The following is a 44,111-nucleotide window of genomic DNA, read 5'->3' as shown; positions in this document are numbered from 1 at the left end:
TCGGTCAACATGGCCTTCCTCGTCGTGCTCGAATCGATGACCCCGGCCGAGCGCGTCGCGTTCGTCCTGCACGACGTCTTCCGCTACACCTTCGCCGAGGTGGCCGAGATCGTCGGCCGGACGCCGGCGGCGTGCCGCCAGCTGGCCTCCTCGGCCCGCCGCCGCATCCGCGCGTCGCGGGCCGCCGAGACGGCGATCGAGCCCGCGACGCCGTCCGCCCGGCAGGCCGGCATCGTCCGCGAGTTCAAGGCGGCGTGGGAGGCCCAGGACATCGACGCCCTCATCGGCCTCCTCGACCCCGACGTCAGGACGATCGCCGACAGCGGCGGCCTCGTCCCCGCCGTGCTCCGCCCCATCGAAGGCGACGAGCAGGTCGCGCGCGGTTTCGTCGACGTCGCCGTCAAGGCGCCCGGACTGGAGATCCTGGAGCGCACGGTCAACGGGCAGCCCGGTCTGGCGGCGCGGCTGGACGGCGTCACCGTGGTCGTGGTGGCGTTCGACGTCGTCGGCGACCGGATCAAGCACATCTGGGCCGTGCGCAACCCCGAGAAGCTCCGCTCCTGGACGACGCGCTGAAACGCCCTCGGCCGATCAGCACCGGAACCACGTCTGGCGGCGGTACTCGTAGGCGTTGCCCTCCGCGGTCATCACCAGGATGAGGGCGCCCGCCAGCGCCTCGGCCTCGTCCAGGCGCTTCCGGTACTCCTCCGGCGACAGCGGTCGCACGCCCAGGGCCTCGGCGGCCTCGGTGTCCTCCTCCTCCGGGTCGTCGCCGGCGGGCTCGGCGCTCACCATGAACTCCAGGGCCTCGGTCAGGTCGCGTCCCAGGATCTGGTAGCCGCCTTCGGAGTCGGCGTACAGCACCGGGCGGCGGGGACCGTCGCCGCACAGGAAGTAGGTGCCGCCGGTGCCGTGCCCGCCGATCGGCTCCAGGCGGGCGCCTCCGAGCAGGTGGAGCTCTTCGACAGGCTCGAGATGCGAGGGATGGGACATCTCAAAATCGAGTCGCGCCAGCTCATCTCGCAGCGGTTCGCTCTGGCGGATGCGCGTGAGCAGTTCCGGCTCCGGCGAAGGGGGGCGGGTGGCGTCGCCGAGCCAGGCCGCGGCGTCCACCGGATCGGTCGCGTCGGGCGGAACCGGCAGCGCGGCTCCGTGGCGGGCGCCTCCGGTGCGCACCACCACCCGGGCCTCGCAGCCGAACACCGTCGCGGGGACGTCGTAGAGCGCCAGCTCGCAGCCGGGATCGCCGGGGTCGGCCACCGGCCCGGCGACCGCCGCCAGCGGCGCCTCGGCGGCGAACCGGGGCCAGCCCAGGCGCTCCAGCGCGCAGCGGCGCAGATCCGGGGCGACGTTCTCGGCCGAGAGGACGGCCGCGTACGAGGCGGTACCGAACTCACGCACCGCGCGCTGCCGCAGCTCCTCGTCGGAGGCGTAGGCGATGTCGGCGGCGCTCCATCCGGGGTCGATGAGGTCGGACGGCACCGGCTGCCCCCGCCAGCAGTGCTGCGCGAAGCCGCCCTCGTAGCGCACGGCCGGCCCGTCCTCGCGGTGCAGCCGTCCCGAGTCGTCGGTGTGGACCTCGGCAGGGGGAGGGGTGAGGAGCGCGATGTCGTTGAGCGCCCACCACCAGCCGACCGCCGGCGCCAGGCGCAGCCGCGCCTGGAGCGGCCCGGACTTTCCGGCCTTTCCGCCGCGCACGGCCTCCAGGATCAGCGTCGCGTGGTTCTCCGGGGCGCGCACCGCCCCCCACACCTGCCGCCACTGCTTCCAGTCGCCGGTATGCGGGGCGTCGGCGCAGGACCGCAGCGCGGCACCGACCGTCCCCCACTCCCCCGCCGGGAACACCGGTTCCAGCGCGCGGAGCAGGAGCGCGTGGACGCCGGCGCCGACGGCCGCGAAACGTTCTGGGGCGGCGGGCGACAGCGCCTCCTGCTGGAACCAGGGCGCGACCCCGCTGTTGATCGCCCAGGCGGGCTCGCCGACGCGCCGCAACACGGCCGCCAGGTCGGGCTCGTCCAGGTCGTAGGAGAGGTTGTGGGCCGAGCGCACGTCCGGCAGCCGCCACCTGGCGGCGGCGGGCTCGTTCTCCTCGAAGGAGTCCGGCTCCTTGCGGCCGAACGTCCTTTCCAGGCGTGCCGTGGTCGCGCTCATCCACGTGCGGTGCGCCTCCAGTTGCAGGTCGCCGTCGAGGTACCGGTGGCCGTAGAAGAGGGTCCGCGCCGCGATGGCGCCCGCCAGCGGGGACTCCAGCCAGATCACGGCTTTGGGACGCTCCCAGCCGCGGTGGTCGTACAACTCGGCCAGTGCCCGCTCGGCATCGCGGCGGTCCGGGTCGGCGGCACGCGCCTCCCACCGCCCGCACAGCTCGTCGACGCGCCTGCGCTGCTCGGCGGTCAGCCGGTCCTCTGGTCCCATGGGTGTTCCTCGGTGTTCGGCGGATGGATCTTCATTCTGAGACCCGCGGGGCCGTCCGGGTTCCCCCGAAACGCCGCCGCGGCGGCGGCCGGCCCGGCGGGCACCAGAGGGTTCTTTCGTTGGGCGAAGCCGAGACGGGCCGGGCCTCGGGCGCCGCCCGGCCCGTCCGCCCGCTCAGGCGGGACGGTCCAGGTCCAGGCGGTCGGCCAGCCCGGCGGCGGTGAAGGCGGCGACCAGTTCGTCGCGGCCCTCGGTGAAGTGGGCCCAGCTGTCGCAGTGGACGGGCACCACCCGGCGGGCGCCGAGGATCCTGGCGGCCTCGGCGGCCTGGGCGCTGTCGAGGACGATGAGCGCGCCGTCGAAGAGGATGTCGAAGCGGGGAGCCCCGGCGAAGAGGATGGCGGTGTCGACCGGGCCGAAGCGTCCGGCGATCTGCTCGACCGCGTCGAGGGAGGCGTTGTCGCCGCTGACGTAGACCGTGGGCAGCCCCTCCCCGGTCAGGACGAAGCCGACGACCTGGCCGGTGATCGGTTCGACCTCTTCGCGGGCGCCCGGGCCGTGGACGGCGGGCACGCCCGTGACGGTGACCGTCCCGCCACCGGGGCGGTCGAGCTCGACCTGCTCCCAGTCGGCCAGTCCCTTGGCGCCGCCTCCCAGGCGCTCGCCGCCGCCGGGGGTGGTGAGGGTGAGCGGCACGCCGGCGAGAAGCGCCCGGCCGGAGTCGTCGAGGTTGTCGGGGTGCTTGTCGTGGGACAGCAGGACCACGTCGATGCGTCCGAGGTCGTCCGGTGCGGCGGCGGAGGGCGCCGTCTTGGTCAGCCGGCCGCCCGGGACGGGGTACTCGCCGGGGGCGTCGAAGGTGGGGTCGGTCAGGAATCGCAGGCCGCCGTACTCGAACAGGGCGGTCGGGCCGCCGAGGACGCGGACGGGGATCCGCTCGCGGGTCGCGCTGGTGCTGGAACCGGTCATCGAAACCTCACGGATGAGAAGCGGTCTATCCGTGAAGGACGGTAACCGTTTCTCACGGACGGGCGCAACTCGTACCATGAGAGCCATGAGGGAGTCCCCGACCGCCGAATCCGCCCCGCCGCCCGCGCCGGGAGCGGAGGACCACCTCGCCCTCGACTTCGTCAACAGCGCCGTCGCGCTGCCCGGCGGGCACTTCGTCGATCTCCTCGGCACGCCCGCCGGAACCAACCGGTGGCTCTTCGAACGCGGCCTCGCCCCGGCCGACGCCGGAATCCAGGAGATGTGCGCGACGCAGCTGCGCTCACTGCGCGAACACGTCAGGGCGCTGTTCTCCGCCCGCGTCGCCGGCCTTCCCGCGCTGCCCGGGGCCCTGTCCGCCGTCAACGACGCGCTGAGCAGGGTCCCCACCGCTCCCCTGCTGCACTGGGACGAGAAGAACGGCCCCTACCGCGCCGCGCCGTGCCCCACCAACGAGATCCTCGACCACGCTCTCGCGACCCTCGCCGCCAACGCGGCCGACCTCCTCACCGGACCCGACGCCGAACGCCTCACCGCCTGCGCTTCCGCCCCCTGCAACCGCTATCTGCTGCGGCACGGCCGCCGCCACTGGTGCTCCACCCGCTGCGGCGACCGCGCCCGCGCCGCCCGCGCCTACGCCCGCCGCACCCAGCCGAAAGAAGACTGACACTCCCGAGTTGACCTCGACCCTGGTTGAGGTTGAAGGCTCTGCTGTGGCGGTGCCGAATCGGAACGTGGAGGGTGATGTGCATGCGCGTCGTGCAGGCGGTGCGTTTCGGAGGTCCCGAGGTGCTCGTACCCGGCGAGGCCCCCGATCCGGTCGCCGGACCGGGTCAGGTGGTCGTCGAGGTCTCGGTGGCGGGGATCACGTTCGTCGAGACGCAGATCCGGCGCGGCGTCGACAGGTGGCACGCCAAGCCCGAGCTTCCGTACGTGCCGGGCGGTCTGGTGGCCGGCCGCGTGGGCTCGCTCGGTGAGGCGGTGGATCCGAGCTGGTCGGGACGGCGCGTCCTCGCCGGAACCGGGGAGACCGGCGGGTTCGCCGAGCGGGCGGTCGCCGACGTCCGGGAACTGATCCCGGTGCCGGAAGGGCTCGGGCTGCCCGAGGCCGCCGCCCTGCACACCGACGGCAGCACCGCGTTCGGACTGGTCGAGGCGGCCGGAATCCGTCCCGGGGACTGGGTGCTGGTCGAGGCGGCGGCCGGCGGCGTGGGCAGCCTGCTCACGCAACTGGCCCGGGCCGCCGGCGCCAGGGTCGTCGGGGCCGCACGCGGCGCGCGCAAGCTGGACCTGGTCCGCGACCTGGACGCCGAGGCCGTGGTCGACTACTCCGAGCCGGACTGGACCCGGCACGTGCTCACGGCGACCGGCGGGGCGGGCCCCGATGTGGTGTTCGACGGTGTCGGCGGTGAGGTGGGGCGGGCCGCGTTCGAGGTGACGGCCCGCGACGGCCGGTTCTCGGTGCACGGCGCCTCCAGCGGCGAGCCGACGGCGATCGATGCCGACCAGGCGCGACGGCGCGGAGTGGAGGTGCTCGGGATCGAGCAGCTGTACGGGTTCGGGCCGAAGATGAGCCGCTGGGCCGAGCAGGTGATGGCGGAAGCCGCCGCCGGCCGGATCCGCCCGGTCATCGGGCAGACCTTCCCACTGGAACGCGCCGCGGACGCACATGCCGCCATCGAAACCCGCGACGCCCTGGGCAAGACCCTGCTCCTGCTCTGAGATCCGGGTCACGCTGGTGGTCTTCGACTCGGACGCGCTGCGCGGCACGGTCGAGGCGTACCGGGCCGGGCACGCCACCGGCCCCGTCGTGGTGCAGGTGAACGGCCCGGCCGCTGGACGAGCGGCCGGGCGCTGACCGGCCCCGCCGAGCGCGTCCCGCTCATCGCCCCGCTGAGGCGATCAGAGCGCCCCGGCGTCCTTGGCGGTGTAGACGGTCGGATAGACCGGGCGGAAGCCGAGCAGGCGGCGGATCTTTGAGGTGTCGACGATGCCCTCCCACGGATCGTCGAGCGTCCTGCCCGCCGCCTCCTCGGCGGCCGGCTCGCCGTTGAGGTCCAGCAGTTCCAGGGCGGTGACGGGCGCGTCGTCGGCCACGTTGAAGATCTCGCCGTCCACGCCGTCCGCCCGGAGCGCCCGCAGCAGGACCTGGCCGACGTCGGCGTGGTGCACCATGTGCAGGCGCTTGTGCGGCGGCCAGTCGCGCGCCCACATCAGCGACTCGGCCAGGTGCGCGTCGCCTTCGCCGTACACGAACGCCAGCCGGGCGATGCGCAGCGGCAGTCCCTCGGTTCGGTGGAGGTCGAGGAGGGCCTTCTCGGCCGCGGTCTTGCTCGTCGTGTAGGCCAGGTCAGGGGGGACGGGGTCGTCCTCCTCCCGGACCGGGCGGCCGTGCCCCGGGCCGTAGACGAGGGTGGTCCCGGCATAGACGAAACGGGTGACGTTCGCCCGAAGGGCCGACTCGGCCAGTTCGACGGTGGCGGTGTGGTTGACGCTGACCGCCTCCTCGTCCGGCACGCCGCGGAACGCCGCGCCGAGGTGGACGACCGCGTCGACGCCCTTGAGCGCGCCGTCGAGGTCGCCGGTCTCGCGCAGGTCGCCGACGACGACCTCGGCGCCGAGCCGCTCGAGGGGCTCGGCCCGGACGGGATCGCGGACGAGCACCCGCACGGACTCGTCCTGCTGGAGCAGGCGGGGGACGAACCGGCTGCCGACCCGGCCGGTCGCCCCGGTCACCAGGATGGTCATACGAGACTCCCGAAGGCTCGATGTGCTGTCGGTGCCGACGCTAGCAGAAGCTTGGATATATCCAACCTTTGGAGCCATCAAATATTCTGCACCGTGCGACGGCCGTACGATGACCGTCATGGAGGAACGCGGTTCCGAGCAGGACGAACGGCTCAGGTCCGAGCTCTGGGAGGCCTTGTACGACCTCTTCCTGGACGAGCACGAGCGCCACCTGGAGTCGATCGCCGAGCTCGGTGTCAGCCCGGGCGACCTCAAGGCCCTCATGCGCCTCGTCCCTGGCGATCGCGAACCTATGCGCGCGCTGGCCGACATGTGGCGCTGCGACGCCTCGACCGTCACCTGGATCGTCGACCGCCTAGAGAAGCAGGGCCTGGTCGAGCGCCAGGCCCACGAGAAGGACAGGCGCGTCAAGGTCGTCGTCCTGAGCCGCCGCGGCAGGCAGCTGCGCACGCAGTTGATGAGCCGCTTCTACGAGCCGCCCGCCATCCTGTCGGAGCTGTCCTCCGGCGACCTGGACACCCTCCACCGGCTCTCCCTGCGGCTACGCCCGAAGACACCCTGACGGCGCCGGTTGTGGCCAACACCTCCTGACGTGCCAGGAGACACCTGCGCCCGCGGAGTCACTCTGGCCGCGGCGGGGTTTCCATAGTTGACTTCCCGCATGCGCTACGGCATCTGCGTGCCCAATCTCGACGAGTTCGTTGACGCGCGTCACTTCGCGGACCTCGCCCGCCGGGCGGAGGAGGCCGGCTGGGACGGCTTCTTCGTCTGGGACCACGTCGTCTTCCCGCACGGCCGGCGGTACGAGGTGGCCGACCCCTGGGTGCTGCTGACGGTGGCGGCCACGGCGACCGAACGGATCAGGCTCGGCCCGCTGGTCACCGCGGTCGCCCGGCGGCGTCCCGGAACACTGGCGCGGCAGACCACCTCGCTGGACCGGCTTTCGGGCGGGCGGCTGGTGTTCGGAGCGGGCCTCGGATTCACGCTGGAGGCCGAGTTCGGCACCTGGGGCGAACCGGTGGAACCGCGGGTCGTCGCGCAGCGGCTGGACGAGGGCCTGGCAGTGCTGGCCGGGCTGTGGTCCGGTGAGCGGGTGGACTTCCACGGCGAGCACGTGACCGCCGCGGACGTCACGTTCGCGCCGACCCCGGTGCAGCGCCCGCGCCCGCCGGTGTGGATCGGCTGCAACTGGCCCAACCGGGTGCCGCTGCGCCGGGCCGCCCGCTGGGACGGCGTGGTCCCGATGGTGTTCGGACCGGACGGCTCCTGGACGCCGACCGCGGAGGTGGTGGCCGAGGTCGTCGCGCACATCGGCGAGCAGCGCGACACCACCGGGCCGTTCGACGTGGTGATCACCGGCCGTACCCCGGCCGACGAGCCCGGCGCGGCCCGCAAGACGGTCGAGCCCATCGCGGACGCGGGCGCCACCTGGTGGCTGGAGGGCTTCCGGCCCCAGCCGGGAGAGTACGACGCCGCCGTCCGCCGAATCGAGGCCGGCCCGCCCCGCTGACGCGAGCGTCGACCGCCGTCGGCTCGGCCGGCAAGAGTGCTCATCGCGGGCGCAGGCCGTCGAGCGCGAGGTCGATGAACCGCCGCCAATCACCGAAGGTGTGCCGGCTGATCGCCGCCACGGCTCCGGCGATCATGTAGAGGTCCGCGACGGTGGCGTCCGCACGGAAGGCGCCGTCGGCCTGGCCGCGTTCGAGCAAGGCGCCCGTCAGCGCGAGGAGTTCGGCGCCCACCTCACCCCGCGGCTCGGTCGAGCCCAGGGCCTTCTCGATCGCCTCGGACAGGCCGCGCCCCTGCTCGTGCACCGTGCCGATACGGCTCAGGAAACAGGCCAGGGCCCGCCGCGCGTCGGGGTCGGGCAGGCACCGCGTCCGCGCGAACGCCAGGATCTCGGCGAAACGCCGTTCGGCGACGGCGTCGACCAGGGCCTGCCGGGTCGGGAAGTGCCGGTAGACGGTGCCGACGCCGACCCCGGCCGCCTGGGCGACCTCCGCCATCTGCACCTCGTCCCCGCGCTCGGCGAACAGGTCGCAGGCCACCTGCAGCACGCGGACACGGTTGCGCGCGGAGTCGGCGCGCGGTTTGCGGGCGGCTTGCTCTGACATCCGGTGCAGTCCTTCGTCTAGACTCTATCCGGAACTGGATTCCGATTCCGGAAGGGCATCATGTCCGCAGACCGCTTCATTCTCTTGGACGCCGCCGAGGGACGCCCGACCCGCGTCCCGGTCCCCCCGGCGTTCACCGTCAAGGCCACGACCGCCGACACCGAGGGCAAGTTCTCGCTCCTGGAGGTGACACTCGCCCAGGGCATCCCCCGGCATGTCCACCACAAGGCCGACGAGAGCATCTACGTGCTGGACGGCGAGCTGATCGTCGAGTTCGACGACCGGACGCACACGGCCACCGCCGGGCGGTTCGTCCTGCTGCCGCACGGCGTCCCCCATGCCCTGCGCCCCGGCTCGACACCGCCGAGGCTCCTCCAGATCTCCTCGCCGGGCGGCTGGGAGTGCTTCATCGAGGACATGTTCGAAGACCGCTCCAAGGTCACCACCAACGGCAGGCTCGACCCGGCCAAACTCAACCCCATCGCCGCCAAGTACGACATCACCTACGAAGAGCAGCCCTAGCCACCCGGCCCCGGCCCGTCCCTCTCGCCGGACGGGCCGGAGTGCCGAGGGGAGACCATCCTGAGCAGCGTCCGTCCGAGATCGCGCACCGAATCCTCGGCCTCGTGCAGCGCGTTCTGAAGCGCCGTGACCTCCTCCGGATCAGGGTCGCGCGTTCGTTCTCGCCCGGGGTCGGCCTCTCGCCTGCGCCTGCGCCTGGTCGGCGGCGCGGGGTCGTCCGCGGATCCGCCGGGCTTCGTACGCGCGGCACCTTCGCCCTTCGTCGCCTTCTCACCCACGTCGCGGACGACATCGCCGGTACCCGCCCCGACATCACCCACCGCCCCAGCCGTCCCCTTCCCAACATCCTCAACAGCACTTCCAACACCCTCCACCGCACCCCCAGCACCCTTCCCAAGCCCCTCCACGGCACCTCCAGCACCCCTCCCAACACCTTCCACCGCGCCCCCAGCACCCCTGCCAACGTCCTCCACCGCGCCCCGAGCGCCCTTCCCGACGTCCTCGACCGCGCCGCCTGCGCCCCTGCCGACGTCCTCCACGGCGCTTCCCGCACCCCTGCCGACGTCCCTGACCGCTCCGCCAGTACCCCTGCCGAGTTCGTCCACCGCCGAGCCGGTTCCGGCGCCGATGTCGCGCACGGCCGACTCCAGGCCGCGGCCGATGTGCTGAAGGATCTCCGGATTGCGGTCGAGCGTCGTCAGCACGCGGTCGACGATGACGGCGACGTTGCCGAGCCGGACCTTGAGGTGCGCCTCCGCCTCGACCCCCTTGATGTCCAGCTCGACCTTGCCGAGGGCCACGTCCGCGCCGACCGACAGCCTGAGCAGATCGAGGACCTGCGCCACGAGTGAGACATGCGCCTCCAGGTTCTCGACCTTGAGGGAGATCTCGTCGACCTTGAGCTCCGGGACGTCGAGATCGACGTCCGGCTCTTCGTCGACCCGGACCCGCCTCTCCGGCGCACCGACCGGGTCCTCCGCCCCGCCGCCGGATCCGCTTCGCCGCCGTTCCGGCTCTTCGTGGCCCATCGCTCCCCCCGGGCTCGGTCCGTGGCCCTCCGGGCCCGCTACCCGCCCCTGAGCAGCAGTAACATGCGCGGCAGACGGTCCGGCGCCAAAAGATCTACCCTTCACGGATCCCGTTCGCCGTGGGGCCCCGCGGCGAGAACGGCCCACCTGGACCAGGGATAACGTGAGTTATGGCTCGCTGGGTCCTGCACGTCGACCTGGACCAGTTCATCGCCGCGGTCGAGGTGCTGCGCCACCCGGAACTGCGCGGACGCCCGGTCGTCGTCGGCGGGGACGGCGATCCGACCAAGCGCGGGGTGGTCAGCACGGCTTCGTACGAGGCCCGCGTCCACGGCGTGCACTCCGGCCTGCCGCTCCGCACGGCGGCGCGGCGCTGCCCGGACGCGGTGTTCCTGCCCGTCGACCGGGAGGTCTACGAGGCCGCGTCGTCCCAGTTCATGGCGGCGCTGCGGGGGTTCGACGCCGTGGTCGAGGTGCTCGGCTGGGACGAGGCGTTCCTGGCCGTCGAAACCGACGACCCCGAGACCACGGCCGACGAGATCCGCGACCGGATCCGCGCGGCCACCGACCTGGAATCCACGGTGGGCATCGGGCAGAACAAACTCCAGGCCAAGCTGGCGACCGGTTTCGGGAAACCGGCCGGCGTCTTCCGGATCACCCACGAGACCTGGTTCGAGGTGCTCGGCGCCCGGCCCACCGACGCGCTGTGGGGCATCGGCGCCAAGACCGCCAAGCGTCTGAAGGCGCTGGGCATCGGCACCGTCGGCGAACTCGCGGCCACCGATCCGTCCGCCCTCGCCGCGCACGTCGGCCCCACGACCGGGCCATGGCTGGTGCGCCTGGCCCGAGGGCAGGACCACTCGCCCGTGACCAGCGCACCGTACGTCCCGCGCTCCCACGGCCGGGAGACCACCTTCCAGCACGACCTCGACGACTGGGAGGACGTCCGCCGCGAGGTCGCGAACCTGGCCCGCAAGGTCGCGAAGGACGTCGCGGACGACGGAAGGGACACCGTCCGCGTCATCGTCAAGGTCCGCTACGCGCCCTTCATCACCCAGACCCACGGCCGGACCCTGGAGACCCCGACAACCGAGGCGTCCCAGATCGAGACCGCAGCCCTCGCCGCCCTCGCCCAGTTCACCGAACGGCGCCCAGTACGCCTGCTAGGCGTCCGCACCGACTTCGCCCGCTAAGCGAAACCCAACCCCCAACCGGAAAGACCAGCCCGGCACGAAACAGGCCCCTACCAAAAGACAGACCCACCGCCCAACAGGCGGATCCAGCACAGAAGGCCAGCCCGGCCACGAAAGCCGAGCTCGGGCGCAGGAGGCAGGCTCGGCACAAGGCGAACCCGGCCACAAAAGGCGGGCTCGACGCGGGAGGCCAGCCCGGCATTGGAGGCAGGCACGCACGGAAGGCGGGCCCAGTCACGGAAGCCGAGCCCGGCACGAAAAGCAAGCCCGGGCGCGGGAGGCGGGTCCAGCACGAAAGACAGGGCCAGGCTCGGAAGGCGAGCCCGACACGGGAGGCCAGACCGGCACGGAAGGCAGGCACGCGCGGAAGGCAGGGCTGGTCACGATAGGCGAGCCCGGCCACGGGAGGCGAGCCCGACACGGGAGGCGAACCGACAGGCAAACCCGGTCACGCAAGGCGGGGCCCGACGCGGAGGCGGGCCCGGCACGAAAAGACAGGGGCGGGCTTTGAAGGCGGGCCCGACGTGGGGGCAGATCGGGGCGGGAGGCAGGCACGCACGGGAGGCGGGGCCGGGGTTTGGCGGCCCCGCCTTGCGTGAGGGGCGGGGTGTGGCGGCGGGGCCTTGTTCGAGGTGGGGTTGTGTTAGCGGAGGGCGGTGGCCAGGCGGCGCCATTCTTCGCGGGGGAAGGCGCTCGAGTCGGCGGTGAGCACCTGGACGCACACGTGGTCGGCACCGGCGGCGCGGTGCTCGTCCACTCGGCGCTTGATGGCGTCCTCGTCGCCCCAGGCGATCAGGGCGTCGAACAGGCGGTCGCTCACCGACTCCACGTCCTCGGCCGAGAAGCCCAGGCGCAGCAGGTTGCCCGCGTAGTTGGGCAGGGAGAGGTATCCGCGCAGCCAGTCGGTGCCGATCGCGCGGGCCTCGTCCCGCGTCGAGCAGAGGACGACCGTCTGCTCCGGGAGCACCAGCGGCCCGTCCCCCACTGCCTCGCGGGCCTGCCGGGTGTGCTCCGGCGGGACCAGGTACGGGTGGACGCCCCCGGCCCGCTCGGCCGCGAGCTTGAGCATCTTGGGGCCGAGCGCGGCGAGCACCCGGCTCTCCCGGGGCACGGGCTGATCCGCGCCGTCCAGGCCGTCGAGGAAGCCGGTCATCGCCGCCAGCGGCTTGCGGTACCGGCCGGGCTCGGAGGCGTCCACCAGCGGGGCGTGGCTCACCCCGATGCCCATCAGGAACCGGTCACCGTGCGCCGCCGACAGCGACGCGAACGAGGCGGCCGTTTCCTCCGGCGTGTGCATCCACAGGTTGAGGATGCCGGTCGCCACGACCGTCTCGCGGGTCGCCTCCAGAAGGTGGCCGACCGCGTCGAAGACCGGTCCGCCGATGTCCGGAACCCACAGCGCGCGGAAGCCCAGTTCCTCCAGCTCCGCGGCGGCCTCCGCCGACTCCGCGGCGTCGCCGTACCGCAGCTGCTGGCTCCACACGCCGACCCCAGAAAGCTTCACAGTGCCGTTCCCTTCTTCAGCCCGCCCGGATCGATCAAGCCTAGCGGCGCCTGAGACAGCGCCACCGGAGCCGGGCCGCATGTCGCATCCACGCTCGGCGCCGGGCTCCGGTCAGGCACCGGACGTGACCTGCGGGTGGAGCGGTGTTGCCTATCGGGTCGCGCGCGTGTCCGGGCGGCGGGCTGGGTTAGGGCCTGCCGCCCGGACGGGGGTGTCGTTCAGTTGAGGAGGGCGGCGATGGCGTTGGTGGTGGTCGGGTACTCGGTCAGGAGGGCGGAGCCGGTCGTTGTGGTGGGCCAGTCGGGTGAGAGGCCCAGGAGGGCGGCGACGGCGTCACAGGTCGCGGGATGGGTGGTCAGGAGTTCGCTGGTGGGGCCTCCGGCGAGAGTGGAGGGGGGCGGCGCGGCCTGGGCGGACCAGGGCGGGACCCATGCGTCGAGTGCCTGGGTGGTGGCGGGGAACGTGCGGCCCGCCTCTCTGACCAGCACCGGGACCATCTCCGCGGCGTGGTCCTTGAGGGTGGTGATCAGCTTCGGCAGCCACGGCAGCAGGACGGTGTCGGGCAGCCGGGCGAACGCCTTGGACAGGACCTCCACCACCAGCGACGCGAGTGCCGGGGCGGGTTCCAGGGCCTGGACGAAACCGCTCAGGTAGAGCGGGAACGACGGGACGACCAGCGGGTTGTCCAGCAGTTCGTCGCACCGCCGCCGCAGTTCGTCCAGGGGGAGGAGGCCCAGCTGTGTCTGCGCCGCCCACAGCAGGGCGACCTTGGCGGGGGCCTCCGGGTGCGACTGCTGGACGGCCAGTTCCAGCTGGGTGTGGTCGCAGCCGAGCGAGAGCGCCAGGCTCTCCATGCCGAGCAGGAACCCGAGCATCGCCGCGACCTGCCGCACGCCGGTGGCGTCGTCGGTGAACGCGGTCGGCAGGAGGGTGCAGTAGTGCGCGTACCCGGCGGTGACGAACGCCTGGCACCACTCCGGCAACTCCGGTTCGGTCGCCTGGTAGTGGGTGAGCAGCCGCCGGACGCGGCGCAGGACCTCGGGCGCGTCGTCCACCGTGCGCTCGGCGGCCAGAAGTTCGACCGCGCGGGCGCCCAGTTCGTCGGTGAAGCGCCTGGCGCCCAGGTAGAGGATGGCGTCCTCGACGGCTTCGAGGGCGTGGGCGGCGGTCGCCTGCGGGGCGTGCACCGCCTTGCGGAGCCGCTGCTCGAGCACCTGCTCGATGGTGACGCCCTCGTAGCCGAGCTCGACGATCGAGCGCATGTTCCGGCCGATGGCCAGGTCCCAGCTCTCCTGGATGGAGCGTTCGCCCAGGCGGCGCGAGCCCATGATGGGCTGGACGGCGTCGTGCGGCACCAGCCGGCGCAGGATCCAGAGCAGGTCCGAGCACGGGCGCAGGTGCGGGTCGGCGTCCAGGTTGAGCAGCGCCCGCTGGATGGTGCGCTTCTCCAGGTCGAGGCCGAGCGGCTTGAGCCGGTCGAGGACGTCGCGGGCCAGCGGCGGCAGCGCGTCGTAGCCGACCTCGCCCACCCGGTCGCCGCCGAGCAGGATCTCGCACAGGCGGGCGACGTCGCGGCGGCCCGGCACCGCGTCCTTCTCGATGCAGGTGATCGCCGCGTCCTGGAAGTCGTACGGCGTCGGCCGCCGCCGCCCGCGGATCCCGGCCAGCAGGATGGACGTCTCGTACACCGCGATGGCGTCGGCGGTGCTGGAGGCGTAGCCGTTCTTGCGGGCCAGCCGGACGATGTCGACGCACCAGCCGAGGAGTTCCTGCTCGTCGAGGCCGTCGGTGGCGGGCGCCGCCGTCAGGAAGTCCGACAGCCGGTCGGTCACGGGGGCCTGCGGGGCGGGCGGCTTCGCGGCCGGAGCCTTCTTCGGTGCCCGCTTGCCCAGCCGGAACGGTTTGAGGCCGCTGCGCCGCAGCGCCTTCGCCCAGGTCGCGGCGGCGATCGACACCGAGCCGGGCGCGAGGCCGAACTGGGCCTCGATCGCCGAGTGGCTGGACGGGATCAGCCCGTACTGCCAGCGCGTGGCGGTGCGCGGGGTGATCTCGAACGTGCCCGTGCCGTGCAGCCCGAACTCCTCCACCCGGCTCGCCGCGTGGAAGGCGCCGCACACGTACAGGCAGTCGGCGGGGTCGGCGCCCGAGGACGCCAGATGCTCGCGCATCCGCGTCCACATGTAGCGCTCGCGGTCCTCGTCGACGGCGGTGCGGTCGGAGCCCTCCGGCCGCAGCCGCCGGAACAGGCTGCCGATCAGCACCATGACCTGCCGGTAGGTGTCGTGGTCGGCGTCGACCAGCGGCTGCTCGACGTACTGGTCCCACCACTCCGACCAGTGCCGCACCTTGCCGTGGTGGAGCAGGTGCTCCTCCAGCTCGGCGAAGCGGGGCCGCAGGTCGCCGATCTCGACGCCGACGGCGTCGCCGTGCAGCGCGGTCTCGTCGTCGTCGGCGTTGCCCGCCTCGGCGTCCTCGCGCGGCTCCCACTGGAAGACGTGGTCGGTCGACCGGTCCACCAGGACCAGTTCCACGCCGGGCGTGGTGAGCGCGTACGAGATCGCCTGGTACTCGGCGGACGCCTCGGTGAGCGGCGCGACCACGCTGAGCGGCGCCCACTTCGCCGGGAATCCGTCGATGTCGGTGGCGAACGACTGCAGCGCGACCGGCAGCGTGCAGTTGTGCAGCTCGTCCAGCAGCGGCCGCAGGTCCTCGCACAGCTCCAGGTAGACGACCTTCGGCCGCTTCTCCCGGAGCCGGCGGGCCATCGCGGTCGCCGAGGACGGCGAGTGGTGGCACACCGGGAAGATCTCCAGCGGTTCGCGCAGCGCCCGGTCGACGTCCTCGACGAGCCCGCCCAGGATCTCCGCCACCGGCCCGGACCCGAACCGCTCGGCCGCCCCGAGCAGCTGCCCGCGCAGCCCGCCGAACGGCCCCGCACCCACGTCGCCCAGATCGGTCGCGTTGTCGATTGCCGGGCCGGTCATTGGGAACTCCTCGCGTGAAGAACCCCGCCTTCAGGCGGGGAGGAGACGAGTCCCGCGGACGCGGCGCGGTGCGGCATCGGGCGGGAGGGCTCCTCGGGATGGATGGTGTAGGCGTAGCCGTCGGCACGCTGAAGCAGGGTGAAATGCCGGTGGTGCGCGGTGGCGTGGCCGTTCCGGGTGCGGATGGTGAATGTGCCGGAGGCGCGTACGGCGACGCGGCCTGTGTGGGTGCCGGCGTACTTCCCCGTCGGAACGACGGCGCGGGCGTGGTCTCCGGTGGTGAAGCCGAAGAACCGCTTGAGTCGTGGGAGGCGGAGGCGCGGGAAGCCGTACTTGTCAGGCTTGGTCCGCTGGTACTGACCGCGGCCGGTGCAGGCTGCAACGAGCACTTGGTGAACGGTTTGGGTGATGATGTCGAGCGTGCCCACGCATAGTGCGTCGAGGGTATGGGACTTCGGCACGCGGTTGCGGGTGCGGTTCCACTTGGTGCGGCCGCCTGACGCGACGTGGGTGGGAAGCCGTGCGTCGAGTTCCCGCCACAGCGCCCACCGAGTGGACTGCACCGCCGCGGCATCCCGGAGCGGGGCCTTGGCCCGCCTCAGGATCTGGGCGGCCCGCTGGGGGGCGAACTGCTCGACCGGCCGGTTGCCCTTGGCCTGGTTACAGGGCACGCAGGCCAGGACGAGATTCGAGACACGGTCTGAGCCGCTCCGACTACGGGGGTGGACGTGGTCGATGTTCAATGGCACCCCGTTGACGCCGCAGTACACGCAAGCCCGGCCGAATTTCGCGAGGAGGTATTCGCGGACCTCGTAGCCGTGCAGGGTCCCGTGCTGATACTCGGCGCCCTCCAGTGGGCGACCTGCGGACAGGGCGTGGGTGTCGAACGCGACCCGCTCCACATGCACCGCACGGACAGGCGCCCAGCGGGTCAAGCGGTCCACCCACGCCACCGTAGTGTCCACCCGGTGCCGCAAGCTTGGAGGAAGCCACCCGTCCGGGCGGCGGCGGTTGCGGTACCGCGGGGCGCGGTACCGCAGGTTTCGTGACCTGCGGCCGCGCCGGTAGGCGGCGCGTTGTTGAAGCCTTTCGCGGATGGTCGCACCGCGATGGCCGAGTCGGATGCCGTATCGGCCGCGCCGCTCACCGGCCCGTGCGGTGAACACCGCGATGCCGGTGTGTGCGCTGCCGGGGTCGATGCCCAGTTCCACACCCTCCACCTCGGATTCTGAGACGGTGCGATCTTTAAGGCGGATGACGAACGGAGTACGGCGGTGCACGACCGCCCGGCCGGACGTCAGCAGCTTGCGCGCCCGGGCGGGCGTGGTCGGTTGCAGCGGTGCGCCGTGCTTGTCGAGCACGAACACCGATGGGTGCACCTCACGGTGCCTCTCCCCGACCCGGGCGGGTCCGGGGGTGACGCCGCCGACGGCAGGTGAACCACCGGCGGTCTCCCCTCGACCATGTCCCACACCGGGTACCACCTGCATGAGGCGGTCTTCGAGTCCTGTTTCGTCCCTGATCCTGGGGTTGTCTACTGACTCGAATTCCAGCGCCACCTGCTGAGGAAGCACAGGGGGGTGGGTCTTCCGTCCTGCATGGAACGTCGCCGACAAGGTCACCTCCTTCGTATGTCGGCAGGTCTGGTAACGGCGGCCTCGACCACGCGGGCCGAGAGCTCCCGCCCTCAGGCGGGGGATCCCGTTACGACAGCTTCGCCAGCGCTTCGCGGCCGCCCGCCAGGAAGCCCTGCCACTCGCCCTCCTCCTTCTTGCTGCGCGGCTCGACGACGCCGTGCCAGAACTTGTTGAGGATGGCCAGGTCCTCCGGGGTGCGGCGGGCCAGCGACCCGACCAGCGAGGACGCGAGGGTCTCGGCGCGCAGCGCGCGCTCGCCGAAGAACTGGCTGTGCAGGATCGCGTCCTCCAGCACGCCGATCTGCTCGGCGGTCGACAGCGCCGACTCCAGCTTCTCGTCGTCGCTGCGGGCGGACGCGGCGGCGGCGCGCAGGTCGGCGAAGCTCTGCAGCAGCACCTCCAGCAGGGACGGCGCGACCTCCAGCTCGATCCGGTGCCGCCGCAGCAGCTCGCTGGTCCGGAACCGGACGATCTCCGACTCGGCCTTCTTGCTGGTCACCACGGGGATGCGGACGAAGTTGAAGCGCCGCTTGAGGGCCGAGGACAGGTCGTTGACGCCCCGGTCGCGGCTGTTGGCCGTCGCGATGATGGAGAAGCCGGGCTGGGCGAACACGGTGTTGTCGGTGTCCAGCTCGGGGATGGAGACGTACTTCTCCGACAGGATGGAGATCAGCGCGTCCTGCACGTCGCTGGTGGAGCGGGTCAGCTCCTCGAACCGGCCGATCACGCCGCGCTCCATCGCGGTCATGATGGGCGAGGGGATCATCGACTCCCGGGACTGCCCCTTGGCGATCACCATGGAGACGTTCCAGGAGTACTTGATGTGGTCCTCGGTGGTGCCGGCGGTGCCCTGCACGACCAGCGTCGAGTTGCGGCTGATCGCCGCCGACAGCAGCTCGGCCAGCCAGGACTTGCCGGTGCCCGGGTCGCCGATCAGCAGCAGCCCGCGGTCGGAGGCGAGGGTGACGATCGCGCGCTCGACGAAGGTGCGGTCGCCGAACCACTTCTGCGGGACGTCGCGGTCGAGGCCGTCGGAGCGCTCGGAGCCCAGGATGAAGGTGCGCACCATCCGCGGGCTCAGCCGCCACGAGAACGGCTTGGGCCCGTCGTCGATCGACTCCAGGTGGTCGAGCTCCTCGGCGTACTTGACCTCGGCCGGGGCGCGCAGCATGTCGTCGGTCATGTCGGGGGGACTCCGTCTCTAGGTGAGGAAGTTCTTCAGTTCGAACACGAGCTTGTCGATGTGGCCGGAGATCACCGGGGTGCCGAGCTCCTTGAGCTTCTGCCGGTACCACGAGTCGACGCTGGCCTGGCCGGAGCTGTTGACCGAGCCGACCGGGATGAACTTCACCCCGGACCGGCGCAGCGCCCCGAAGTCGCTCAGCAGGCTCCGGTCGTCGTAGAAGTCGGAGATCCAGACCAGCGCCGTGTTGCGCGGGTCGGCGATCTTCGGACGGGCCATCCGCATCGCGACCGGCCCGTGCGTGCCGCCGCCGAGCGTGGTGCGCAGCAGCACCTCGAAGGGGTCGTTCACCCACGGCGTCAGGTCGATCGCGCGGGTGTCGTAGGCGATCAGGTGCACGTCGACCTTGGGCAGCCCGGCGAAGATGGAGGCCAGGATGGTGCAGTTGACCATCGCGTCCACCATGGACCCGGACTGGTCGACCACCACGATCATCCGCGCCGGGGTGGTGCGGCGGGCGGTGTGCTTGTAGAACAGCCGGTCGACGTAGAGGCGCTCTTCCGCCGGGTCGTAGTTGACCAGGTTCTTCCAGATCGTCCGGTCGAGGTCGAGGTTGCGGAACACCCGCTTGGGCGGGACGCTGCGGTCGATCTTGCCGGTGCTGGTCTTCTCCACCCGGGTCTTCAGGACCTCGGCGACCTCGTCGACGAACCGCCTGATCAGCGCCTTGGCGTTGGCGAGGGCCTCGCCGGACAGGTTGTGCTTGTCGCGCAGCAGCTGCTCGATCAGCGACATGCTGGGGGTGAGCTTGTTCGCCAGCGCCGGGTCGGCGAGCACCTCGCGCAGCCGCATCCGCCGGACGAGGTCGCCTTCCAGATTGGCCAGCACCGCGTTGAGGTCGGCGTCGGTGACGTCGAATCCCGAACCGGCCCCGGATCCGCGGCCCTGCCCGCCGCTCTTGCCGCCGTCCGCGCCTGTACCGGTGCCGCCGCCCTGCCCGGTGCCCGTGCCCTGGCCGGGGCCGTCGCCCGCGCACGCGCCGAGGGCACGGCGCAGCCACTCGGCGTCGCGCTGCCAGGCGGCGAGCCGCGTCGCCGACACGTCGCCCGAGCCCGTGCAGAACGCGTTCAGCAGCAGTTTCGACACCAGCGCCGCGCGCCGCACCCGGTCGCCGCCGTCGCCCTCGGCCAGCGGGTCGCGGATCTCCGGCTCCAGCTCGGGGAAGCGCTGCAGGACGGTGTCGACCGTGACACCCGGGTCGAGCAGCGCCGCCGGGAGCCCGCGCTCCTCGACGACGGCCAGGCTCGCCGCCTCCAGGGCGGGCTGCTCCTCGGCGTCGAACACCCGTCCCAGCAGCCGCCAGAGCAGAACCTGCCGGCGGACCTCATCGCTCTCGGTCATTTCCGCAGCAGCCTTCCCGCGCGTTCGGTGAGGACGGCCACGGCGTCGCCCGAGCGGGCCTGCGCCTTCACGACCTTGGGGTCGGTGGGGCCCTGCGCCCAGTCGCCGTTGTGCGCCTCGACCGGTTGCTTCTTCACGGCGCCCTGCACGGCGAGCGGCTGGAGCGTCCAGCGCCCGGCGTCCCAGCGGAGCAGGCCGATGCACGCGGTGGACGCGCCGACCAGCTGCGGGGTGAGGGGGCCGCTGGGCGGCAGCCGGTCGAGGTCGACGGCGAGGGTCTCGCCGTTCAGGTCGAACGTGCCGTCGCGCGCGGCCTTGTAGCCCTCGACGAGCACCGGCTCGGCGACGCGCACCGGGTGGCGGTCGAGCGGCGGGACGGCCGGGGCCTGCGCGTCGGAGAGGCGGACGCGGGCGGTGGCGAACGGGTCGGCGGGGTTGCCGGCGGTGGCGCGCTCCTCGTCCCAGAGCAGGTCGCCGCCGGAGGTCAGGGACATGCCGTCGACGTCGACGGAGCGGTGCTCGGCGAGGGCCGCGAGCAGCGTCGGGTACGCCTCCAGCAGCTTCCACACCGCGGGGCCGAGGATCGTGTCGACCTTGGCGGCGGCGACGGCGACGCGGACGAGCCGCACCGGCCCCTCCCCCGCCGGCTCCAGCACCGCGTGCAGCTGCGCCTGGACGAGCGTGCCGTGCTCGTGGACGTCGACGCCCAGGGGCAGGAGCCGCCCGGAGACGGCGGCCGTGCCGCCCGTCCAGCTCCCCGAATGCGAGAGCAGCACCGCGCGCGTCCACAGGTCGGCCCAGCGGCGCTCCGGGATGCGCTCCATCGTCGCGACCGGGCACGAGGCGCGCAGCTCGGCGGCGAGGCCGTCGAGCAGCACGGCGAGGCGGCGCAGCCGCGGCTCGGCCCACAGCGACTCGAGCGCCTGGTCGGCGGCCGACACCAGCCCGTCGTCGACGCCCCGCCAGCCGGCGATGGCCAGCTCCTGCAGCCAGGACCGGCCTCCGGCGAGCAGGTCGGCGGGCACCGGCTCCTCCCCGGCGGAGGCCTCTTCCCAGGTGGGACGGGTGCGGCCGAGCGCGCCGTCGAGGCGGTCGAGCAGCGCGTCGTGCACCGAGCCGAGCAGCGCGGCGCGGGCCCCGGCCAGCGCGGTCAGCTCGGCGACGCCGATGGAGCCGGTGCCGAGCCCCGCGGACGCGTCGGCCACCGCGGGGCCGAGCGGGGACGCGCCCACCGCTCCGGCCAGCGCGTTGAGGGCCTCGGTGTGCTTCGGGCCGAGCCGGGCGAGGCCGTCGGTCAGCGCGGCGTCGAACCCGGCGACCGCGTCCAGCGCCTCCCCGACGCCCGGCGGCGTCTCGGCGAGCAGCCCGGCGAGCTGTACTCCCTGCATCAGCGGACCGCCCCCAAGGCCGGGAACCAGTGCATCTCGGTGAGGGGCTCCGGGCTGGCCGGAACCTCCAGGTAGGCCAGGTGGCGCAGGAACCGGCTGAACACCATCGCGGCCGGGGCCTTCTCCTGGGTGCCCTGGAGGAGGTAGTTCAGGTCGTCCCCGTCGGACGCCTCGACCTTCAGGTAGCGGGCGACGCGTTCGAGGCCGTACTGCTTGACCGCCTCGTCGATGAGCGCCTTGAGGTGCTTGCAGCGGTAGTTCCCGCCGGCGCCGCCGCACGGCCGGTTGTTGTTGGTGCTGCAATTGAAATGGTGCGTCTCCGCCGCGATCGACGAAACGTACACCCGGGCGATGTCCGAACCGCTCGACACCACCCCCTGCAGGCGCCCCTCCGCCAATTCGACGAACGGCACCTTGACCAGTTTGCGTGGTTGGACGGGCGGCACCACGCGCACCGCGCTCCGTTCCTCCCACCCGGCCTCGCCGGAATTCATGAGTTGTCGACCTCCACCTTCGCGGCCCGTCGGATGCCAAGAGTTCTACCGGTCTCCTCCGACAGAATCCGGCGCCACCGGTGACCTGGGCGGAGACGGGTACCGGTTGACAAGGAGGCGGCGTCTCGGCGACGCTTCGTCATATGAACAGATCTTCAGACATCGGCGCCCGGCCGGAACGGGGGCGGTGATGGGCGTGGGACACGGGCACGCGCACGGGCACGGGCACGGGCACGGCGCGGGCGGGGTCGCCGGGCACGCCGGCGGGCGGCACCGGTGGCGGCTGGGCGCGGCCTTCGCCATGATCGGCTCGTTCTTCGCGGTCGAGCTGGTGTACGGGCTGCTGTCGGGCTCGCTGGCGCTGCTGTCGGACGCCGGCCACATGGCCGCCGACGTGGTGACGCTCGCCGCGGCCCTGGCCGCCACCAAGATCGCGATCCGCCCGGACACCACCGGGCGCCGCACCTACGGGTCCTACCGTGCCGAGGTGTTCGCGTCCGGGTTCGCGGTGCTGGTGATGCTGGGCACCGCCGTCTACATCACGGTCGAGGCCCTGTCCCGGATCGGCGCGCACGCCGAGGTCTCCGCCGGGCCGATGCTGGTGGTCGGCGCGCTGGGCCTGGCGGTCAACGCGGCCGCGCTGGTGCTGCTGCGCGCGGGCGCCGCCGAGAGCCTGAACGTCCGGGGCGCCTACCTGGAGGTGGTCGCCGACACCGCCGGATCGGTGGGCGTGATCGCGGCCGGGATCCTGGTCGCGGCCACCGGCCAGGTCCTGTTCGACACCCTGGTCGCGCTCGCCATCGCCGTGTTCGTCATCGTCCGCGCCGTGGCCCTGGGACGGCAGGTGCTGGCGGTGCTCGGCCAGCACGCCCCCGCCGGGCTCGACGTCGACGCCGTGGCCGGGGAGCTGGCCGCGGTCGACGGCGTCCGGGACGTGCACGACCTGCACCTGTGGACGCTGACGTCCGGCATGAACGTGGCGACCGCGCACCTGGTCACCGCCGAGCAGGCCGACGCGCACGCCGTCCTGGACCGTGCGCGCGACCTGCTCCGCGACCGCCACGCCATCGCCCACGCGACCCTGCAGGTCGAACCCGAGAGCCACGAGGGCTGCGACGAGGTCGGCTGGTGAACCGCCGCCGGCCCCGCCCCTCCGCCGTTACCGCAGGTAGGCGATGCCGTCGATGCCGACGGTCGGGCGGCCCGAGGTGCCCGCGACGACGATCTTGACGGTGTGGGTGCCGCTCGCGCTCCAGGTCCTCGTCCAGATGAGCTGCCGGTAGGCGGTGGTGGACGACCGGGTGTCGAGGGTGCCGATCCGCACGCCGTCGACGTAGACGATGACGGCGCCCAGGTTGCTCGCGCGCTTGACGATCAGCCCCATGGTGCGGCCGGTGAACTTCCAGCTCGCACTGGCGCCCTTGCTGCTGCTGTAGAGGCCCTTCCCGCCGAGGTAGGAGGCGGTCGTGGTCGTCTTCCAGGTGCCGGTGCGGGTCGCGCTGAACTCGGAGACGAGCGCGGAGTACCGGCTCGCGGCGGACGTGGTCGCGTTCCCGGCGGCGTCGGTGGCCGTGAGCGACCAGTTCTGCGTGGTGCCGGGCTTGGCGGTCGCGTTCCACCCGGTGGCCGTGGTGGCGAAGGACGCGGCGGCCGGCGAGGTGGCCCTGACCGAGCTCAGCAGCGCGTTGTCGGTGGCCTTCCAGGACAGCGTGACGGGCAGCGCGGTCGTGTTGACGGTGTTGCGGCGCAGGTAGAGCGTCGCGGCCGGGTTGAAGACCGGGCGGGTGGGGTCGGCCGTCACGGGGTGGTCGGCGGAGGCGGCGGCGCTGCCGTCGGCGTTGGTCGCGTGCAGCCGGACGCTGTGGGCGCCGGGCGCGAGGGTGATCGTCGCGGAGGTGGACGACGGGCTGGGCCGGGCCACGGTGGCGCCGTCGACGCGGAGCTCGTACGAGCTGACGGCGGCGGGTTCCCAGCCGAGCGTGACCGTGCTCTTGGTGTAGTAGCGCGTGCCCACCTTGGTGGCGCCGGTCACGGTGGTGGCGAGGGAGGCGGTGGGGGTCGTCCACTGCTTGGCGGCGGTGCGGATGACGCCGAGCTTGGCGTACAGCTGCTCGCCGGGGCAGGCGGTGGCGAAGCCGTCGCGGTGCCCGCTGACGGTGTTGAACGAGACCTGCGTCCCGTAGGGGTACTTGCCGCCGGTGCCGTTGGGCGCCATGGAGGTCAGCGTGGTCGTGGCGGTGGGGTCGACGCCGGCCAGGTCGAGCTTCCAGGCGGCGATCCTGGCGGTGGCGTCCAGGGCGGCCTGGGTGGGGGCGACGCCGGGGGTGGGGTCGGTGGCGGCGGTGTGGGTGCCCAGCAGGGCGATGCCGGTGGTGTCGGTGTTGAAGCCGTAGGTGTGGGCGCCGTGGACGGGACGGTCGGCGCCGCCCGCGCGGCCCTCGAACAGCGTGCCGCACTTGTCGACCAGGAAGTTGTAGCCGATGTCGGCCCAGCCCAGGCTCTTCACGTGGTACAGGAAGATCGAGCGGATGACGGAGGCCGACTGGTCGCAGGTGTAGGCGTTGCCGGTGTCGGTGTGGTGGACGAACGCCGCCTTCACGGCCGTGTCGTAGGCGGGCGGCTCGGTCACGAGGGTCTCGTCCGCGCCCCACTGCGCCCGGGAGGTCATCGCGGGCCGGGGTGCCGCCGCCAAGGTGGTCGCGCCCGCCTTCTGCTGGGCCGAGGGAGCGGTGGGGGTCGCCGTCTCCGTGGGGGCGGAGGGCTCCAGCGAGGGAGTGGCCGTGCCCGTGGCCGTGGGGGTGTCCGTGGGGGTGTCCTCAGGGCCGGGTGTGGCGGCGGGGTCGGTCGCGGTGGCCGCGGGGTCCGGCGTGGGGGTGCTGGTCTCGGCCGCTGCGGCGGCGGCCGCGAGCCGTGCGCCGGGAGCGTTCCCCTTGGCCCGGGGGCCCGGCGACTGCTTGCCGGTACCGGGGTCGATCAGGTCCACGCGCAGCCCGGCGGGAAGCGACCCACCCTTCCCGGTGACCCGTACCTCGACGCCGTTGGACGGGCCGACCCACAGCGCGGTGGTTCCGCCCCGGGCGCCCTTGGCGCTCTTCTCCCGGCCGTCCGGAGCGTCGGTCGTCCCCGCCTCCAGGCCCTGCCAGCGGGACCAGGCACCGGACGCGGCGTCGCGGGTACGGACCTGAACGTTTCCGCTCAGCGCGGAGCCGGGCCGGTCCCAGCTGACCCCCAGCAGGCTGAACGGCTCGGCCGAACCGGCGGGAAGGCCCTGGACCTTCTTGGCGGCCGTGCTGCCCGGCAGGTCCTTCAGGGCATGGGCGTAGGCCCTTCCGGGCGCGGCACGCACAGCCGACATCCCGGCGTCGGACTCGCCGGCGACGCTGTACGCCACGGCCGCGGCGGTGACCGCGGCCAGCAGGGAGCCGCCGATGAGTGAGCGCTTGAGCATGGTTCTCCGTTCACGACACGGCCGGGAATCGGCCGCCGGAGGTGGGAGCGTGTCCCCGTCCCCCACTCACACAAGCGCCGCACATCGAACATTTGTCACACATCAACCAGTGGGCGGCCGGCCGATCGCCTCGGCGACCGCGTCCCACTCCTCGGGACGCGCCATCCACCGGCTGACCGGCACCTTCTTGCGCCGGCCGTCCGCCTGGACGAGGAAGATCCGGCCGCCCTCCGCGACGAGGCCGCCCCCGCCCGCGCCCCCGAACGGGCGGCGGATCCCGATCGGGGCGATCACCTCCAGCGTGCGGGTCTGGGGCGTGTAGGCGAAGTACGGGCGGCCGAGGAAGAGCGCGCCCAACACGATGAACAGCACGCCGAGCACCAGATTGATCAGAGGTCCGGTGCCCAGGAACGCGAGCACGAAGTTGACCAGGCCGATCGCCAGAACCGCCCACGCGAACGGCGGGTTGTAACGGACCGGCAGGGTGGTACGAGGAGGAGTCGCCACGATCGGGTCCTTTCGTCCCCGGTCATGATTGTTCACCCGCCCGCGCGGTGGCAGCCGCGCCGCTGGCCGGTTACGGCCGCGCACACGCGAGGGCCGGCGCCCTCGGCGGGACGCCGGCCCGGGATCAGGACGATGCGCTCACATGGGTGCCGCCACGGTGACCTTCTCCTGCCAGGCCACGTCCCAGGTCCGGCGGTCGATCTCGCCGGTCACCGGCACGCCCCTGAACCGCTGCAGCTCCTTGCAGATCCGCTCGGTCTGGTCCCCGAAGTCGCCGTCGACCTGGAGTGACGGCCACCCGCGGTTGTTCACCTGCCGCTGCCACTTGCGGACGTCAGGGTTGTTCATGTCGCCCTTCTTCAGGGTGCGGCTGGGCGCCTGCGGAGGCTTCGTGCTCGGGGCCTCCCAGGTGGCCTTCCAGGTGTCGGAGCCGACGATGCCGTCGATCTCCAGACGGTGCTCCATCTGGAAGTTGGCGCACAGCCGCTTGCTCTCCTCGCGGTAATCGCCGTCGACGGCGATGTGCCAGCCGCGGTCCCTCATCTGCTGCTGCCACTTCCGGACGCTCGGCGTCTGGGTCGGCGGCGGGTACTTCAGTGGGGGCGGCTGGAACGGCGGTGCCGGCATGCGTTCCTCCTCGACTCGGTGGCGGCGGACCGAACACGGCCCGCCCTTTTCGTGCGACCTCTCCGGAAATGAGGCCGCACTTCCACCACAACACAGGACGACGCGAAGATCCGCTTTCATCCGCGTTTTTTGACTGCTCCCTTAACACACCATGACTGATGTTCTTGGGAGATCTGGGACCGGGCGATGGATATAAATTTCCATTGAGTTTTCAACCCGGACGGCGGTGCGCGGCCGTCAGTCCGCCGAGAGCCCGGCGTCGTGCGCCAGAATGGCGGCCTGCACCCGGTTGGCGCAGTCGAGCTTGGTGAGGATCCGGCTGATGTGCGCCTTCGCGGTGCCCGCGCCCATGTGGAGCCGCCCGGCGATCTCCGCGTTCGACAGCCCGGCGGAGACCAGCCGGAGCACGTCCCGCTCGGTGCCGGTGAGCCGCTCGATCCGGCGCCGGGCCGTCTCGGCGCCGTCCGAGCCGGCCAGCAGGTGGCGCTCGATGAGCCGGCGGGTGATCTGCGGCGCCAGGATCGACTCGCCGGTGGCGGCGACGCGCACGGACCGGATGAGCTCGGTGGGCGCGGTGTCCTTGAGCAGGAATCCGACGGCGCCGGCGCGCAGGGCCCGGGCGACGTTCCGGTCGTCGCCGAACGCGGTGAGCATGGCGACGTTGGTCCGCGGGGAGTCGCGGACGATGCCGGCCACGGCGGTGAGCCCGTCGCCGCCGGGCATGTTCACGTCCAGCAGGGCGACGTCGATCTCGTGCTCGCGGCAGGCGCGGACGGCGGCGGGCCCGTCCGGCGCCTCGGCCACGACCTCGATGTCGTCGGCGTGATCCAGGATGAGGCGGATCCCGGCGCGCATGAGCGCCTCGTCATCGGCGATGAGGGTCCGGATCACCGGGTCATTCTAGGAGCTTCAGGACGATCAGCATGGCCAGTCCGGTGACGACCGGGACGACCGCGAGCAGCCCCAGGCATCCGGCGCCCAGCGCCCGCGGCAGCGTGAGCACTTCGGCGTCGAGCGGGGCGGGCCGCTCCGGTTCGTCCACCGGGACCGAGGGCGCACCCGCGGCCGCGGGCGGCGGTACGGGCACGGGCACGGGCGGGTGCCGGTGGAGGTCGGCCACGATCTGGAAGCCGCCCTCGGGCGTCGGACCGGCGGTGAAGGAGCCGCGGAGCAGAGCGATCCGTTCTTCCAGGCCGACGAGTCCCCGGCGGGTGCCGGGGGCGCGCGGGCGCGTGCCCGGCACCGGGCCGTTGATCACCCGTACGCGGACGCGGCCGGCCTCACCGGCCACCTCGACCCTGGTGCGCGCGGACGGGGCGTGCTTGTGCACGTTCGTCAGCCCTTCCCGGACGACGCGGTGCACGGCATGGCGCGTCCGCGGATCCGCACCGTCGAGGTCCGGGCCCGTCCACACCAGCTCGACGTCGCCACCGGCCCGCCGGGACTCGGCCACGAGGCCGGCGATGTCGGCCCGGGTCCCGCTCCGCTCGCCATCGGCCTCGGCGGCGCCCTCCTCGGGATCGCGCAGGACCTCCAGGATCTCGCGCAGCTCGCTCATCGCCGTCGCCGCCGTGGTGCGCAGGAGCTCGGCCTGACCGCTCACCCGTGGGGCGTCCTTGGCCGCGGTGAGTTCCAGTGCCCCGGCGTGCATCGATATGAGGCTGAGCCGGTGCCCGAGCATGTCGTGCATCTCGGCGGCGATGCGCGCGCGTTCCTTCATGCGCGCCTTCTCCGCGTTGAGCACCTGCGCCCGTTCCAGGTAGTCGTTGCGTTCCCGCAGCACCCGGACCAGGGGACGGCGCTGCCCCAGCAGACCCCCGGCGAGCGCCGGGAACAGGAGCAGCAGCGCGGCGCTCATGGCGTGACCGGCGAGCGTCTCGGCGAGTCCGTGCGGCCCACCGGTCCCGACCGCGACCGCGACCGCGAGCAGCAGGAGCGTGTCGATGCCCGCGGTCACCAGCACCGTCGTCCACAGGCGCCGGGCGGGTCTGACGCGCCGTGCCGCCGCGTAGGTGACGACGGGCAGGACCGCCAGCGCACCGATGTTCTCGCCCGCGAACACCGGCGCGGTGGCGAGCAGCGTCGCGACCGGCCAGCGCCTGCGGGCGGGCACCAGCAGCGCCGCCCAGCACGCGCTCGCGGCGGTGGCGGCGACCAGGCCCGGCGACGGCCGCTCCATCGCGAGCGGGAAGAACCCGACGGCGAAAGCCACCACGAACGCCGCCACCTCGCCCGCGACCACGTGCCGGGGCGCGGAGCGCGCGGCGGCCCGCGCCTCCGCCGCCTCGCGGGCGACGGCCGCCGCGGCCGAACGCGTCCTTCCGAGCGGACGAGCCCCTTCGAGCAGCGGAGAAATCTGCGGACACCTCACCTTCAGTCCGATCTACCCGCACATCATGGCCAATCGGCCACGCCGTCGGGACGATCGGCACACGCCCCGGCCCCTGTCGCGCTCCTAGGCTGCGGAGCGAGAGATCGGCTCACGAAGGGATCCGCATGCGGCTGGAACCGCACACCGCCGGCACCGACGCCTCCCGCGAGGTGATGGAACCGCTGGTCGAGGCGTTCAGGCGGGCCGTCCGGCTCGGCCACTCCGCGGTGGGCACCGAGCACCTGCTCTTCGCCCTGCTGAAAGGCGAATCCGCGGCGAAGGAGCTCCTCGCGCCCACGACTCGCGTCTGCGGAACGCTGATGGGGGTCATCGCGGCCAAGGAGGACGAGGACTGGGTGAGCGCGGACGGCGCCGGCGACGCGGCGGCGACGGCCGGCGACACCCCCGATGTCGCGACGCTGCTGCGCGAGGCGGAGTGGCTGGCGTCGCAGCGGCAGGAGCGGCGAGGCGAGCGGGCGGCGCCGGAGAACGGGCGCCCGCTGCCCACCGGAGCGCTCGCCGCCGCGCTCGCCCACGCCTTCCTGCGCGCCCGCGAACTCGGCGCCTCCCGGGCGAACGAGACCCACATGCTCATGGGACTGATGCACGATCCGGGCAACCGGGCGGGCGAGGCGCTCCTCGAACGGCGCATGGATCGGGACGACCTCATCGCCCGGCTCGCCGTCCACCCGAGCGCCCGCCAGGACGGCACACCGCACACGCTCAGCCTCGACGGACTGCGCAACATGGGCATGCTCACCCAGCGGGGCCGGCTCTGGGGCGGCCTCGCCAGAACCCTCTCCAGCGGCGGATTCGGGTCGCCCGTCCTGCCCACGGTGCGCCTGGAGGCCAGGTGCCAGGCCGTCCGGCTCGGGCATTCGCACGTGACGACCGTGCATCTGCTGCTGGCCATGCTCGCCGTGGACGACCAGCTCACCGCCGCCGGCCAGCGGCTCCGCGCCGGCCTGGCCGAGCACAGCACCGGCGCCGAGCTGCTGCGCGGCCGGGGCGTCACGCTGCCCGCCGCGGTCAAGGCGGCCGCCGACCTGATCCCGGTGGACGAGGACCGTCCGGACTCGCCCGACCCGACCGACCACCCTGCCGCCCGGCAGGCGATGACCCGCGCACGCCTGCACTTCAAGGAACGCGAGGACGGCTCCGCCGGGACCACCCACCTGCTGACCGTCCTGCTGGCGGACCCCGACGACCCGTGCGACGCCCTCCTGGCCGCCGTCGGCGTGGACACCGGCGAACTCCGCCGCACCCTCGGACACTGATCCCTCCTTCCCCAAGGGCCGGCCCGGCCGGGTCAGGGGACGGACCGCAGCCGCCAGGCGTGCAGGGCCATGAGGTAGTCCAGGGCGTGCTCGGGGTCGTAGATGTCGGGGCCGAGATGGTGGTTGAGGTGCCGGATGCGGCTCCGGACCGTCTGCGGGTGGACCCGCAGGCGCTCCGCGGTGCTGACCGCGTTGAAGCCGCATTCGATGTAGGCCAGCAGCGTCTCGGCGAGGCGGTCGCGCTGGGACGGGCGGAAGCGCTCGAAGGGGGCCAGCCGCCGATCGATCACGTACCGGGTGAGGTCCGGGCTGTGCAGCAGGAGCAGCGTGGGGATGTGCTCGGCCACGTGCACCGGCGTGCGGGCGGCGATGACCTCGGCCGGCAGCCGGTCCAGGCCGCGCCGCGCGAGCCGCAGCGACAGCGCCGCCCGGCCGGGCTCCACCGTGGGCCCGACGACGGCGGGGTGGTCGCCCAGGATCCTGCGCAGGACGTCCCGGCGGCCGGGCCCGGCGGGGTCCGGGACGATCAGGCACGGGCCGTCCAGGTGCAGCGCGGGCAGCACGTCCGGCGGCAGGAAGCGCGGCACCCGCGTGGGGACGCGCCTGCTGTCGACGGCCACCACGGCGAGCGTGCGGGGCAGCGTCCAGCCGGCGTCCGCGGCGGCCTTCTCCAGCTCGTCGGGCCGGCAACCCGGGCGCAGGAGCGCTTCGAGGAGCCGCCGGCGGGCGCGGTCGGCCCCGGCGGCCGGCTCGCCGCTGGCGAGGACCGCCGCGTACCCCGCGGCGGCGGCGTGCCGCAGCCGGTTGATGTAGGTCAGGCCGCTGCGGACCAGGCGCCCGGCCTCGTCGGGAGTGGTGGTGAAACCGTGCCCGAGGGCGCCTTCGGTGAGCCGCTGCGTCGCGACCCCGCCGGCGATGGACAGGGCCTCCTGGAGGTCGGCGAGGTCGCGCCCGGCGCGGGCCTCCGCCTCGCCGAGCAGCCAGAAGACGTCCAGGACGGGGGCCGGGACGGCGTCGTCCTGTTCGAGCGCCGCCGGGAAGCCGCACAGCGCCTCCTGGATCGCCTGCGTCAGCAGATCGGGCCGGTACGGCTCGCGCGCGGCCCGGGGCTCGCTGGGAGGCGGGCCCCATTCGTAGGCGAGGATCTGGGAGCGCGCGGCATGGGCCGCCGCGACCGCGATCGAGGGGGCGGCCTCGGGCAGGCGGGCACGCTCGACGAGACTCCGCGCCAGTTCGTCGCGCCGCCGGGCCTTCCTGCCTGCCCGCCGGTCGGGTCTGGGTGGGGATTGCGTGGTCATGCGCGCCGGTGCCGGTGGGCGGGGCAGGGGTCGTCTGGAGTCGGGCCGTCCACGGCGAACTCCTCCGCAGGGGGCGTCACAACCGACACTGATGTCGGTTATTTGGCCACCCACTATGAGCACGCCCCAGCCAGACGTCAAGCCCCCAGAGACGCTGAACTCCCCACCTTCCTCCCCTTGCTCACAACGTCGACTCGACACTGATGTCGGTATAGCGCCAGAGAGGCGCGCGGAACGCCGCCGGGGACGGATCAGCGGCGGGGGCGCTCGGGCGGCCTGATCCGCACCCGCTCGGTCTCGGGGACGTTCTCGATGTCGTCGAGTTGCGCGACGACCGTGTCGCGCAGGTCGTCGTAGTCGCGGAAGGAGAAGTCGTTGAACAGGGTGTAGCCGGTCCACATCAGGTTGGCGCACACCCGCGGCGACACCCGGCCCGTCGCCGCGCCCATGCCGACCAGCGCCACCGAGCCGACGCTGCCCGGCGCCCGCTCGTTCTGCAGGTGGATCGCCTGGAACGCGGCGGCGCACGCCAGGGCGACGTTCAGCGTCTCGCTCACGTCCTGCGACGACTGCTCCATCGTCGGCGTCGAGATCAGGAACCCCGGGTTCGTCGCCCCCGACGGCACGCACACCGCGCTCCCGACCGGGAGCCTTCCCCCGAACTCGTCGCGGATGGCGCGCTGGACGCGCAACTGGATGCCCGCGCCGAGATGGCGCTTGATGATCGCGTCGACGCCGCCGTCCATCCGCCCGCGGGCGTTGGTCGGGCTGACCCAGGCGTCGACGCGCCGGTCGAGAATCGACCCCCGTTGAATCTCGATCCCGGGGGTGTCGGCGAACGCCGCCTGCCACGCCTCGACGACTTTAGCGTTGATGTCGGTCAGTACCACCTTGAGCGGCGGCGGCATGCGATTGACGGTCATGGATCACTCCGGTTCGCGAGGGGGCTTTTTCCGGCTGCCACGAACCTACCGCGAGCCTCTGACAAAACGGCCGGCCGCCGGAGAAGCACGGCCGATCTTCGTGATTGCGAGTGTCATGACCGGGTGTTACTCTGCCGTGTGCTTCCGCCGGCCGGGCCTTGAAAGCCGGGAAATCCCATCGCTCCACCCCGGTTCTTCTCCATCGCTTCCAGGGCCTTCGCGCGGACCATTCACCGCCCCCGGTCGACCGTGCCGCCACGGGCACGTTTCGCAATTCTGGAGCCACGATGAGCGACGCCGATTCCCCCGGCCCGAACGACCCGAACGACCCGCTCGCCCTCACCGAACTGTTCAAGGGCGGCGGCGAGCCGTGGCTGCCGCTGCTGAAGCCCGTCATCGAGGCGCAGCCGGCCGCGGCCACGTTCATCGGGCCGGGCCGCGGCCCGGCGGTGGTCCCGGTCCGGGAGCTGACCTTCCAGGCGCTCAAGCCCAATCCGCCGCACAAGTGGAAGGTCGTCGTCTTCGGCCAGAACCCCTACCCGCGGCCGGAGAGCGCCACCGGCATCGCCATGTTCGACAACACCTTCCACGACTGGAAGGACAGCCAGTTCGGCAGGGTCGTCAGCATCCGCTGCATCATCAAGGCCGCGGCGATGTGGAAGTACGGCATCCCGAAGAAGACGCCGATCGCCGATATTCGCAAACTGCTGAAGCAGCAGGACACCGTGCAGCCGCCGGAATGGTTCCAGGCGATGCTCACGCAGGGCGTGCTGCTTTTGAACGCGGCGCTCACCGCCAGCACCGACGGGGCGATGGCCACCGACCGGCACACCGCGTTCTGGCGGCCGGTCGTCGAACGGCTCGTCGAGGAGATCCTGAAGGCCAAGCAGGACGCCGACGAGCAGGACCGCGGCGTGGTCTTCGCGTGGTGGGGGGCGCACGCGCGCAATCTGAAGAAGGTCGTCCTCGAACTCCAGAAGAAATACCCCGGGGTCGAGGTGCGTCATATCGACCATCCCAATCCCGCGGCGCAGGGCGATATCTTCTGCGAGGGCGACCATTTCCGCCTGGTGAACGCGGCGCTCGCGTCGGTCGGCGCCGACGAGGTCGACTGGCTGCCGAGCACGGGGTGGAACGAGGCCGCCGCGCAGGGCGGCGGGTCGGACGCGGGCACGGCCGACCGCATGGGGGCGTTCATCGCGTCCACGATGGAGCTGCACCAGCTCTACCTCGAACGGCTCGCCAGCGTCAAAGACGAGGGGCTGGTCCTTCCCGCCATCGCGGGCGTGTTCGACACCCCGCTCATGGACTTCCGCGAGGCCGTCGCCCCGGTGGCCGGGCTGCTGCGGGGTCTCGACGGGCACGTGACGCGGTCGCACGGGTTCGGCAAGAGGCAGGCGGACGCCGTGGACGGCCGCCTGTCCGCCGACGAGATCGCGGCCCTCTACCTCTACACCTGCGAATCGGCGTTCTACCGGCAGATCAACGCGACGCTGCGCGACCCGGACCGCGCCCGGGCCGTCCCGTACCTGCCCTACCTGCGGCTCCTCTTCTCGGCCGTGTCGCGACTGCCGGCCCGCAAGGAGCCGTTGTGGCGCGGGGTGTCGCTGGACCTGCGGGCGCAGTATCCGCTCGGCCGGACCGTGACCTGGTGGGGCGTGTCCTCGTGCACGTCGGAGATCGGCGTGGCCCGGGCGTTCCTGGGCCACCGCGGCAAGCGGACGCTCTTCGAGGTGACGCCCGTCCGCGCCGTGGGCATCCGGTCCTTCTCCGCGTTCACCGGCGAGGAGGAGTTCATCCTGCCGCCCGGCACCCAGCTCAAGGTGACCGACGTGAAGGCCGAGCGCGGCGGCCTGTGCACCGTGAAGCTGACCGAGCTGCCCGAGCAGACCCTGGTGTCCTGAACGAACACGGCCTGGCCGCCGTGACTGAGGGAAATCACCTGTGGCGGGTGATGCCCGCGACGGCGCCGCGCACGACGGTCGGTCTCATGGTCCACGCCACTGGAGGATGGCCATGAACGAACTCGCACAACCCGTCGCCGCGACCGGCTACCCGCTGCTGAACCTCTTCTGGACGATGCTGTGGTTCTTCCTGTGGGTCGTCTTCCTCATGGTGCTCTTCAGGATCCTCACCGACGTCTTCCGCGACGACCGGCTGAGCGGCTGGGCCAAGGCGGGCTGGACGGTCCTGGTCATCGTGCTGCCCTTCCTCGGTGCCCTGATCTACCTGGTCGCGCGGGGCAAGGGCATGGGCGAACGCGACCAGCGCGAGATCGAGAAGCGCGACGCCCGGTTCCGGGCCTACGTCCAGGAGGCCGCCGGGACGCCGGAGCACGCGCCGGAGCAGGCCAGTGCTACCCACGCCGACGAGCTGGCAAAGCTGGCCGACCTCAAGCAGCGCGGCGCCCTCAGCGACGACGAGTACGCACGCGCCAAGACCAAGATCCTCACCTGACCCCGCCGTTCCGGGTGAACGCCAGCCTGCACAGGCGCGGCCAGTCCAGGCGCGGCCTGGGCCTGGGGCCGCGGCGGCGGTGGCGCGGCACGCGCACCCGCAGGGCGCCCGGCTCGATCCGGCATCGCACCGGTGCCGGCAGGGTGAGCGCCTCGCCGTCGACGCCGACCGGGATCTCGGCGATGTCGGCGTCGATGACGGCCTCGCCGGCGGTCAGCGCGGTGAGGCCGGAGCCGTGCCGGCCGCGCAGCATGCCGGCGGCCTGGACGGCGTTGTCGACGGTGACGCCCAGGACGCCGAGGACCCCGGAGTCCAGCCGCTCGCGGCGTCCCAGACCGGCGGGATCGCCGCCCTGGTAGGGGTTGTTGCTCACCAGGACGGCCTGCGGCCCGTCGATGACCGTGCCCGCGGCGCGGACGGTCAGCCGGGGGCCGCGGTGGCCGGTCAGGAGGTCGGGGAGCATCCGCAGGGTGGTCGCGGCCTTGTCCTCGCGGTACTCGGGGCTCTGCACGACGGCCGCGTAGGCGCCGAACGAGGCGGTGTTGACGAAGACGCGGTCCCCGACGCGGCCGATGTCGACGCGCAGTTCGACGCCGTCGGTGAGGGCGTCCAGGCAGGTGGACGGGTCGCTCCGGTCCAGGCCGAGGTCCAGGGCGAAGTGGTTGCGGGTCCCGGCCGAGATGACCATGAACGGGACGTCGTGGCGGGCGGCGACCCCGGCGACCAGGGCCTGCGTCCCGTCGCCTCCGGCCACCCCGAGCAGGTCGGCGCCGTCGAGCACGGCGTGCCGGGCCAGCGCGGCGAGGTCCTGCGGCCAGTCGGGGTCGAGCACCACGACGTCGGCGCCGAGCTCCCTGGCCCGGTCGGCCAGGTGGAACCGCTCCACCTTCCCGCCGCCCGAACGCGGATTCATGATCAGGAAGGGGTGCCGGGGGCGCCGGGCGGGGCGCTCGGCGGTGCCGCGCGCACCGCCGCCCCCGCTCAGCGCGGCTCGCCCGGCGCCCACCGCCAGGGCCCAGAGGACGAGGGACAGCAGCACCGCCCACAGCACCCCGACTACGGCGTAATGGACCACGACGGCGACCGGCGCGGCCACCACCAGGACCCCGGCCAGCAGCCGGGGCGCGCCGCGGCTCGTGAGGAACCACCAGACCGCCGCGGTCGCCACCGCCAGCCCCGCCAGGCCCGTGACCAGCAGGGCGACGCTCCGCAGCCCGGCGGCGAGGATCACGGGCAGCGTCGCGGCGGCCCCGAGGGCCAGGGAGGCCCGCGCGGCCCGGCGCTCCCCGGCATGGTTGTCGCTGGTATCCGGCACAGGGGACATCCCACCCGCCCGCGCGGCCGGCCCGCATCACCTCGCACGGGTGATGCGGGGCCCGGCCCAGGCCAGCGGGGTTCCACGCCGGTGCAATGAGGGCGGAAAGTCCCTTGATCTCCGACTTGTCCAGGGGCTCTCCTTGAAGTGAGCCGGCCGGATGCACGGCCGGGTCGCAGCGATGGAACCGCCGTCACAGGTGAGGCGCATGGCCGTCCAGTCGCAGATCACGAGGGCGTTCCCCGGCTGGGTCGTTCGCCGGCCCCGGCTGGAGGAGCGGCTGAGGAGGGGCGTCCAGGGCCCGCTCACGCTGGTGACCGGGCCGCCGGGCGCGGGCAAGACGGTCGCGGTCTCGTCCTGGGCCGCGACGGGGACGTGGCGGCCCGCGGCCCTGTGCTGGATCACCTGCGACGACACGACGGCGACCGTCGGGCGGTTCTGCCGCGCGCTGATCACGAGCCTGCGCCGGGCCGGGATCGACCTGCCCGTCGCCCCGTCCGGGCGCCGTGACGGGGGCGACGACGAAGCCCTCTCGTGGGAGCTCGGCGAAGCGCTGTCCGAGCTGGCCGCGCCCGTCATCGTCGTACTGGACGATTTCCCGGCGCGGCCCGGATCGGCGCCCGCCCAGGTCGTGACCTGCCTGCTGCGGCACGCGCGGCCGGTCCTGCGCGCGGTCGTCCTGGCCCGCGGCGAACCGTCCCTGCCGCTGCACCGCCACCGGCTGGCCGGCGAGCTGACCGAGATCCGGGCCGGCGACCTGGCGTTCGCCGATCACGAGAGCGCCGCGGTGCTCGCCCGGCACGGCGTGCGGCTCGCCCCGGCGGCGCTGCGGACGCTCCAGGAGCGGACCGGCGGCTGGCCCGCCGGGATCAGGCTCGCGGCGATGGCGATGGCGGGCCGTCCCGACCCGGACGCGGTCGCGGCGCGCTTCTCCGGCGACGACGACGGCGTCGTGGGCTACCTGCGGGAGGAGGTCGTGGACGCGCAGCCGCCCGGCACGCGGGAGCTGCTGCTGGCGACGAGCGTCGCCGACCGGATCGACGCCGGGCTGGCCGGCGGACTGGCCGGTGAGGCGGGACGGGCCTTCCCGGACCTGGTCCGGCGCAACGCGTTCGCGGTGCCGCTGGGGCACGGCTGGTACCGCTATCCCCCGATGTTCGGGGAGGCGCTGCGGACCGTCCTGGAGCGCGAATCGCCCGGCCTGGCCCCCGTCCTGCACCGGCGGGCGGCGGCCTGGTTCGAGCGGGCGGGCCTGCTGGGCGAGGCCGTCGGGCAGGCCGCCCGCGCCGGGGACTGGCGGTACGCGGCGCGCCTGGTCGTCGACCGGCTCGCGATCGGCGGCGTCCTGGGCCTGGCGCCGCGCGAGCACCTGGACCGGGCCTTCGACGCCATGCCGCGTGAGGCCGTGCTCGGCTGCGCCGGCCCGGAGCCCGCCATCGTGGCGGCGGCCGCCGCCGCGGCGCGCGGGGACGATCCCGCGTGCGCCGCCGCGCTGGAGCACGCCCGCGCGGGGCTCGGGCCGTCATCGGACGGTGCCGATCCGGCGGCCCGGCTGTGCCTGGCGGCCGTCGAGCTGTGCCGGCCCGGCCTCCCCGCGTTCGCCGGGGCCGCCGGGACCTTCGCCAGGGTGGCGGCGCTGTGCCGTGAAGTGCCCGAGCCGGCTCTCGACGCGTCCCCGGACCTGCTGGCGCTGGCGCACGCGTGCGGCGGGCGCTCCCACCTGTGGCGCGGGGAGTTGCGCGAGGCGGCGCGGCTGTTCGGCGAGGCGCTGGCCGCCGCCGAACGAGCGGGCGGCTCCGCCCAGAGCCTGGAGTGCCTGGGCGACCTGGCGCTCACCCGGGCGCTGCTCGGCGACGTCGGGCGGGCCGCGGGCCTGGTGGCGCGGGCGGGGCGGCGGTCCGGGACGCCGGCGTCCCCGGGCAGCCGTGGCGCCGTGACGCTGCACCTCGCCCGGGCCTGGGTCGATCTGGAGCAGTGGCGCCTGGACGCGGCGCGGGCCGAGCTCGCCCGCGCCGCGCTGGCGTTCCCGGCCCCGCCCGATCCGCTGCCGGCGGTCGTGCACGCCCTGCTGGCCGCCCGCACGGAACTGGGACGGGGGCGGCCGGAGCGGGCCCTGGACGATCTGCGGCCCGCCGAGATGATCGTCCCGCGTCCGGCCTGGCTGGCGCGCCGCCTGGCGCTGGTGTCGGCGGAGGCGCACGCCCTGCGCGGCGAGAGCGGCCCGGCGCGGGCGGCGGCGGAGCGCGCCGGCGGGCGGGGGCAGCTCGACGCGGCGGTGGCGCTGGCCCGCGCCGACCTCGGCGACGGCGCGCCGGACGCGGCGGCCCGGCTGCTCAGGCGGTCCCTGCGGGGGCCGTTCGAGGCGCCCGCGGACGCGCGGGTGGAGGCGTGGCTGCTCGACGCCGGGCTGTCCTTCGGGCTCGGCGATCCTTCGCGGGGCCGGCGCTGCCTGGACCGGGCCCTGCGGCTGGCGGGCCGCGAGGGGATCGGGAGGCCGTTCGCGATGGCGCGCGGCTGGCTGCTGCCCGTGCTGAACCGCGATCCGGACCTCGCGCGGCAGCACAGGCGGCTGCTGGAGCCGCTGGGCCTGGCGCCGCGGAACGGCGGGACGCCTCCCCCGGAGCCGGGGCCAGGGCCTGAGCCGGGCGCCGAGCCGCTTCCGGTGGAACGGCTCAGCGGCCGCGAGCTGGACGTCCTGCGGCTCCTCGCCCAGATGATGACGACCGAGGAGATCGCCGACCGGCTGTGCCTGTCGGTCAACACCGTCAAGACCCACCTGCGGAACATCTACCGCAAGCTGGCGGTGACGCGGCGGGGGGCGGCGGTCAGGCGGGCCCGGCAGCTGTCGCTCCTCGGCCCCGGTTCCGGCGCGCCCGCCCGCCGGAGCGCCTCCTGACACCCCTCCGCACGCATCCGCCCTGGTGAGTTGCGCCCTCTACATATTTCGAAACACAACTTCCCAAAAGGTAGAGCCTCATTCTACATTGGTGTCGTTCAGCTGACCGAGGGCGGCGCACAGGAGGTTCCCGGGTGGGCAACGATGCGTTCGACGGCATACGTGTCGTCGAACTCGCACAGTGGGTGTTCGTTCCGGTGGCCGGCGCGCTGCTCGCCGACTGGGGCGCGGACGTCATCAGGGTGGAGAACCCGGCCGGCGACCCGTACCGGGGTCTGGCCACGCAGGGCATCGGGACCGACAGCGACGGCATCAACCTGTCGGTCGCCCTCGCGAACCGCGGCAAGCGCTCGGTCGCGCTGGACCTGCGCACCGACGAGGGCCGGAAGCTGCTCGACAAGCTCCTGGAGACCGCCGACGTCTTCCTCACCAACTTCCGCCCCGCCGTCCTGCGCCGGTACGGCCTCGACTCCGCCGAGCTCACCCGCCGCTTCCCCAAGCTGGTGTACGCGCGCGGCCACGGCTTCGGCGTCCGGGGCGAGGGGGCCGACCGGCCCGGCTACGACTCCTCGGCCTTCTGGGCACAGGGCGGCATGGCCCACGTGCTGACCCCGCCGGACCGGGACCACCCCATCAACCAGCGCGGCGCGCTCGGCGACCGCAACGGCGGCATGGCGCTGGCGTTCGGCATCGCGACCGCGCTGCTGAAGCGCGAGCGCAGCGGCGAGGGCTCGGTGGTGGACGTGTCGCTGCTGGCCACGGCGATGTGGACGCTGTCGTCGGACGTGCTCGCAGCGCTCGCGGGCGGGAAGCCCCGCGCCACCGCCGGCCGCGGCGGCGCGGTCAACCCGCTCGTGGGCGCCTACGGGACCAAGGACGGCCGCCACATCCAGCTCGTCTTCCTCCAGGCGGACCGCTACTGGGCGGACTTCTGCCGGCTCGTCGGACGCGAGGAGCTGATCGAGGACCCCCGCTTCGCCGACCTGAAGGCGCGCGCGGAGAACCTCGAAGCGTGCGTCGCCGAGCTGGAGGCCGAGTTCGCCAAGCGGACGTTCGAGGAGTGGAAGGAGCTGCTGACCGGGATCGACGCCCCGTGGGCGCCCGTCCAGGCGGTCGAGGAGCTGCTCACCGACCCGCAGGTGCTGGCCAACGACTACATCGGCGAGGTGGAGACCGAGGACGGCCGCAAGTACTCGCTGCCGAACGTCCCGGTGCAGTTCGACGAGCGGCCCGCCGCGCTGGGCCGGGCGCCTGAGCACGGCGAGCACACCGAGACGGTCATGCTCGAACTCGGCTACTCCTGGGAGCAGATCGCCGAACTCAAGGACGCGGGGGCGATCCCGTGACCGCGGCCCAGCGCCCCGTCCCGGCGCCGGACGAGCTCTCCGCCCCCTACTGGGAGGCGGCGGCCGCGCACACCCTGGTCGTGGCGCGCTGTTCCCGCTGCGAGTCGTACGTGGTTCCGCCCGGTCAGGCGTGCCCGAACTGCCACACCTCCGAGCCGATGTTCACGTTCGAGCGGGTGAGCGGGCGGGGCAGCGTGCGGTCCTGGACGGTGATGCGGCAGTCGTTCCTGCCGGGGTTCGCCGAGGAGGTGCCGTTCGTGCTGGTGGACGTGGAGCTGGCCGAGCAGGAGGAGCTGCGCCTGATCGGCCGCCTCCTGGACGGCCCGGACGCGCCCCTGCGGATCGGCGCCCCCGTGAAGGTGGCGTTCGAGGACGTGGCCGAGGGCGTCTCCGTTCCCGCGTTCGTGCTCGGAGAGGAGAGCGCGTGAGCGCACGGTTCAAGTCCTCCAACCAGGTCGCGATCGTCGGTTACGCGCACAGCGCCGTCCAGCGGCACGCCAAGCGCCCGCTGGGCGCGATCGCCACCGAGACAGCGCGCGACGCGATCGCCGACGCCGGGTTGCAGGTGCCCCAGGTGGACGGCTTCGTCACGGCGTCGCTGTTCCCGACCTCCGGCGCCCACGCCGTCGAGGACGGGGTGAGCATCGTGTCGGCCAACTGGCTGGCCGAGAGCCTGGGCGCCGACGCCCGCTACGTCGCGGGCTTCCAGGGGATCGGGCAGATCTCCGGTTCGGTCTCGATCGCGGTGAACGCGATCGCCAGCGGCGCCGCCGACTACGTCGTGCTGCACCGGGCGCTGCACAATCCGGCGGGCAAGTACCACGCCAACCCGATGCGCGAGGCCACGGGCCCGCAGCAGTACACGGCCCCGGCCGGGTTCTTCGGGCCGCTGGCGATGATCGGGCTGCCCTACAACGAGTACCTCCAGCGCTACGGCGCCAAGCGTGAGGCGATGGCGGCCACGGTCGTGGAGGCCCGCAAGAACGGCGCCCGGATCCCGTGGTCGTACTGGTACGAGCGGCCGCTGACGGTGGACGACTACATGGCGGCGCCGATGATCAACGACCCGGTGTGCCGGTTCGACGCCGACATCCCGGTCGACGGCGTCGCCGCGTTCGTCCTGACCTCGGCCGAGCGCGCCCGCGACCTGCCGCACAAGCCCGTCCACGTCGCCGGTTACGCCTCCAGCCCGCCGCCCAGGCGCAGGCTCCCGCTGCACTGGCCGCTGGACGACATCATGACCGGCGGCGCCGAGACGGCCCGCCGCCTGTGGGAGAGCAGCGGCCTGCGCCCCTCCGACGTGGACCTGCCCCAGGTCTACGACGGGTTCTCGCCCTTCATCTGGTTCTGGCTGGAGGTCCTGGGCCTGTGCCCGGTCGGGGAGGCGCACCGCTTCATCACCGACGGCGGCATCGACAGCGACGACCCCGCCGCGCTGCCCGCGCTGTCGGGCGGCGGCGCGATCGGCAACGGCCGCATGCACGGCATCCCGCAGATGCTGGAGTGCTACCTGCAGCTGTCGGGACGGGCCGGCGAGCGCCAGCGGCGGAACGTGACGGTCGGGCTGGCCTGCCACTCCTCGCCCCACTACGGGGGCGCCGTCGTCTACACCAACGAGCCCGGGTGACCCCGGCCGCTCACACGCGACCGGCAGTTACGCCGCCCGGCGGCGAGAAAGGGAACGCGCCCATGGAAGGCATCCTCTCGGAACGGCGCTCGTATGTGGCCGGTAAATGGGTGGAGGGCGACCAGCCCTTCGCCGTGGAGAACCCGGCCGACGAGTCGACCGTGACCGAGCTCCCCTCGACCCCGCTGCCCGAGGTCGAGCGGGCCATCGTCGAGGCCCGGAGCAGCTTCGACAGCGGGGTGTGGGCGGACCTCGCGCCCGCCGAGCGGGCCCGCGTACTGTACGCCTTCCTCGACCACTTCGCGGCGTCGCGCGACGCGCTCGTCGCGACGATGATCGCCGAGGCCGGGCAGCCCACGTCCTTCGCCGAGCGCGCGCAGTTCCAGGCGGGGCTGGCGATCGCCCGGGGGACGATCGACCTCTACCTGTCGATGACGCACGAGGAGACCAACCCCGTCCCCACCGACGAGCTGCTCCGCGGCCGGGTGGCGCTCAGCCTGCGGCGGCACGAGCCGGTCGGCGTGGTGGCGGCGATCACCCCGTACAACGGGGCGATCATCATGGCCATCCAGAAGCTGATCCCGGCGCTGATGGCGGGCAACTCGGTGATCCTGCGGCCCAGCCCGCTGACGCCGCTGTCCTCGCTGGTGTTCGGCGCCGCGGCGGACGCGGCCGGGCTGCCGCCGGGCGTGCTCAGCGTGGTGGTGGAGGGCGGCTCGGCCGGTGCCGAGCTGCTGACCACCCACCCGGCCGTGGACATGGTCTCCTTCACCGGGTCCACCGTCGTGGGCCGGGCGATCCTCGCGCAGGCGGCGCCCACGATCAAGCGGGTGGCGCTGGAGCTGGGCGGCAAGTCGGCGCAGATCTACCTGCCCGACGCCGTCGAGAAGGTCGCGGCCGGCGCGCTCGCCGTCGTCGCCACCACCGCGGGCCAGGCGTGCGTGGCCGCCACCCGCATGGTGGTGCCGCAGGACCGCAAGGACGAGGTGATCGAGACGGTCTCCAAGGCCTACTCCGCCCTCGTCGTCGGCGCGCCCACGGACCCGAAGACCACGATGGGGCCGGTCGTCAGCGCCGCGCAGCGGGAGCGCTGCGAGCGCTTCGTGGCCCTGGCCGTGGAGAACGGCGGCAGGGTGGCCCGCGGGGGCGGCCGCCCGGCGGGTCTGGACCGCGGCTACTACTTCGAGCCGACCGTCCTGGACCTGCCCGACAACTCCAACCCGGCGGCGCAGGAGGAGATCTTCGGCCCGGTCATCTCGATCATCGGCTACCGCGACCTCGACGACGCCGTCCGGATCGCCAACGACAGCGAGTACGGCCTGTCGGGCCAGGTCTACGGCGCCGACACCGCGCAGGCCACGGCGATCGCCCGGCGCCTGCGCACCGGCGCGGTCAACGTCAACACGGCGCTGTTCAGCGCCTACGCCCCCGGCGGCGGCTACAAGCAGAGCGGCCTCGGCCGCGAGCGCGGAACCGACGGCATCCGCGCCTACCAGGAAGTGAAGCACATGGTGGTCGGCGAGCTCCGCTGAGCCCACCCCCGCAAGGAGCCCGTAGCAAGGAAGGAAGGGACCCATGACCTCCAACCTCAACCTGGACTGGCTGATCTCGGTCGACGACCACGTCCTGGAGCCCCCGAACGTGTGGACCGACCGCGTCCCGGCCAAGGACCGCGACCGCGCCCCGCACATCGGGTACGACGACAACGGCATGGACTTCTGGGTCTATGACGGCAAGAAGTACCCCAGCTCCGGCCTGAGCGCCGTGGTCGGCAAGTCCAAGGAGGAGTTCAGCCCCGAGCCGCTCCCCTACAGCGAGATGGCCCCCGGCTGTTACGACCCGCTGGCCCGGATCAAGGACATGGACCGCGCGGGCATCCTCGCCTCGCTGTGCTTCCCGACGGTGACCCGGTTCTGCGGGCAGCTGTTCATGGAGGCCAGCGACCGCGACTTCGGCCTGGTGTGCCTGAAGGCGTACAACGACTGGATGATCGAGGAGTGGTGCGGGTCGGCGCCCGGCCGCTACATCCCGCTGATCCTGATCCCGCTGTGGGACCCGCGGCTGGCGGTCAAGGAGATGGAGCGCTGCGCCAACAAGGGCGCCACCACCTTCGCCTTCTCCGAGAACCCCGAGCCCCTCGGCCTGCCGACCATCCACGACAAGGACGGCTACTGGGAGCCGGTCATGGCCGCGGCCAACGACCTGGAGATGGTCGTGTCCATGCACGTCGGCTCCTCCTCGCAGCTGCCGCAGATCTGCAAGGACGCGCCGTTCATGGCCAACCTCACCTGGGGCGCCACCCGCACCTCCGGGACGATGCTGTCGTTCCTGTTCAGCGGGCTGTTCCAGCGCTACCCCAACCTCAAGATCGCCCTGTCGGAGGGCGAGGCCGGCTGGATCCCCTACTTCCTGGAGCGCGCC

37 protein-coding genes are annotated in these 44,111 nt (G+C 73.1%); 17 read left to right on the top strand and 20 right to left on the bottom strand.

Annotation, left to right across the window (positions count from 1 at the left end):
• Positions 1 to 576, top strand: a 576-nt coding sequence (locus ACFPZN_RS45270; RefSeq protein ID WP_378289301.1) for a sigma factor-like helix-turn-helix DNA-binding protein, incomplete at its 5' end; no start/stop codon positions are given.
• Between the two features lie 15 nt (positions 577 to 591).
• Here ACFPZN_RS45270 and ACFPZN_RS45265 read toward each other — a convergent pair.
• Complete coding sequence (locus ACFPZN_RS45265) at positions 592 to 2,415, bottom strand: DUF6745 domain-containing protein (RefSeq protein WP_378289299.1); 1,824 nt, start codon at positions 2,413 to 2,415, stop codon at positions 592 to 594.
• Positions 2,416 to 2,589: 174 nt separating this feature from the next.
• The gene (locus tag ACFPZN_RS45260; protein ID WP_378289297.1) at positions 2,590 to 3,384 is read right to left on the bottom strand and encodes an MBL fold metallo-hydrolase; all 795 of its coding nucleotides are present in this window, start codon (positions 3,382 to 3,384) and stop codon (positions 2,590 to 2,592) included.
• Between the two features lie 85 nt (positions 3,385 to 3,469).
• On the opposite strand from ACFPZN_RS45260, the gene ACFPZN_RS45255 reads away from it, so the two are divergent.
• Positions 3,470 to 4,069 (top strand): CGNR zinc finger domain-containing protein, encoded by a 600-nt coding sequence (locus ACFPZN_RS45255; protein WP_378289295.1) that lies wholly within the window; start codon positions 3,470 to 3,472, stop codon positions 4,067 to 4,069.
• Between the two features lie 83 nt (positions 4,070 to 4,152).
• Positions 4,153 to 5,124, top strand: coding sequence for a zinc-binding dehydrogenase (locus tag ACFPZN_RS45250; protein ID WP_378289293.1), 972 nt, complete (start codon positions 4,153 to 4,155; stop codon positions 5,122 to 5,124).
• A gap of 180 nt (positions 5,125 to 5,304) precedes the next feature.
• Here ACFPZN_RS45250 and ACFPZN_RS45245 read toward each other — a convergent pair whose 3' ends face one another.
• On the bottom strand, positions 5,305 to 6,150 hold the full coding sequence (locus tag ACFPZN_RS45245) for an NAD-dependent epimerase/dehydratase family protein (RefSeq protein ID WP_378289291.1): 846 nt from the start codon (positions 6,148 to 6,150) through the stop codon (positions 5,305 to 5,307).
• A 118-nt stretch (positions 6,151 to 6,268) separates the two neighbouring features.
• On the opposite strand from ACFPZN_RS45245, the gene ACFPZN_RS45240 reads away from it, so the two are divergent.
• Both ACFPZN_RS45240 and ACFPZN_RS45235 read left to right on the top strand, forming a co-directional pair.
• The gene (locus ACFPZN_RS45240; protein WP_378289289.1) at positions 6,269 to 6,712 is read left to right on the top strand and encodes a MarR family winged helix-turn-helix transcriptional regulator; all 444 of its coding nucleotides are present in this window, start codon (positions 6,269 to 6,271) and stop codon (positions 6,710 to 6,712) included.
• Positions 6,713 to 6,811: 99 nt separating this feature from the next.
• The gene (locus ACFPZN_RS45235) at positions 6,812 to 7,660 is read left to right on the top strand and encodes an LLM class flavin-dependent oxidoreductase (protein WP_378289287.1); all 849 of its coding nucleotides are present in this window, start codon (positions 6,812 to 6,814) and stop codon (positions 7,658 to 7,660) included.
• A gap of 40 nt (positions 7,661 to 7,700) precedes the next feature.
• Here ACFPZN_RS45235 and ACFPZN_RS45230 read toward each other — a convergent pair whose 3' ends face one another.
• Positions 7,701 to 8,264: a TetR/AcrR family transcriptional regulator gene (locus ACFPZN_RS45230; protein WP_378289285.1), complete on the bottom strand. Its 564-nt coding sequence runs from the start codon at positions 8,262 to 8,264 to the stop codon at positions 7,701 to 7,703.
• Positions 8,265 to 8,324: 60 nt separating this feature from the next.
• Between ACFPZN_RS45230 and ACFPZN_RS45225 the strand changes: the two genes are divergently transcribed.
• Complete coding sequence (locus tag ACFPZN_RS45225; protein WP_378289283.1) at positions 8,325 to 8,786, top strand: cupin domain-containing protein; 462 nt, start codon at positions 8,325 to 8,327, stop codon at positions 8,784 to 8,786.
• On the opposite strand, the gene ACFPZN_RS45220 is transcribed toward ACFPZN_RS45225, so the two are convergent.
• On the bottom strand, positions 8,783 to 9,814 hold the full coding sequence (locus ACFPZN_RS45220; RefSeq protein ID WP_378289281.1) for a hypothetical protein: 1,032 nt from the start codon (positions 9,812 to 9,814) through the stop codon (positions 8,783 to 8,785). The two genes, ACFPZN_RS45225 and ACFPZN_RS45220, sit on opposite strands and share 4 nt — an antisense overlap.
• A 170-nt stretch (positions 9,815 to 9,984) precedes the next feature.
• On the opposite strand from ACFPZN_RS45220, the gene ACFPZN_RS45215 reads away from it, so the two are divergent.
• Complete coding sequence (locus tag ACFPZN_RS45215; RefSeq protein ID WP_378289279.1) at positions 9,985 to 11,007, top strand: DNA polymerase IV; 1,023 nt, start codon at positions 9,985 to 9,987, stop codon at positions 11,005 to 11,007.
• Positions 11,008 to 11,650: 643 nt separating this feature from the next.
• On the opposite strand, the gene ACFPZN_RS45210 is transcribed toward ACFPZN_RS45215, so the two are convergent.
• From ACFPZN_RS45210 to ACFPZN_RS45180, 7 genes are all read right to left on the bottom strand, one after another.
• Positions 11,651 to 12,511 (bottom strand): LLM class F420-dependent oxidoreductase, encoded by an 861-nt coding sequence (locus tag ACFPZN_RS45210; protein WP_378289277.1) that lies wholly within the window; start codon positions 12,509 to 12,511, stop codon positions 11,651 to 11,653.
• Between the two features lie 218 nt (positions 12,512 to 12,729).
• The gene (locus ACFPZN_RS45205) at positions 12,730 to 15,495 is read right to left on the bottom strand and encodes a DUF5682 family protein (RefSeq protein WP_378289275.1); all 2,766 of its coding nucleotides are present in this window, start codon (positions 15,493 to 15,495) and stop codon (positions 12,730 to 12,732) included.
• Positions 15,492 to 16,862: an RNA-guided endonuclease IscB gene (iscB, locus tag ACFPZN_RS45200; RefSeq protein ID WP_378289273.1), complete on the bottom strand. Its 1,371-nt coding sequence runs from the start codon at positions 16,860 to 16,862 to the stop codon at positions 15,492 to 15,494. Before iscB ends, ACFPZN_RS45205 begins: the two co-directional genes overlap by 4 nt.
• 337 nt (positions 16,863 to 17,199) lie before the next feature.
• Positions 17,200 to 18,315: an ATP-binding protein gene (locus ACFPZN_RS45195; RefSeq protein WP_378289271.1), complete on the bottom strand. Its 1,116-nt coding sequence runs from the start codon at positions 18,313 to 18,315 to the stop codon at positions 17,200 to 17,202.
• An 18-nt stretch (positions 18,316 to 18,333) separates the two neighbouring features.
• Entirely contained in the window at positions 18,334 to 19,716 is a 1,383-nt protein-coding gene (locus tag ACFPZN_RS45190) for a VWA domain-containing protein (RefSeq protein WP_378289269.1), read from the bottom strand.
• The gene (locus ACFPZN_RS45185; protein ID WP_378289267.1) at positions 19,713 to 21,104 is read right to left on the bottom strand and encodes a hypothetical protein; all 1,392 of its coding nucleotides are present in this window, start codon (positions 21,102 to 21,104) and stop codon (positions 19,713 to 19,715) included. Before ACFPZN_RS45185 ends, ACFPZN_RS45190 begins: the two co-directional genes overlap by 4 nt.
• Entirely contained in the window at positions 21,104 to 21,598 is a 495-nt protein-coding gene (locus ACFPZN_RS45180) for a hypothetical protein (protein WP_378289264.1), read from the bottom strand. The genes ACFPZN_RS45185 and ACFPZN_RS45180 overlap by 1 nt, the downstream gene beginning before the upstream one ends.
• Positions 21,599 to 21,788: 190 nt before the next feature.
• Here ACFPZN_RS45180 and ACFPZN_RS45175 point away from each other — a divergent pair, with 190 nt between their 5' ends.
• Positions 21,789 to 22,730 (top strand): cation diffusion facilitator family transporter, encoded by a 942-nt coding sequence (locus ACFPZN_RS45175; RefSeq protein ID WP_378289262.1) that lies wholly within the window; start codon positions 21,789 to 21,791, stop codon positions 22,728 to 22,730.
• Between the two features lie 27 nt (positions 22,731 to 22,757).
• Here ACFPZN_RS45175 and ACFPZN_RS45170 read toward each other — a convergent pair whose 3' ends face one another.
• The 5 genes from ACFPZN_RS45170 to ACFPZN_RS45150 all read right to left on the bottom strand — a co-directional run bounded on the left by ACFPZN_RS45170 (position 22,758) and on the right by ACFPZN_RS45150 (position 28,551).
• The gene (locus ACFPZN_RS45170) at positions 22,758 to 25,046 is read right to left on the bottom strand and encodes a peptidoglycan recognition protein family protein (protein WP_378289260.1); all 2,289 of its coding nucleotides are present in this window, start codon (positions 25,044 to 25,046) and stop codon (positions 22,758 to 22,760) included.
• 102 nt (positions 25,047 to 25,148) lie between these two features.
• Positions 25,149 to 25,553: a hypothetical protein gene (locus tag ACFPZN_RS45165; protein WP_378289258.1), complete on the bottom strand. Its 405-nt coding sequence runs from the start codon at positions 25,551 to 25,553 to the stop codon at positions 25,149 to 25,151.
• Positions 25,554 to 25,691: 138 nt separating this feature from the next.
• On the bottom strand, positions 25,692 to 26,180 hold the full coding sequence (locus tag ACFPZN_RS45160) for a peptidoglycan-binding domain-containing protein (protein ID WP_378289256.1): 489 nt from the start codon (positions 26,178 to 26,180) through the stop codon (positions 25,692 to 25,694).
• A 237-nt stretch (positions 26,181 to 26,417) separates the two neighbouring features.
• Entirely contained in the window at positions 26,418 to 27,071 is a 654-nt protein-coding gene (locus tag ACFPZN_RS45155) for a response regulator (RefSeq protein WP_378289254.1), read from the bottom strand.
• Positions 27,072 to 27,075: 4 nt separating this feature from the next.
• Positions 27,076 to 28,551 (bottom strand): sensor histidine kinase, encoded by a 1,476-nt coding sequence (locus tag ACFPZN_RS45150; protein ID WP_378289251.1) that lies wholly within the window; start codon positions 28,549 to 28,551, stop codon positions 27,076 to 27,078.
• A gap of 125 nt (positions 28,552 to 28,676) precedes the next feature.
• Here ACFPZN_RS45150 and ACFPZN_RS45145 point away from each other — a divergent pair, with 125 nt between their 5' ends.
• Positions 28,677 to 29,828, top strand: a complete 1,152-nt coding sequence (locus ACFPZN_RS45145; protein WP_378289249.1) for a Clp protease N-terminal domain-containing protein — start codon at positions 28,677 to 28,679, stop codon at positions 29,826 to 29,828.
• A gap of 32 nt (positions 29,829 to 29,860) precedes the next feature.
• On the opposite strand, the gene ACFPZN_RS45140 is transcribed toward ACFPZN_RS45145, so the two are convergent.
• Both ACFPZN_RS45140 and ACFPZN_RS45135 read right to left on the bottom strand, forming a co-directional pair.
• Positions 29,861 to 31,126 carry a PucR family transcriptional regulator gene (locus tag ACFPZN_RS45140; RefSeq protein ID WP_378289247.1) on the bottom strand — a complete coding sequence of 422 codons (1,266 nt, stop codon included), beginning with the start codon at positions 31,124 to 31,126 and terminating at the stop codon, positions 29,861 to 29,863.
• Positions 31,127 to 31,377: 251 nt separating this feature from the next.
• Positions 31,378 to 32,049, bottom strand: a complete 672-nt coding sequence (locus tag ACFPZN_RS45135; RefSeq protein WP_378289245.1) for a macro domain-containing protein — start codon at positions 32,047 to 32,049, stop codon at positions 31,378 to 31,380.
• A gap of 287 nt (positions 32,050 to 32,336) precedes the next feature.
• Here ACFPZN_RS45135 and ACFPZN_RS45130 point away from each other — a divergent pair, with 287 nt between their 5' ends.
• Together ACFPZN_RS45130 and ACFPZN_RS45125 are read left to right on the top strand one after the other, a co-directional pair.
• Positions 32,337 to 33,953 carry an ADP-ribosyltransferase domain-containing protein gene (locus ACFPZN_RS45130; protein WP_378289242.1) on the top strand — a complete coding sequence of 539 codons (1,617 nt, stop codon included), beginning with the start codon at positions 32,337 to 32,339 and terminating at the stop codon, positions 33,951 to 33,953.
• A gap of 112 nt (positions 33,954 to 34,065) precedes the next feature.
• Positions 34,066 to 34,506: an SHOCT domain-containing protein gene (locus ACFPZN_RS45125; protein ID WP_378289240.1), complete on the top strand. Its 441-nt coding sequence runs from the start codon at positions 34,066 to 34,068 to the stop codon at positions 34,504 to 34,506.
• On the opposite strand, the gene ACFPZN_RS45120 is transcribed toward ACFPZN_RS45125, so the two are convergent.
• Positions 34,499 to 35,821 (bottom strand): diacylglycerol/lipid kinase family protein, encoded by a 1,323-nt coding sequence (locus ACFPZN_RS45120; protein WP_378289238.1) that lies wholly within the window; start codon positions 35,819 to 35,821, stop codon positions 34,499 to 34,501. The genes ACFPZN_RS45125 and ACFPZN_RS45120 overlap by 8 nt on opposite strands.
• Positions 35,822 to 36,029: 208 nt before the next feature.
• On the opposite strand from ACFPZN_RS45120, the gene ACFPZN_RS45115 reads away from it, so the two are divergent.
• The 6 genes from ACFPZN_RS45115 to ACFPZN_RS45090 form a co-directional block, all read left to right on the top strand.
• Positions 36,030 to 38,717 carry a winged helix-turn-helix domain-containing protein gene (locus ACFPZN_RS45115; protein ID WP_378289236.1) on the top strand — a complete coding sequence of 896 codons (2,688 nt, stop codon included), beginning with the start codon at positions 36,030 to 36,032 and terminating at the stop codon, positions 38,715 to 38,717.
• Between the two features lie 134 nt (positions 38,718 to 38,851).
• A complete protein-coding gene (locus ACFPZN_RS45110) occupies positions 38,852 to 40,063 on the top strand; it encodes a CaiB/BaiF CoA transferase family protein (RefSeq protein ID WP_378289234.1) in 1,212 nt (403 codons plus the stop codon).
• Complete coding sequence (locus ACFPZN_RS45105; RefSeq protein WP_378289232.1) at positions 40,060 to 40,491, top strand: Zn-ribbon domain-containing OB-fold protein; 432 nt, start codon at positions 40,060 to 40,062, stop codon at positions 40,489 to 40,491. The genes ACFPZN_RS45110 and ACFPZN_RS45105 overlap by 4 nt, the downstream gene beginning before the upstream one ends.
• Positions 40,488 to 41,690 (top strand): thiolase family protein, encoded by a 1,203-nt coding sequence (locus tag ACFPZN_RS45100; RefSeq protein WP_378289230.1) that lies wholly within the window; start codon positions 40,488 to 40,490, stop codon positions 41,688 to 41,690. Before ACFPZN_RS45105 ends, ACFPZN_RS45100 begins: the two co-directional genes overlap by 4 nt.
• Before the next feature lie 62 nt (positions 41,691 to 41,752).
• Entirely contained in the window at positions 41,753 to 43,222 is a 1,470-nt protein-coding gene (locus tag ACFPZN_RS45095; RefSeq protein ID WP_378289228.1) for an aldehyde dehydrogenase family protein, read from the top strand.
• Positions 43,223 to 43,265: 43 nt separating this feature from the next.
• Positions 43,266 to 44,111, top strand: an 846-nt coding sequence (locus ACFPZN_RS45090; protein WP_378289226.1) for an amidohydrolase family protein, incomplete at its 3' end; no start/stop codon positions are given.

The organism is Actinomadura rugatobispora (assembly GCF_042656285.1).
Lineage (GTDB): Bacteria > Actinomycetota > Actinomycetes > Streptosporangiales > Streptosporangiaceae > Spirillospora > Spirillospora rugatobispora.
This window is presented reverse-complemented; position numbering and strand designations above follow the sequence as displayed.

Coding starts and splice junctions, on each gene's coding strand:
- ACFPZN_RS45265 (WP_378289299.1), bottom strand. CDS start 2,415: ATGGGACCAGAGGACCGGCTGACCGCCGAGCAGCGCAGGCGCGTCGAC.
- ACFPZN_RS45260 (WP_378289297.1), bottom strand. CDS start 3,384: ATGACCGGTTCCAGCACCAGCGCGACCCGCGAGCGGATCCCCGTCCGC.
- ACFPZN_RS45255 (WP_378289295.1), top strand. CDS start 3,470: ATGAGGGAGTCCCCGACCGCCGAATCCGCCCCGCCGCCCGCGCCGGGA.
- ACFPZN_RS45250 (WP_378289293.1), top strand. CDS start 4,153: ATGCGCGTCGTGCAGGCGGTGCGTTTCGGAGGTCCCGAGGTGCTCGTA.
- ACFPZN_RS45245 (WP_378289291.1), bottom strand. CDS start 6,150: ATGACCATCCTGGTGACCGGGGCGACCGGCCGGGTCGGCAGCCGGTTC.
- ACFPZN_RS45240 (WP_378289289.1), top strand. CDS start 6,269: ATGGAGGAACGCGGTTCCGAGCAGGACGAACGGCTCAGGTCCGAGCTC.
- ACFPZN_RS45235 (WP_378289287.1), top strand. CDS start 6,812: ATGCGCTACGGCATCTGCGTGCCCAATCTCGACGAGTTCGTTGACGCG.
- ACFPZN_RS45230 (WP_378289285.1), bottom strand. CDS start 8,264: ATGTCAGAGCAAGCCGCCCGCAAACCGCGCGCCGACTCCGCGCGCAAC.
- ACFPZN_RS45225 (WP_378289283.1), top strand. CDS start 8,325: ATGTCCGCAGACCGCTTCATTCTCTTGGACGCCGCCGAGGGACGCCCG.
- ACFPZN_RS45220 (WP_378289281.1), bottom strand. CDS start 9,814: ATGGGCCACGAAGAGCCGGAACGGCGGCGAAGCGGATCCGGCGGCGGG.
- ACFPZN_RS45215 (WP_378289279.1), top strand. CDS start 9,985: ATGGCTCGCTGGGTCCTGCACGTCGACCTGGACCAGTTCATCGCCGCG.
- ACFPZN_RS45205 (WP_378289275.1), bottom strand. CDS start 15,495: ATGACCGGCCCGGCAATCGACAACGCGACCGATCTGGGCGACGTGGGT.
- ACFPZN_RS45195 (WP_378289271.1), bottom strand. CDS start 18,315: ATGACCGACGACATGCTGCGCGCCCCGGCCGAGGTCAAGTACGCCGAG.
- ACFPZN_RS45190 (WP_378289269.1), bottom strand. CDS start 19,716: ATGACCGAGAGCGATGAGGTCCGCCGGCAGGTTCTGCTCTGGCGGCTG.
- ACFPZN_RS45185 (WP_378289267.1), bottom strand. CDS start 21,104: ATGCAGGGAGTACAGCTCGCCGGGCTGCTCGCCGAGACGCCGCCGGGC.
- ACFPZN_RS45180 (WP_378289264.1), bottom strand. CDS start 21,598: ATGAATTCCGGCGAGGCCGGGTGGGAGGAACGGAGCGCGGTGCGCGTG.
- ACFPZN_RS45175 (WP_378289262.1), top strand. CDS start 21,789: ATGGGCGTGGGACACGGGCACGCGCACGGGCACGGGCACGGGCACGGC.
- ACFPZN_RS45170 (WP_378289260.1), bottom strand. CDS start 25,046: ATGCTCAAGCGCTCACTCATCGGCGGCTCCCTGCTGGCCGCGGTCACC.
- ACFPZN_RS45160 (WP_378289256.1), bottom strand. CDS start 26,180: ATGCCGGCACCGCCGTTCCAGCCGCCCCCACTGAAGTACCCGCCGCCG.
- ACFPZN_RS45145 (WP_378289249.1), top strand. CDS start 28,677: ATGCGGCTGGAACCGCACACCGCCGGCACCGACGCCTCCCGCGAGGTG.
- ACFPZN_RS45140 (WP_378289247.1), bottom strand. CDS start 31,126: ATGACCACGCAATCCCCACCCAGACCCGACCGGCGGGCAGGCAGGAAG.
- ACFPZN_RS45135 (WP_378289245.1), bottom strand. CDS start 32,049: ATGACCGTCAATCGCATGCCGCCGCCGCTCAAGGTGGTACTGACCGAC.
- ACFPZN_RS45130 (WP_378289242.1), top strand. CDS start 32,337: ATGAGCGACGCCGATTCCCCCGGCCCGAACGACCCGAACGACCCGCTC.
- ACFPZN_RS45125 (WP_378289240.1), top strand. CDS start 34,066: ATGAACGAACTCGCACAACCCGTCGCCGCGACCGGCTACCCGCTGCTG.
- ACFPZN_RS45115 (WP_378289236.1), top strand. CDS start 36,030: ATGGCCGTCCAGTCGCAGATCACGAGGGCGTTCCCCGGCTGGGTCGTT.
- ACFPZN_RS45095 (WP_378289228.1), top strand. CDS start 41,753: ATGGAAGGCATCCTCTCGGAACGGCGCTCGTATGTGGCCGGTAAATGG.